Genomic DNA, 55303 nt, shown 5'->3' with positions numbered 1-55303 from the left:
TGTCGGCCCAGCTGCGCTCGTCCACCTCCAGCGCGTGCAGGGTGTCGTCGGCAGCGGGCTGGAGGTCGACCCAGGCCTGGTTCGGGTCGGCGGCGGGCAGGCCGGCGCAGCCGGTCAGGGCCAGCACAGCGCTGGCGGCAAGCATCGTACGCATGGCAAAACTCCGGGCAGGCAGGATAGTCTTGGGCCGATGAGCACTTGAGCGAGACATCCCTGCACATGGTTCGAATTTTTTTCTGGTTGCGCTCAAGCCCCGGGGCACTCGACCGCGTTTTCCGCGGGTTGGTTCCCGTGCTGCTGATCGGGCTGCTCAACGGTTGCACCAGCCTCGGCTACTACAGCCAGCTGGCCAGCGGGCAATGGCAGTTGCTGCGCGCGCGCGAGCCGGTGGCGGTGCTGGTGGCCGACCCGGCCACCCCCCCTGCCCTGCGCCAGCACCTGGCGAAAGCGCAGCAGGCACGCGCTTTTGCCAGCAGCCACCTTAAGCTGCCGGACAACCGCAGCTACCGGGTGTACGCCGATATCGGGCGCCCGTTCGTGGTGTGGAACGTGTTCGCCACCCCGGAGTTTTCGCTGGAACCGCATACCTACTGCTTCCCCATCGCCGGTTGCGTGGCCTATCGCGGCTACTACAGTCAGGGTGCGGCGCGCGGGGCGGCGGCGTTGCAGAAGGCACAGGGGCAGGATGTGTATGTGGGCGGGGTGGAGGCCTATTCGACCCTGGGCTGGTTCGACGACCCGATTCTCAATTCGATGCTGGGCTGGGGCGACGAGCGCCTGGCCACGGTGATCTTCCACGAACTGGCGCACCAGCGCGTGTACGTGAAGGACGACACGGCGTTCAACGAGTCGTTTGCCACCTTTGTGGAGCAGGAAGGTTCGCGCCAGTGGCGCGCGGCCCGCGGGCTGGCACCCTTGCCGCAGGGTGGAGCGCGCCAGCGTGACGAGTTCGTGGGGCTGGTGCTGGCCAGCCGCGAGCGGCTCAAGACATTGTATGCACAGCCGCTGGACGCGGCAGCGATGCGCGCGGGCAAACAGGCCGAGTTCGAGCGCCTGCGCAGCGAGTACCGGGTGCTGCGCGATACAAGGTGGCAGGGCGACAAGCGCTATGACGCGTGGATCAACGCGCCGATGAACAACGCCAAGCTGCTGCCGTTCGGGCTGTATGACCAGTGGGTGCCGGCGTTTGCAGCGTTGTTCCGGGAGGTTGGCGGAGATTGGGCGGTGTTCTACCAGCGGGTCGAGGCCTGGGGGCGGTTACCGTTCGAGCAGCGCCAGCAGGCCCTGGAAAGCTTCGCCGGCAAGGCCGGCTCCTACAACGCTTCGCATCCCCTGTAGGAGCCGGCATTGCCGGCGAAAAGGCCCTCAGGACCGCATGAAGGCCCGATGCAGCTCGCCCAGCGTGTCGAAATGATACGCCGGCTGCTCTGCGGTCAATTCCTCGCGGCTGCCAAACCCGTAGCCCACCGCCACTGCTTCCAGCCCGTTGCTGCGCGCGCCGATCAGGTCGTGCTTGCGGTCGCCGATCATCAGCGTCTGCGCCGGGTCCAGGTTTTCTTCGGCCAGCAGGTGCGCAATCAGCTCCACCTTGTTGGTGCGCGTACCGTCCAGCTCGCTGCCGTAGATGACCTTGAAATGCCGGGCAAAATCGAAGTGCCGGGCAATCTCGCGGGCGAACTCCCAGGGCTTGGAGGTGGCGATGTACAGCGTGCGCCCCTGCGCCTGCAGCCCTTCGAGCAGCTCGCTCACGCCTTCGAACACGCGGTTCTCGTACAACCCGGTGACCTTGAAGCGCTCACGGTAGAAGTTCACCGCCTGCCATGCCTTGGCCTCGTCGAAGCCGTAGAACTGCATGAATGCCTGCAGCAAGGGCGGGCCGATGAAGTGTTCCAGGCGGGCCAGGTCCGGCTCGTCGATGTCCAGCTTGGCCAGGGCGTACTGGATGGAGCGCGTGATGCCTTCACGGGGGTCGGTGAGTGTACCGTCGAGGTCGAACAGAATGGTTTGCTGGTGCATGACAGTCTCGAAAAAAGGGGGCTGTGGATAACTCACTCGGGCTGGTCGAAGCCTTCGGCCAGGTGCAGGTCCTTGAGCTTCACGTAGTTGGCGGCGCTGTAGGGGAAGAACGCGCGTTCCTTGTCGGTCAGCGCCCGTGCCTGCTTCACCGGGCTGCCCACGTACAGGAAGCCGCTCTCCAGCGTCTTGCCCGGCGGTACCAGGCTGCCGGCACCGATGATCACCTCGTCCTCGACCACCGCGCCGTCCATGATGGTGCTGCCCATGCCGACCAGAATGCGGTTGCCCAGGGTGCAGCCATGCAGCATGACCTTGTGGCCAATGGTCACGTCATCGCCGATCAGCAGCGGGTAGCCGTCGGGATTGAACGGCCCGGCATGGGTGATGTGCAGCACGCTGGCGTCCTGCACGCTGGTGCGCGCGCCGATGCGGATGCGGTGCATGTCGCCGCGGATCACCGTCAGGGGCCATACCGAGCTGTCCTCGCCGATCTCGACATCACCCAGCACCACTGCGCTGCGGTCGACGAAGGCGCGGGCGCCGAGACGCGGAATGTGTTGCTGGAAGCTGCGGATGGCCATGAATAGTGTCTCTCTGTAAGGCTGATAGCTGCGGTCAGCGTCGATTGTAATTAAGATGGAGCGGTGTTTCTTCTGCCAAGGTGTTTAACCGTGAGTGCGAACAACCCGCTTCTGCAGTCTTATGACCTGCCGCCCTTCTCGGCGATCCGTGCCGAGCATGTGCTGCCGGCGATCGAACAGATCCTGGCCGACAACCGCAGCGCCATCGCCTCGATCCTGAAAACCCAGGGCCAGAACCCCACCTGGGCCGGCCTGGTGCTGGCCATGGACGAACTCAACGACCGACTGGGTGCCGCCTGGAGCCCGGTCAGCCACCTCAACGCGGTATGCAACAGCGCCGAGCTGCGCGAGGCCTACGAGGCCTGCCTGCCGGCCCTGAGCGCCTACGCCACCGAAATGGGCCAGAACCGCGAGCTGTTCCAGGCCTACGAAGCATTGATCGCCAGCCCCGAAGCTGCCGGCTTCGATGTGGCGCAGAAAACCATCCTCGAACATGCCCTGCGTGACTTCCGCCTGTCGGGTATCGACTTGCCGGCCGACCAGCAGAAGCGATATGCCGAGGTGCAGAGCAAGCTCTCGGAGCTGGGCAGCCGTTTCTCCAACCAGCTGCTCGACGCCACCCAGGCCTGGACCAAGCACGTCACCGACGAGGCCGCACTGGCCGGCCTGACCGAATCGGCCAAGGCGCAGATGGCGGCCGCCGCGCAGGCCAAGGGCCTGGATGGCTGGCTGATCAGCCTGGAATTCCCCAGCTACTACGCCGTGATGACCTACGCCCACGACCGTGCCCTGCGCGAAGAACTGTACGCGGCCTACTGCACCCGCGCCTCGGACCAGGGCCCCAATGCCGGCCAGTTCGACAACGGCCCGGTGATGCGCGAGATCCTCGACCTGCGTCAGGAACTGGCCGAGCTGCTGGGTTATGCCAACTTCGCCGAGCTGAGCCTGGCCACCAAGATGGCCGAGTCCAGCGACCAGGTGCTGAGCTTCCTGCGTGACCTGGCCAAGCGCAGCAAACCCTTCGCCGCCCAGGACCTGGCCCAGCTCAAGGCCTACGCCGCCGAGCAGGGCTGCCCGGACCTGCAGAGCTGGGACAGCGGTTTCTATGGCGAGAAGCTGCGCGAACAGCGGTACAGCGTGTCGCAGGAAGCCCTGCGTGCCTACTTCCCGATCGACAAGGTGCTGTCGGGCCTGTTCACCATCGTGCAGCGCCTGTACGGCATCGAGATCGCCGAGGTGAAAGGCTTCGATACCTGGCACCCGGACGTGCGCCTGTTCGAGATCAAGGAAAACGGCCAGCACGTGGGGCGCTTCTTCTTCGACCTGTACGCCCGCGCTAACAAGCGCGGCGGTGCCTGGATGGACGGCGCCCGCGACCGTCGCCGCACGGCCGATGGCAGCCTGCAGAGCCCGGTGGCCAACCTGGTGTGCAACTTCACCCCGGCCGCCCCGGGCAAGCCGGCGCTGCTGACCCACGATGAAGTCACCACCCTGTTCCACGAGTTTGGCCACGGCCTGCATCACCTGCTGACCCGCATCGAGCATGCCGGGGTATCCGGCATCAATGGCGTGGCCTGGGACGCGGTCGAGCTGCCGAGCCAGTTCATGGAGAACTGGTGCTGGGAGCCCGAAGGCCTGGCGTTGATCTCCGGTCATTACGAAAGTGGCGCTGCCCTGCCGCAGGACCTGCTGGAGAAGATGCTGGCGGCGAAGAACTTCCAGTCGGGCCTGATGATGGTGCGCCAGCTGGAGTTCTCGCTGTTCGACTTCGAACTGCACGCCAGCCACGGCGATGGCCGCAGCGTGCTGGAGGTGCTCGAAGGGGTGCGCGACGAGGTTTCGGTGATGCGCCCGCCGGCGTACAACCGCTTCCCCAACAGCTTTGCGCACATCTTCGCCGGCGGCTACGCGGCCGGTTACTACAGCTACAAGTGGGCTGAAGTGCTGTCGGCCGATGCCTTCTCGCGCTTCGAGGAAGAGGGTGTGCTCAACGCCGAAACCGGTCGCGCCTTCCGCGAGGCGATTCTGGCCCGTGGCGGCTCGCAGGCGCCGATGCGCCTGTTCGTCGACTTCCGTGGCCGTGAGCCGTCGATCGATGCGCTGTTGCGCCACAGTGGCCTGAGCGAGGACCTGGCGGCATGAGCAAGACCAAGAAACGCTTCATTGCCGGGGCCGTATGCCCGGCGTGCAGCGAGCCGGACAAGCTGATGATGTGGAGCGAAGACGGCGTGCCACACCGCGAGTGCGTGGCCTGCGGGTTCTCCGACACGCTCAACGAACAGGGCCTGTCGGTGCCCAAGGAACTGGGCACCCGCGTCAACCAGGCCGAGGCCAAGGCGCCCCAGCCTGCGGTGCAGACGGTGCAGTTCTTCCCCAATCCGAAGCTGAAGAAGCCCTAGCGGGCCGTGTGGCTGGTGCAGGGGCATACATAGTTAGCCCCTGGCGCACCGGCAACCCTTGAAAGTGACGGGACCTTCCCGTCACTCAAGGAGCTGCCCATGACCAGCAATCCCCTGCTCGCCCCCCTCGATCCGCCAGCCTACGCCGACATCCGCCTGGAACACCTGACGGCGGGCATCGACCAGATCATCCTCGACAACCACAACGCCCTGGCCCGCATCATCCTGGCCCAGCGTGGCCTGCCCACCTGGGACGACCTGGTGATGGCCATCGATGCACTGGATGCACGCCTCAACAACGCCGTGCGCCTGATCGTGCCCCTGTACACCCGCGGCGAGGCCTGGAAGGCCGCCGTGGACGAGTGCTGGCTCAAGAGCCAGGCCTATCATCAGGCAAAGCTGCAGAACGCCACGTTGCTGGCGCTCTATCAGCGTCTGGCCGACAGCGCCCATGGTGCGCTGTTCAGCCACGAACGCAGGATATCGCTGCAGCAGTCGATCAAGGCCTTTCGCCTGAGCGGCGCCGAGCTCGGTGAAACCGAGCGTGCCCGCCTGATGAACCTGCAAACCAGCATCAGTGCCCAGCGCAACCTGTTCCTCGACAACCTGGCACACGCCACCGGCGCCTGGACCCTGCTGATCACCGATGCCCGGCGCCTGCAGGGGGTCGACGCGCTGGAGACCGCCGCCATGGCGCGCAAGGCCCAGGCCAAGGGCCTCGAGGGCTGGCTGGTGACCTTGGAAGAGGCCCCGTGCCTGGCGATCCTGCAGCAGGCCACAGACCGTAGCCTGCGTGAAACCGTGTATCGGGCCTACCATGGCCGCGCGTCGGAGCTGGACGCAGGCCCCGACAACGGCCCGGTGCTGCTGGAGTTGCGACGACTGCGCCATGAGCAGGCGCAACTGCTGGGGTTTGCCAGCTTTGCCGAACTCAGCCTGCAGACCAAGACGGCAGAATCGACGCAACAGGTCACGCGGTTTCTGCAGGACCTGAGCACCCACAGCGCCGCCTGGCGTAGCGCCGAAACCGCGCGGTTGCGGGCCTTCGACCAGCAGGCGCGCTTGGGTGGCCTGCAGCCTTGGGACATCGCCTTCTACGCGCAGCGTGCGCATCGGCACCCGCTGGCGCTGTCTGGCGAGGAAATGCGTGGCTACTTCCCGCTGGAGCAGGTGGTGCTGGCCATGACGCAGCTGGCCGATACCCTGTTCGGCGTGCAGATCACGCCGTCCAGCACGTTGCAGGCCTGGCATGCGGATGTGCGGTGCTTCGAGGTAACCCAGGGCCATGCGCTGGTGGGGTACCTGTACATGGATGCGATCACCCGCCCGGGCAAGGAGGACTACGCCTGGAGCCTGCGGGTATGGAACCGCCACGTGGATGCCGAGGGTCGTTTTCACAAGGGCGCGGCGGCGCTGTTCTGCGCAGTCGAGCGTGGCGACGGGGTTGCCCCACCGTTGCTGACCCACCTGGACCTGCGCAAGCTGTACCACGAGTTCGGTCACTGCCTGCACCAGCTGCTGGTGGCCACCACCGATTACCGCCTGTCCGATATCGACAGCCTGGGGCCGGACGGGATCGAGTTCTTCAGTGAGCTGCTGGAGCGCTGGTGCTGGTCGGCCGAGTACCTGGCCGGTATCTCCCACCACTACCAGACAGGCAAGGCACTGCCGCAGTCCACGGTGCAGGCGTTTCTCGACCAGCAGAAACAGCAGCAAGGGCTCACGTTTGCCCGAGACCTGGCAATGGCGCGCCTGGACCTGCACCTGCATGGCGAGACCTACCCGGCTGCTGCGCAAAGCCTGCAGCAGCAGGTGGTGGAACAGTTCGACGCAGTGCTGCCCTGGCCGCTGGGCGATTTCGAGCGTCCGGCCCAGGCCTTCGATCACCTGGCCAGCGGCTACGAGGCGGGCTATTACAGCTACCTGTGGTCACGGGTCTACGCGATCGATGCCTTCGCCCGGTTCGAAGCCGAAGGCGTGCTCAACCCGGCCACCGGGCGTGCCCTGCTCGAGGCCATTGTTGCCCCGGGGGCCGGGCGCTCGATCACGGCAGGGTTCAAGGTGTTTCGCGGGCGTGACGTGAGCCCCCTGCCGTTTCTGCAGTGGCATGGCCTTAACCCGTAGCCACGTCGGGCGCCGAGCGGTGCTGGAGGTCCTGGTGGCGATGCAGTACTGTATATAAAAACAGTACAGGGGCTCGCCATGTTCACTCCAGCGCCTGTGCGTGGCCGCGGTACCGCGCACAACCCGCACAACCGCTTCGCCCCTGCCCGCTCTGTGGCCGAGGATGATGGCTGGTACCAGGAGGTGCCGCTGACCCAGGGCACCGAAGTCCGCATCGAGACGGCCAAAACCATCATCACCCGTAACACCTCGCCCGACCTGACCTTCGACCGCTCGATCAACCCCTACCGAGGTTGCGAGCATGGTTGCATCTATTGCTATGCCCGCCCCAGCCACGCCTACTGGGACCTGTCGCCGGGGCTCGATTTCGAGACCAAGCTGATCGCCAAGACCAACGCGGCGGCGGTGCTGGAACAACAGCTGTCGAAGAAAGGCTACGTGTGCGCCCCGATCAACCTGGGGTCCAACACCGACCCGTACCAGCCCATCGAGCGCGAACAGCAGCTGACCCGGCGCCTGCTCGAAGTGCTGCTGCGCTACCGTCACCCGGTCACCATCGTGACCAAGGGCTCGCTGATCCTGCGCGACCTCGACCTGCTGGCCGAACTGGCACAGCAGCGCCTGGTGTCGGTGATGATCAGCCTGACCACCCTCGACGACGAGCTCAAGCGCACCCTGGAACCGCGTGCCGCCGCGCCCAAGGCGCGGTTGCGGGCGATTCGGGTGATGCGCGAGGCGGGTGTACCGGTAGGTGTGCTGTGTTCGCCGATGATCCCGATGATCAACGACAGCGAACTGGAGCACCTGCTGGAGGCGGCCAAGCAGGCCGGCGCGCTGCACGCGGCCTACATGCTGCTGCGCCTGCCGCTGGAGGTGGCGCCGCTGTTCGAGCAATGGCTGCAGGATCATTACCCGCAACGTGCGACCCATGTGCTGAGCCTGATCCGTCAGAGCCGTGGCGGCGAGCTGTACGACAGCCGTTTTGGCGCACGCATGCGGGGCGAAGGCGTGTTTGCCGACTTGCTGGCGCAGCGTTTCGACAAGGCCATGCGCCGCCTGGGACTGAACCGGCGTGAAGGCCATGCGCTCGATTGCAGCGCGTTCTGCCCGCCCGGTGGGCAGTTGTCGCTGCTGTAATGCATTAATGGGTAGTTGCCATTAATGCTTTTTTGCTAGTATTCGAGGCCCGCCCTTTTGTTCTGGAACGCCCGTTCTAGAGCCTCCAAATTCAGTTTGAGTTAAGTTTTTCCGCGTAGCGTGAAACGCCAGGCAGCCGCACTGTGCTTTATTGAGCGTGAGCGACATCCAAGCTTCATTGCGTTGTCTGAATCTTGAACCGGTAAAATGGACTTACCTTCAAACCGTCAAAGAGGATCAACAATGAAAGACCAGGACCCCTCTCAAAACGGCCCGGCTGATCAAGCCGAAAGCGCCGATGCCGCACTGAAGCATATCGTCGACGGCTTTTTGCATTTTCATCATGAAGTCTTCCCGCAACAGGAAGAGCTCTTCAAGAAACTCGCCACTGCGCAGAAGCCGCGGGCGATGTTCATTACCTGCGCCGACTCGCGCATCGTGCCCGAACTGATTACCCACAGCTCCCCTGGCGACCTGTTCGTGACCCGCAATGTGGGTAACGTGGTGCCGCCCTACGGGCAGATGAACGGTGGTGTATCCACGGCCATCGAATACGCGGTGATGGCCCTGGGTGTGCAGCACATCATCGTGTGCGGGCATTCCGATTGCGGGGCCATGCGTGCCGTGCTCAACCCGCAGAGCCTGGAGAAGATGCCCACGGTCAAGGCCTGGTTGCGGCATGCCGAGGTGGCGCGCACGGTGGTCGAAGACAATTGCCATTGCCACAACGAACACGAAAGCATGCAGGTGCTGACCAAGGAAAACGTCATCGCGCAGTTGCAGCACCTGCGTACCCACCCTTCGGTCGCCTCGCGCCTGGCGGCCGGCCAGTTGTATATCCACGGCTGGATCTACGACATCGAAACCAGCGAAATCACCGCCTATGACGCGGTAAGCGACCGCTTCCTGCCCCTGCAGAGCGGCCAGCCGATTCCCTGCGCTACCCCGCGCGGGCGCTACTAGCCACACCTCATTCGCAACAGGGTGACTGAAGGCTGCACGTTCGCGTGCAGCCCAGGTAGTCGGCTGCCTTGAATTTCCATGAATGCCTTGCCGGCCTGCCGGCGGCTTGCGGCTGCCCGCGTGGCGGCGTTACTGCGGCGTGCGGGCCAGCGGAATGGCCCGGCGTGATCGATAGAGGGAGAATCAAGGTGAACATGACGCAATTGAAAGCGGCCCTGCCGCGTGAACTGCTGGCTTCGGTGGTGGTGTTTCTGGTGGCGCTGCCGCTGTGCATGGGCATTGCCATCGCTTCCGGCATGCCCCCGGCCAAGGGTCTGATCACCGGCATCGTCGGTGGCCTGGTGGTGGGGTTCATCGCCGGCTCGCCATTGCAGGTCAGCGGCCCGGCGGCGGGCCTGGCGGTGCTGGTGTTCGAGCTGGTACGCCAGCATGGCATGGCCATGCTCGGGCCGATCCTGCTGCTGGCGGGCCTGCTGCAACTGCTGGCCGGGCGTCTGCGCCTGGGCTGCTGGTTCCGGGTCACGGCGCCAGCGGTGGTGTACGGCATGCTCGCCGGTATCGGCGTGCTGATCGTACTGTCGCAGGTGCATGTGATGTTCGACGCCAGCCCGCAGCCTTCCGGGCTGGCCAACCTGACGGCGTTCCCACAGACCGTACTGCAGGCGCTGACCCCGGAAGGCCCCGGCAATGCCTGGCAGGCGGGTGCGTTGGGCCTGGGCACCATCGCGATCATGTGGGGCTGGGAGCGCCTGCGCCCGCAGCGTCTGCGCTTCGTGCCGGGGGCCTTGCTCGGGGTGGCGCTGATGACCCTGCTGAGCCTGTGGCTGGCGTTGCCGGTGAACCGCGTGGTGGTGCCCGCCAACCTGGCCGAGGCCATCGACTGGCTGCGCCCCGCCGACCTGCTGCAACTGGCCAACCCGCACCTGCTGGTGGCGGCGCTCGCCCTGGCATTCATCGCCAGTGCCGAGACGCTGCTGTCGGCGGCAGCGGTGGACCGCATGCACAGTGGCCAGCGTTCGGATTTCGACCGTGAACTGTCGGCCCAGGGGGTGGGCAACATGCTCTGCGGCGTGCTGGGGGCGTTGCCGATGACCGGGGTGATCGTACGCAGTTCGGCCAACGTGCAGGCCGGTGCGCAGACGCGGCTGTCGGCTATTCTGCATGGGGCATGGTTGCTGGCGTTCGTGGTGGTGCTGAGCAGTGTGCTGCAGCAGATCCCGGTGGCGAGCCTGGCAGGTGTACTGGTGTACACCGGCTTCAAGCTGGTGGACTTCAAGGCGTTCCGCGGGTTGGGGCGCTATGGGCGCATGCCGATGTTCACCTACGCGGCGACCGCACTGGCGATCATCTTCACCGACCTGTTGACCGGCGTACTGCTGGGTTTCGCCCTGACTTTGCTCAAGCTTGCGCTGAAGGCGGCGCGGTTGAAGATCAGCATCAGCCACCTGGATACGCCGGGGCACCTGGAGCTTCGCTTGAGCGGTGCGGCGACGTTTCTCAAGGTCCCGGCACTCGCCCGGGTGCTTGATAACGTACCGGTATGTACCACGTTGCATGTACCGCTGGCCCAGCTCAGCTACATCGACCACGCGTGTCTCGAGCTGCTGGAGGACTGGGGCCGGGCGAATGCGGGCAATGGATCGGTGCTGGTGATCGAGCCGCGCGGGTTGAAGCGGCGCACCGAGGGGCGGGCGCGTATGGCGGCAGGGCTTGGCGCGTGAACGATTCGCCAGCAAGGCTGGCTCCTACACGGGGTGTAATCCTGTAGGAGCCAGCCTTGCTGGCGAAGGCTGCGCCGCCGAGCCGATCAGGCCGACTGATCCAGCTCCAGCCCCACGCCCAGCTGGCGCGACAGGCACGGCCAGCGCTTCCACGCCGCGCCGGTGTCCGGGCTGCTCAGCTTGTCTCGGTAGGCCTCCACCGATTCGAGCGCGAAGCTTTCGTCGTTGAGCATTTCGTCCACCGAGTGGTGCACCACCTCATCCAGCTGGTTGGCGAATGCCTCGCCGATCAGCTGATGCGCGATCAGGTTGGCCACGGTGGTATCCAGTGGGATCAGTGGCTGCTTGAAATGCTTGATGTACAGGTCGTTCACTTCCTCCACCAGGCGGTGCGCCAGGTAGGCCTCATCCAGCAGGCAGCCCAGGCCGACCTGGCCTTGCATGATCGCCGGCGGCTGCAGGAAATAGGCTTCGGCAATTTTCAGTACCGGTTTGATCTGCGACTCGATGCCCGCCTCGCGCGCCACCGCATTGGCGGCCTCCAGCAATTCGGGTACCTGATCGATGTACGCGTCGACAAACCCCACAAGCGCTGCATGCGGGTCTTGCTCAGGCAGATTGATCGAGGGATGCAGGTGGGGCAGTTGCACTTCAAGTTGCTTTTTCAACTGGCCGGTTTGGACCTCATGTTGACGGGCACGGGTGATCTGCTCGCGCAAAGCGGCGATGTTCATGACAACTCCAGGGACAAGGGAAACACACGGATGACATAAGGTAGCTCGGTTCGAAAAAGAGTTAAGACGGATTTGTCATAAACGATGTGCGTTTATGTCGCTGTAAGGCATATCAAATGGCCATCAACCCCCTCTCGGCGATTTTTTGCGCGGTCCGGGCGGCTGTCTATACTCCGCTTTGAAAGTGATTGGTTGATGAGGCCCGCCTGCTGTCCAGCAGGGGCTCGCCGTCGAAGTTCGCCGTCTTGACGCCGTACCCTTAGCCGTAGGCCCTGCCTCCGGGATAACAAGAATCATAAGGGGAACCCGCAATGATGCGACATCCACATGCCTGGATGGGCCTGCTGTTGTGGTCACTGTTCACGCCGGCACACGCCGCCTGGACCGTGAATATGGCGCCGGGGGCGACTGAAGTCAGCAACGCCGTGTTCGACCTGCACATGACCATCTTCTGGATCTGCGTGGTGATCGGCATCGTGGTGTTCGGCGCGATGTTCTGGTCGATGATGGTGCACCGTCGCTCCACCGGCCAGCAGCCGGCGCATTTTCATGAGCACACCTGGGTCGAGATCATGTGGACGGTGGTGCCGTTCCTGATCCTGGTGGCCATGGCCATCCCCGCCACCAAGACCCTGGTGGACATCTACGATGCCAGCGAGTCGGACGTGGATATCCAGGTCACCGGCTACCAGTGGAAGTGGCACTACAAGTACCTGGGCCAGGACGTGGAGTTCTTCAGCAACCTGGCCACCCCCGCCGATCAGATCCACAACAAGGCACCCAAGGACGAGCACTACCTGCTGGAGGTCGATCAGCCGCTGGTGATCCCGGTGGGTGCCAAGGTGCGCTTTCTGGTGACTGCCGCCGACGTCATCCATTCCTGGTGGGTGCCGGCGTTCGCGGTCAAGCGCGATGCCATCCCCGGTTTCGTCAACGAGGCCTGGACCCGTGTCGAGAAGCCGGGCATCTACCGCGGCCAGTGCACCGAACTGTGCGGCAAGGACCACGGCTTCATGCCGGTGGTGGTGGAGGTCAAGTCCAGGGCCGACTACGACACCTGGCTGGCCGAACGCAAGGCCGAGTCGGCCAAGCTCAAGGAGCTGACCAGCAAGGAGTGGACCCTGCAGGAGCTCAGCGAGCGCGGCGACAAGGTCTACCACACCACCTGCGTGGCCTGTCACCAGGCCGAAGGCCAGGGCCTGCCGCCGATGTTCCCGGCGCTCAAGGGTTCGAAGATCGCCACCGGCCCGATCAAGGATCACCTGAACATCGTCTTCCACGGCAAGGCCGGCACGGCCATGGCGGCGTTCGGCAAGCAGCTCTCGGAAGTGGATATCGCCGCCGTGATCACCTACGAGCGCAACGCCTGGGGCAACAACAAGGGCGACATGGTCACGCCGAAGGATGTGCTGGCGCTCAAGCAGGCCGACAGCCAATGAACCGGGGAGACAGGACATGAGTACAGTCATCGACGACCACGGTCATGCCGCCCATGACCACGCCCACGGCCCGGCCAAGGGCCTGATGCGCTGGGTGCTGACCACCAACCACAAGGACATCGGCACGATGTACCTGTGGTTCGCCTTCGCCATGTTCCTGCTCGGCGGCTCGTTCGCCATGGTGATCCGCGCCGAGCTGTTCCAGCCCGGCCTGCAGATCGTGGAGCCGGCATTCTTCAACCAGATGACCACCATGCACGGCCTGATCATGGTGTTCGGTGCGGTGATGCCGGCCTTCGTCGGCCTGGCCAACTGGATGATCCCGCTGATGATCGGCGCGCCGGACATGGCCCTGCCGCGCATGAACAACTTCAGCTTCTGGCTGCTGCCGGCAGCGTTCCTGCTGCTGGTATCGACCCTGTTCAGCCCCGGCGGCGGGCCGAATTTCGGCTGGACCTTCTATGCCCCGCTGTCGACCACCTACGCACCGGCCAGCGTGACCTTCTTCATCTTCGCCATCCACCTGATGGGCATCAGCTCGATCATGGGCGCGATCAACGTGATCGCCACCATCCTCAACCTGCGCGCCCCCGGCATGACCCTGATGAAGATGCCGCTGTTCGTCTGGACCTGGCTGATCACCGCGTTCCTGCTGATCGCGGTGATGCCGGTGCTGGCCGGTGTGGTAACCATGATGCTGATGGACATCCATTTCGGCACCAGCTTCTTCAGCGCCGCCGGTGGTGGCGACCCGGTACTGTTCCAGCACGTGTTCTGGTTCTTCGGTCACCCCGAGGTGTACATCATGATCCTGCCGGCGTTCGGCGCGGTCAGCTCGATCATCCCGGCGTTCTCGCGCAAGCCGCTGTTCGGCTACACCTCGATGGTCTACGCCACCGGGGCCATCGCCTTCCTGTCGTTCATCGTGTGGGCGCACCACATGTTCGTGGTCGGCATCCCGGTGGTGGGCGAGCTGTTCTTCATGTACGCCACCATGCTCATCGCGGTGCCCACCGGGGTGAAGGTGTTCAACTGGGTGAGCACCATGTGGGAAGGTTCGCTGACCTTCGAGACGCCGATGCTGTTCGCCATTGCCTTCGTCATCTTGTTCACTATCGGCGGCTTCTCGGGGTTGATGCTGGCCATCGCCCCGGCCGACTTCCAGTACCACGACACCTACTTCGTGGTGGCGCACTTCCACTACGTGCTGGTGCCGGGGGCGATCTTCGGCATCTTCGCCTCCGCCTACTACTGGCTGCCCAAGTGGACCGGGCACATGTACGACGAAACCCTCGGCAAGCTGCACTTCTGGCTGTCGTTCATCGGCATGAACATGGCGTTCTTCCCGATGCACTTCGTTGGCCTGGCGGGCATGCCGCGCCGGGTGCCGGACTACAACCTGCAGTTCGCCGACTTCAACATGGTGTCGTCGATCGGCGCGTTCACCTTCGGCGTCACGCAGATCTTCTTCCTGTTCATCGTGATCAAGTGCATCCGTGGCGGCAAGCCGGCCCCGGCCAAGCCATGGGATGGCGCCGAAGGGCTGGAATGGTCGGTGCCCTCGCCCGCGCCCTACCACACCTTCCAGACCCCGCCGGAAGTGAAATGAGGGTGCTGCCATGAACGAGCGCACGTCGCTGCGGCGACTGGTGACGCGGCTGATGCTGCTGACCGTGGTGATGTTCGCCTTCGGCTTTGCCCTGGTGCCGATCTACGACGTGATGTGCAAGGCCTTCGGCATCAACGGCAAGACCGGCGGGCAGTACGCAGGCAGCCAGGTCAGCGACCCCACGCGCTCGGTGAAGGTGCAGTTCCTGTCGACCAATGCCAGCGACATGGTCTGGGACTTCTACTCCACCGCCGACCAGATCGACGTCAACCCGGGCGCGGTGAACCAGATGATCTTCGTGGCGCGCAACCCCACCGACAAGCCGATGACCGCCCAGGCCATCCCCAGCATCAGCCCGGCGGAGGCAGCCGCATACTTTCACAAGACCGAATGCTTCTGCTTCAGCCAGCAGGTGCTGCAGCCGGGTGAGCGCATCGAGATGCCGGTGCGCTTCATCGTCGACCGCGACCTGCCCAAGGATGTGAAACACCTGACGCTTGCCTACACGCTGTTCGATATCACCGCTCGCCAGCCGCCGGTGGCCCACGTGGCCACCCAGACCGTACAGAGCGCCCGATAAGGAGAACGATCCATGGCTGCTCATCAGCACTACTACGTACCGGCGCAGAGCAAGTGGCCGATCATCGCCACCCTCGGCATGCTGATCACGGTGTTCGGCCTGGGCACCTGGTTCAACGACATGAAGGCCGGCCACGAGGACTCCCATGGCCCGCTGATCTTCTTCGTCGGCGCACTGTGCCTGGCCTACATGCTGTTCGGCTGGTTCGGCGCGGTGATCAAGGAAAGCCGCGCCGGGCTCTACAGCCCGCAGCTGGACCGCTCGTTCCGCTGGGGCATGTCGTGGTTCATCTTTTCGGAGGTGATGTTCTTCGTGGCCTTCTTCGGTGCGCTGTTCTACGTGCGCCACCTGGCAGGCCCGGCGCTGGGTGGGGAAGGTGCCAAGGGCGTGGCGCACATGCTGTGGCCGAACTTCCAGTTCGCCTGGCCGCTGCTGCATACCCCCGACCCCAAGCTGTTCCCACCGCCCAGCGATGTGATCGACCCGTGGCACCTGCCGCTGATCAACACCATTCTGCTGGTCAGCTCCAGCGTGACCATCACCATCGCCCACCATGCCCTGCGCAAGGATCACCGCGGTGCGCTGAAATTCTGGCTGGCACTGACCATCGTGCTGGGCGTGGCGTTTCTCATCCTGCAGGCCTACGAGTACCACGAGGCCTACACCGAACTGGGCCTGACCCTGCATTCGGGGATCTACGGCGCCACCTTCTTCATGCTCACCGGGTTCCACGGGGCCCACGTGACCATGGGCACGATCATCCTGTTCGTGATGCTGATGCGCATCCTGCGCGGGCATTTCAGCGCCGACAAGCACTTCGGCTTCGAGGCGGCCAGCTGGTACTGGCACTTCGTGGATGTGGTGTGGGTGGGGTTGTTCATCTTCGTGTATGTGCTGTAGCCGCGCCTAGAACGGCGCGTGGGACACCAGTTGGCCGCTGTAGAAACCCCAGGCGACCAGCGCCAGGGTGATGGCGGCCAGGCTGACACGGATTTTCAGGGCGGTGAGCAGGCGGGTCGAGTTGTCATCGTCCTTGACCAGAAAGAACAGGCCGCTGAACAGGCTGATCACGGTCGCCAGCAGCATCAGGACAATCGCGGCTTTGAGCATGGCGGTACTCCGGGGGATGCGATGACTACAACAAGTATAGCGACAGCCGTTGCGGGGCCCCGATGAGGCCGTTCCGCCCCGGCCGGGTGCCGACCCTGGTGGTGATGTTGCTGCTGCCGGGGCTGATTGCGCTGGGCTGCTGGCAGTTGGGGCGCGCCGCCGAAAAGCGCGAGTTGCTGGCCACCTATGCAGAGCGCCGGGTGGCAGCGCCCCTGGCCAGCGAGCAGCTGGCGCAGGCGAGCGACCCGGCCTATCGCCGGGTGCACCTGTATGGCCGTTTCGACCGCACCCACAGTGTGCTGCTCGACAACCGCCTGCGCGACGGCCAGGCCGGGGTCGAGCTGCTGCAACCCTTTCACGACCAGGCCAGCGGCCTGTGGCTGCTGGTCAATCGCGGCTGGCTGCCCTGGCCCGACCGGCGTGTGGCGGTGCAGTTCAGCACCCCCGAGACACCGCTTGCCCTGCAAGCCTGGGTCTATGTGGCGCCGGGCAGCACCTTCCAGTTGCACGCCGACCCGCAAGGGGGCCGCTGGCCGCACCTGCTCACGGCGGTGGATGCCGCGCAGCTGTGGCCGCAGCTGGGCCGCGAGGGCTTTGCCCATGAACTGCGCCTGGAACCGGGCCCGGCCAGCTACCGGCTGGACTGGCCAGTGGTGGCGATGGGCCCGGAGAAACACCTGGGCTACGCCGTGCAATGGTTTGCCCTGGCCGCGGCGCTGGTTGCGCTGTACCTCTATTTCGGCTGGCACAACGACAAGGAGAACCACCATGGGCGCCGTCATGCATCCATCCGGCACGTCTGAAGTGCCGCGCCGTCGTTGGCGCGGGCGGTTGCAGCTGATTCTGATCCTGCTGGTGGTGGTGGGGCCGATGATGCTCGCCACCGGCATGTACAAGCTGCAGTTCTGGGTGCCGGAAAGCCGCAGCTACCACGGCGAACTGATCGGCAACGGCCAGGGCCGCGCCGAGCTGGGGGTCTCGACCGACGAGGCGCGCTGGCAACTGCTGGTCAGCACCCCTGGTGACTGTGACGCGGACTGCCAGCAACTGGTGTACCTGGCGCGCCAGGTACAGATCGGCCTTGGCCGCGACGCCGCCCGTGCCAGCCACGCGCTGGCCGCCGGGCAACCGCTGAGCGAGGCGTATCAGGCCAGGCTTGCGCGCGAGTACCCGCAACTGCAGCGCTATGCGCTGGAGCTGGCGCAGTACAGCAGGGCCGCCGGGAGCCTGAAGGGCGCGCAGCTGTGGATCGTCGACCCCCACGGCAACCTGGTGTTGCGCTACGACGCACGGGTCAAGGGCAAGGACCTGCTCAACGACCTGCGCCATCTGCTCAAGCTGTCCAACATCGGCTAGGAGGCACGCACCATGGCCAGACCCGGATACCGCCTCGCCGTGTTCGCCACCTTCCTCGCGCTGGTGGTGGTGCTGCTGGGGGCCTATACCCGCCTGACCCACGCCGGCCTGGGCTGCCCCGACTGGCCGGGCTGCTACGGCTTCATCAGCGTGCCCAAGACCGAGGCGCAACTGGCACATGCCGAACGCCACTACCCGGACACGCCGGTCGAGGCCCACAAGGGCCGCAACGAGATGGTGCACCGTTATTTTGCCGGCACCCTGGCGCTGGTGATCGCCATGCTGGCGGTGCAGGCGCTGCGTCGGCATGGGCACAACGGCCAGCCGTACCGCCTGCCGCTGCTGCTGTTGGCGGTGGTGTTCTTCCAGGCCGCGTTCGGCATGTGGACGGTCACCCTCAAGCTGTGGCCGCAGGTGGTCACGGCGCACTTGCTGGGCGGCTTTGCCACCCTGAGCCTGCTGTTTCTGCTGAGCCTGCGCCTGTCGCGCGCGTTCATGCCCCTGCCCGGCCTGCCGCTGCGGCTAAGGCGCCTGGCGGCACTGGCGTTGCTGCTGGTGATCGGGCAAGTCGCCCTGGGCGGCTGGGTGAGCGCCAACTATGCCGCGGTGGCCTGCGTCGACCTGCCGACCTGTCACGGCCAGTGGTGGCCCGAGGCGGATTTTGCCAACGGCTTTCACCTCACCCAGCACATCGGCCCCAACTACCTGGGCGGACAGCTCGACAGCGAGGCGCGTACCGCCATCCATATCACCCACCGCCTGGGGGCGCTGCTGGTCACGCTGGTGTTGCTGACCCTGGCCTGGCAGCTGCACGCTATCGGCCTGCGGCGCCTGGCCAGGCTGGTGCTGCTGGCGCTGGCGGTGCAGGTGGGGCTGGGCATCAGCAATGTGGCGTTCGGGCTGCCGCTGGCGGTGGCGGTGGCGCACAACGCCGGTGGCGCGGCGCTGCTGCTGACGCTGGTGCTGGTCAACTACCGCACGCGCCTGGCCATGCAGCCCAAGGCGCGCAAGGTCAGCCAGGGCTGGCGCCTGACGCCGCTGCGCCCGGTGGGCGTGGTGCATTATCTGGGAGAGAACCCATGGCAACGCTTCTGAACCCCGCGCGCCAGCAGGCGCTGTGGCGCGACTACCTGGAGCTGACCAAGCCCAAGGTGGTGGTGCTGATGCTCATCACCTCGCTGGTGGGGATGTTCCTGGCCACCCGCGCGGGCGTGCCGTGGACGGTACTGGTGTTCGGCAACCTGGGCATCGGCCTGTGTGCGGGCGCAGCGGCGGCGGTCAACCATGTGGTGGACCGGCGCATCGACGCACTGATGGCGCGCACCCACAAGCGGCCGCTGGCCGAGGGGCGCGTCGCACCGCTGGCGGCGCTGGCGTTCGCCTTGCTGCTGGCGGTGCTGGGCATGGTGCTGCTGCTGAGCTTCACCAACGCACTGACCGCCTGGCTGACCCTGGCCTCGCTGCTGGGCTATGCGGTGCTCTACACCGGCTTTCTCAAGCGGGCCACGCCGCAGAACATCGTGATCGGCGGGCTGGCCGGGGCGGCGCCGCCGCTGCTGGGCTGGGTGGCGGTGACCGGGCATGTGGGCGCCGAGCCCCTGTTGCTGGTGCTGATCATCTTCGCCTGGACTCCGCCGCACTTCTGGGCCCTGGCCATCCATCGCAAGGAGGAGTACGCCAAGGCCGATATCCCGATGCTGCCGGTGACCCACGGCGAGCACTACACCAAGCTGCACATTCTGCTGTACACCGCCGCGCTGCTGGCGGTGAGCCTGTTGCCTTACGTGATCCACATGAGCGGGCCGCTGTACCTGGCCTGCGCCGTGGTGCTGGGCGGGCGCTTCCTGCACTGGGCCTGGGTGTTGTACCGTGGCAGTCGGCCGCACGCGGCGATCAGGACCTTCAAGTACTCTATCGCGTACCTGTTCCTGCTGTTCATCGCGCTGCTTGTTGACCATTACCTACTGTTGAACCTATGACTCGAACCCAGAAAACCGTTTTCATCCTCGTTGCCCTGGTCGCACTGATTCTCGGGCTTACCATCAACAAGGTGCTGAGCAATCGCAGCCAGGGCGACCCCACGGCGCTGATCGATGCCGGGATCATCCTGCTGCCGCAGAGCCGCCAGGTGCCGGCGCTGCAGATGACCGACGAGAACGGCCAGCCGGTGGTGCTGGACCAGCTCAAGGGCAAGTGGTCGCTGCTGTTCTTCGGCTACACCTTCTGCCCGGACATCTGCCCGACCACGCTGGCGCAACTGCGGCAGGTCAAGAGCGAGCTGCCCAAGGAGGCGGTGGACCGTTTGCAGGTGGTGCTGGTGAGCGTCGACCCGAACCGGGATACACCGGCGCAGTTGAAGACGTACCTGGGCTACTTCGACAAGGATTTTCGCGGGGTGACGGGGTCGCTGGAGGATACGCAGAAGCTGGCCAATGCGGTGAGCATCCCGTTCATTCCGGCCGATACCAGCAAGCCGAACTACACGGTCGATCACAGTGGCAACCTGGCGCTGCTCGGGCCGGATGGTACCCAGCGCGGGTTCATTCGGGCGCCGTTCAACAACCAGAAGCTGGTGGCGCAGTTGCCGGGGCTGGTCAAGCGCGACTGAAAGCTTCGCGGGTCAAGCCCGCTCCCACAGGTACAACCCTGGTTTCAAGGGCGGTGGAGAACTTGTGGGAGCGGGCTTGACCCGCGATGGGCTGCGTAGCAGCCCTTGGCATTTCTGAATCAGAACGCTGGCTTGACCGCGCCCTTGTACTTCTCTTCGATGAACTTCTTCACTTCAGGCGTGTGCAGTGCTGCTACCAGCTTCTTCACCGCGTCCGAATCCTTGTTGTCCTCGCGGGTCACCAGGATGTTCACATAAGGCGAATCGCTGCCTTCGATGACCAGGGCGTCCTTTTCAGGGTTGAGCTTGGCTTCCAGCGCATAGTTGGTGTTGATCAGCGCCAGGTCGACCTGGGTCAGCACGCGCGGAATGGTGGCAGCTTCCAGCTCACGGAATTTCAGGCCCTTGTCGTTACCGGTGATGTCCTTCACGGTCGACAGGATGTTGGTGTTGTCCTTGAGCTTGATCACGCCAGCCTTGTCCAGCAGCAGCAAGGCACGGCCGCCGTTGGTGGCGTCGTTGGGGATGACCACGGTGGCGCCCGATGGCAGTTCGTCGAGCTTCTTGAGCTTGTTCGAATAGGCGCCCAGCGGCTCCAGGTGCACGCCGGCAACGCTGACCAGGTGAGTGCCCTTGGCCTTGTTGAACTCGTCCAGGTACGGCTGGTGCTGGAAGAAGTTGGCATCCAGGCGCTTCTCGGCCACCTGCACGTTGGGCTGGACGTAGTCGGTGAACACCTTCACCTTCAGGTCCACGCCTTCCTTGGCCAGCGCCGGTTTGACGAACTCGAGGATCTCGGCGTGCGGTACCGGGGTGGCGGCAACAGTCAGGGTCTCGGCCGCGTGGGCAGAGAAGGCCGCGACGGCGGCAACAGCAGCAAGCAGTCTTTTCATCTAATCGCTCCTTGTGAGGGCCGTTCCGGCCCCCGGCGCGTCGGCGTGGCCGACCCTTGGTTACTTACGGGAAAAATGCACAACCAGTTTGTCGCCGACACTCTGCAGAACTTGAACCAGCACCAGCAGCAGTACCACGGTGACTACCATCACGTCGGTCTGAAAGCGCTGGTAGCCGAAGCGGATGGCCAGGTCACCCAGCCCGCCGGCACCCACCACACCCGCCATCGCGGTGTACGACACCAGGGTGATGGCCGTCACGGTGATGGCTGCGAAGATGCCCGGCCGCGCTTCGGGCAGCAGGGCGTTCATGATGATCTGGCGCGTGGTGGCCCCCATCGACTGGGTGGCTTCGATGATGCCGCGGTCGACCTCGCGCAGGGCGGTTTCCACCAGTCGCGCGAAGAACGGCGTGGCACCGACCACCAGTGGCGGGATGGCCCCGGCCACGCCCAGCGAGGTGCCGGTGATGAGCACGGTGAACGGGATCATCACGATCAGCAGGATGATGAACGGTAGCGAACGCAGCACGTTGACCACCAGCGACAGCAGCGCATACACACGCTTTTCTTCGAACAGCTGGCGCGGGCCGCACAGAAACAGCAGCACGCCCAGTGGCAGGCCCAGCAGTACGGTGAACAGCAGCGAGCCGAACAGCATGATCATGGTATCGATCGTGGCCAGCCAGATTTCGGCCCAGTCGATGTTGGCAAAGAAACTCAGGGCGTCCATCAGCGCAGTACCTCCATATGAACATCTGCCGCAATGAAGCGGGCAAATGCCGCCTCGATGTCGCCACCGGTGATGGCCAGGGTCAGCTGACCGTAGGGGGTGTCCTTGATGCGGTCGATACGCCCGGCGAGGATGCTGTAGTCCACCCCGGTTTCACGGGCCACGGTGCCCAGCAGCGGCGCATAGGTGGCGTCGCCCTGGAAGGTCAGGCGCACGATGCGCCCCGGTACATGGGCAAAATCGTCGCGCTGTTCGCTTTCGTCGACCTGCTCGTCTTCCTGCACGAAACGCTTGGTGGTCGGGTGCTTGGGGTGCAGGAACACCTGCGCCACCGGGCCCTGCTCGACGATCTGCCCGGCGTCCATCACTGCCACCTGGTCGCACACGCGGCGGATCACGTCCATCTCGTGGGTGATGAGCACGATGGTCAGCTTCAGCTCGCGGTTGATCTCGGCCAGCAATTGCAGCACCGAGGCGGTGGTTTGCGGGTCCAGGGCGCTGGTGGCTTCGTCGCACAGCAGGATCTTGGGCTTGGTGGCCAGGGCGCGGGCGATGCCGACGCGCTGCTTCTGGCCGCCGGACAGCTGTGCCGGGTACTTCCTGGCATGCTCGCTCAGCCCTACGCGGGCCAGCAGCTCGCCGACGCGCTGGTCGATCTCGGCGCGCGACATGCGCCCGGCCAGGGTCAGCGGCAGCGCCACGTTGTCGGCCACGGTCTTGGAGGCCAGCAGGTTGAAGTGCTGGAAGATCATCCCGACCTGCTGGCGGAAGCGGCGCAGGTCGTTGGCGTTGAACGCCGTGACGTCTTCGCCGTCGACGATGATCTTGCCGCCGCTGGGGGCCTCGAGGCGGTTGATCAGGCGCAGCAGGGTACTTTTGCCGGCACCGGAATGGCCGATCAGACCGAACACCTGGCCGTCTTCGACGCGCAGGCTGGTCGGATGCAGTGCGGGGATGTCCCTACCGGCGACGCGGTAGGTTTTATGGACTTGTTGAAACTCGATCACGTAGCGAACCTTGTGGGGCGCATGAAATAGGGTCAGCTGTTAGCCGGGGGGCGCATTTTAGCCTGTTCGTATATAGGTTCTTAGCATTTATTTCGTGTTTGACCAACGCTTGAGGAATAACGCGATCAGTGGTTGCTCGCTGGTCATTCGAAAGGAACGCCCGGCACTCCTGTCAGTCACTACCTGAAGAGCCCCATCCAGGGGCCCCGCGTACGATGATGAGGAGTTGCAGACCCATGCCCAGCAAGAAGAATGCGCCCCAGGAAAGTCAACTCGCCGGCGCCCAGACGCCCGACAAGGCCAACACCAACGCCAAGCTGCAGAGCCTGGAGCCGTTTCGCAGCGATGCCACCGGCCAGGCGCTGCGCACCAACCAGGGGGTCAAGGTTGCCGACAACCAGAACACCCTCAAGGCCGGTGACCGCGGCCCCTCGCTGCTTGAAGACTTCATCATGCGCGAGAAGATCACGCATTTCGACCATGAGCGCATTCCCGAGCGCATCGTGCATGCCCGCGGCACCGGCGCGCATGGCTACTTCCAGGCTTACGAGTCGCATGCCGCACTGACCAAGGCCGGCTTCTTGCAGGACCCGGACAAGATCACCCCGGTGTTCGTGCGCTTCTCCACCGTGCAGGGGCCGCGTGGCTCGGGTGACACGGTGCGCGACGTGCGCGGCTTTGCCGTCAAGTTCTTTACCGATGAGGGCAACTTCGACCTGGTTGGCAACAACATGCCGGTGTTCTTCATTCAGGACGCGATCAAGTTTCCCGACTTCGTGCATGCGGTCAAACCCGAACCGCACAACGAGATCCCCACCGGCGGTTCGGCACACGACACCTTCTGGGACTTCGTCTCGCTGGTGCCCGAGTCGGCGCACATGGTGATCTGGGCGATGTCCGACCGCGCGATACCGAAAAGCCTGCGCACCATGCAGGGCTTTGGCGTGCACACCTTCCGCCTGATCAACGCCGAAGGCGTGGCCAGTTTCGTCAAGTTCCACTGGAAGCCCAAGCAGGGTGTGCATTCGCTGTTGTGGGACGAGGCGCAGAAGCTGGCGGGCAAGGACACTGACTATCACCGCCGCGACCTGTGGGAAGCGATCGAGACCGGCAACTACCCGGAATGGGAACTGGGCGTGCAGATCGTGCCCGAGGCCGACGAGCATAAGTTCGAGTTCGACCTGCTCGACCCGACCAAGATCATCCCAGAAGAGCTGGTACCGGTGACGCCGCTTGGCAAGATGGTGCTCAACCGCAACCCGGACAACTTCTTTGCCGAAATCGAGCAGGTGGCGTTCTGCCCCGGTCATATCGTGCCGGGCATCGACTTTTCCAACGACCCGCTGCTGCAGGGCCGGCTGTTCTCCTACACCGACACGCAGATCAGCCGCCTGGGTGGCCCGAACTTCCACGAGATCCCGATCAACCGGCCCGTGGCACCCAACCACAACGGCCAGCGCGATGCCCAGCACCGTACCACCGTGCACAAGGGCCGGGCGTCCTACGAGCCCAACTCCATCGATGGCGGCTGGCCGAAGGAAACCCCGCCGGCGGCGCAGGATGGCGGCTTCGAGACCTACCCCGAGCGCATCGAGGCGCACAAGGTGCGCCAGCGCAGCCCCTCGTTCGGCGATCACTTCTCCCAGGCGCGGCTGTTCTTCCAGAGCATGAGCCCGACCGAGCAGGAGCACATCATCAGTGCCTACAGCTTCGAGCTGGGCAAGGTGGAGCGCGAGCATATCCGTGCCCGCGAGGTGAACGAGATTCTCGCCAACATCGACCTCAAGCTGGCGGCGCGGGTAGCGCAGAACCTTGGCCTGCCGGCGCCCAAGGCCGGCACCGTGGACGTCAAGCCACAGTCGCTCAAGGCTTCGCCGGCGCTGAGCCAGATGAACCTGCTGGGCGAAGGCATCAAGGGGCGCAAGGTGGCGATTCTGGTGGCCGATGGCGTGGATGCCACGCTGGTGGACCCGCTGGTGAAGGCGTTGCAGGCCGAGAGCGCCCAGGGCGTGCTGCTGGGGCCGACCTCGGCACCGGTGAAGACCGCTGCCGGCAAGACCCTGGCGGTGGATGCCTCGATGGAAGGCATGCCGTCGGTGGTGTTCGATGCGGTATGGATCGCCGGTGGCAAGGCCAGCCTGCAGGCCCTGAGCGGCGATGGCGTGGCGCTGCACTTCGTGCTGGAGGCCTACAAGCACCTCAAGCCGCTGGGTACCGACAGCGATGCCAAGGCCGTGCTCGACAAGCTGGGCCTCAAGGCGGATGAAGGCATGGTGGTGGGCAGCGATCAGAAGGCCTACAAGGCGTTGATCGCGGCGATTGCCAAGCACCGTGTGTGGTCGCGGGAAGCGGCCGCCAAGGCCATTCCGGCGTAGTCAAAAAGGCCGGCTCCTGCAGGAGCCGGCCTTGCCGGCGAAGAAGGCACCGCCGACATCACTCGGCGCGCCGCGGCGTAAGCACCACCTGCGCCGGCTGGTTGCGATGAATCTCGTGGGCCTGCTGCAAGGCGAAGCTCGCATCGCGCTTGCTAACCCGCTTGGCCAGCAAGGTCTGTAGCCACGGCGCGTCATCACGGCGCGGCACCTGGAACACCACGTCACACTGGTAATTCACCACATCGGTGGCGATGTCATCCAGTTGTCGGCGAAGTTCTTCTATTTTCGTGATTTTCAACGCCACTACGGTGCTCGGCGCCGTGGGGTCGATGACTTTTGCCGGCGGCTTGGCTTCCGCCGCCTTGAGCGCGGCCTCGGCCTTGTCCAGCTCGGCCTTGCGCGCCTGGGTGATGGCGCCATTCACGCCGCCGGTCAGCGCCGGGGCCTTGGGCATCAGCGCACGGGCACGTGCCAGCGCGGTGGCTGCGGCATTCACATCGCCCTTCTGCAGCACGATCTGGCTGCGCTGCAGGTAGGCTTCGGCCAACTGGCGCTGCATGGGTTCGAGGCGTGCATCGTCCGGCGACTGGGCCTGCAAGGTGGCCAGCTGGTCTTCGGCGGTGGCCAGCTCGCTGCTGGCGATGTTCTGCTCCAGCAGCTGCCAGGCATCGGGCTGCGCGGGCGGCGGCGGGTCGACCGGCGCGCTGGAACAGGCGGCCAGCAACACGGAAAACGCGGCAAGGAGCAGATAACGGGAGGCGAACGGCTTCATTCCTGCGACTCTCTATTTGCGCAAAAAGCGAGCAAGTCTACACCCAGCGCGCTGGCGCGAAAATAACTCTTCAGGATGTAGCGGCGATTAAAATGTCGCAGGGCGCGACCCTGTCGGCCGCACCCTGCCCATGGGGCTGCGCGCTCAGCGCCGGGGCAGCGCCAGGCTCACCAAGAATAGCACTGCCGCACACACCACGATGGATGGGCCGGCCGGGGTGTCCTTGAACCACGACAGGGCCAGCCCGCCACACACCGCCACTACGCCGATCAGGCTGGCGCCCAGGGCCATCTGTTCCGGCGAGCGCGCATGCCGCTGTGCGGCTGCGGCGGGGATGATCAGCAGCGAGGTGATCAGCAGCACGCCGACGATCTTCATCGCCACCGCGATCACCACCGCGATCAGCAGCATCAGCGCCAAGCGCAGCGCAGCCACCGGCAGGCCTTCTACCCGGGCCAGTTCCTCGTGCACGGTCACCGCCAGCAGCGGGCGCCACAGCGCCACGATCAGCAACAGGACCAGCGCACTACCGCCCAGGATCCACGCCAGGTCGCCCGGGCTGATCGCCAGCAGGTCGCCGAACAGGTAGGCCATCAGGTCGATGCGCACATCGTGCATGAAGCTCAGCACCACCAGGCCCAGCGACAGCGTGCTCGGCGCGAGAATCCCCAGCAGGGTGTCGGAGGCCAGCGGCTGGCGCTGCTGCAGGGTCACCAGCAACAGCGCCAGCAACAGGCAGCCGACGGTCACCGCCAGCGTCGGGCTGACGTCCAGCACGAAGCCCAGGGCCACGCCCAGCAGCGCCGCGTGGGACAGCGTGTCGCCGAAATACGCCATGCGCCGCCACACCACGAACGAGCCCAGCGGGCCCGCCACCAGCGCCAGGGCCAGGCCTGCAAGCAGGGCATACAACAGAAAATCAGCCATGCTTGCAGTGGTCTCCGTGCACATGCCCGCCAGGGGCCGGGGTGACCACCGACCCGTGCAGGTCGTGGGCGTGGTCGTGATGATGGTGGTAGATCGCCAGGCTTGGCGCGTTGTTGCCGAACAGCTCGACGAAGGCCGGGTCGCCGCTGACCTGCTCCGGGTGGCCCGAGCAGCACACGTGGCGGTTGAGGCACACCACCTGATCGGTGGTGCTCATCACCAGGTGCAGGTCGTGGGAAACCATCAGCACGCCGCAGCCGTAGCGGTCGCGCAGGCGCGTGATCAGGCTGTAGAGCTCGGCCTGACCGGCCACGTCGACGCCCTGTACCGGCTCGTCGAGCACCAGCAGTTCTGGCTTGCGCAGCAGCGCGCGGGCCAGCAGCACCCGCTGCATCTCGCCGCCGGACACGGTCTGGATGGGGCTGTCGATGACGTGTTCGGCGCCCACTTCGTTGAGGGCCGCCAGTGCTGTCTTGCGGTCCACGCCCGGCACCAGGCGCAGAAAGCGCAGTACCGACAGCGGCAAGGTGGCGTCCACCTGGATCTTCTGCGGCATGTAGCCGATGCGCAGTCGCGGCTTGCGCCATACGCTGCCGGTATGCGGCGCCAGCAGGCCGAGTACGGCGCGTACCAGGGTGGTCTTGCCGGCGCCGTTGGGGCCGATCAGGGTCACGATCTGCCCGGGCTCCACGCACAGGTCGATGCTGTCGAGCACGGCCTGGCCGCCGAAGGTGACGCCCACCTGCTCGAGGCGGATCAACGCGTTGCTCATCAGGCGCTCCGGCAGGTGCCGCACAGACCGACCACTTCGACGGTCTGGGTCTCGACACTGAAACCCACATCATTGGCGCTGGCCACGATGGCGTCGCTGATGGAGGCTTGCTCCAGTTCGATTGCCACGTGGCATTGGCGGCAGATCAGGAACTGGCCCTGGTGGGCATGCTCGGGGTGGCTGCAGCCCATGAAGGCATTGAGCGACGCGATGCGGTGCACCAGGCTGTTTTCCAGCAGGAAATCCAGTGCGCGGTACACGGTGGGCGGTGCGGCGCGGCGGCCGTCCTGCTCGCTGAGCACGGCAAGGATGTCGTAGGCGCCCAGCGGCTTGTGGCTTTGCCATACCAGCTCCAGCACGCGGCGGCGCAGGGCGGTCAGGCGCAGGCCCTGACGCGCGCACAGCGCATCGGCCTCGGCCAGCGCGCTGTGCACGCAGTGGGAGTGGTCGTGGGGACGGTTGGCCAGCGGGGTATTGGGCATGGGCAGCGACGGTTCTGTTGAGAGACGTTATTATGTTACCCGTTCCTGCCCCGATGAGTGCCTATCGTGTCCCGATTTTTTGCCCTTTTTGTCGCTTTTGTCACAAGTAGCCTGTTGCTGACCCCGGCGCAGGCCGAGGTTCAGGTGCTGACCAGCATCAAGCCGCTGCAGCTGATCGCCGCAGCGGTGCAGGACGGTGTCGGTACGCCGGATGTGCTGCTGCCACCGGGCGCTTCGCCGCACCATTACGCCTTGCGCCCTTCCGATGTGCGCAAGGTGGGCCAGGTGGACTTGCTGTACTGGATCGGCCCGGACATGGAGGGTTTTCTGCCCCGTGTGCTGGGTAGCCGCAGCAAGCCGACGGTGGCGGTGCAGAACCTGCCGGGCCTGACCTTGCGCCATTTTGGCGAGGACAGCCATTCCCACGCGCAAGACGCCGACGAGCACGACCATGACCACCGCCCAGGCAGCCTGGATGCGCACCTGTGGTTGTCGTCGGTGAACGCGCGGGTGATTGCGGCGAAGATGGCGGCTGACCTGGGCGCGGCCGATCCGCAGAACCAGGCGCGCTACACCGCCAACGCCAAGGCATTCGGCGAGCGCCTGGATGCCTTGGATGCGCGGCTCAAGGCGCGGGTGAGCGCTGTTGCGGGCAAGCCGTACTTTGTCTTCCATGAAGCCTTCGATTACTTCGAGGCGGCCTACGGGCTCAAGCACACCGGCGTGTTCAGCGTGGCGGCGGAGGTGCAGCCGGGCGCGCAGCACGTGGCCGCGATGCGCAAGCGCCTGCAGGAAGTGGGCAAGACCTGTGTATTCAGCGAGCCGCCGCTACGCCCGCGGCTGGCCGAGACGCTGACAGCGGGGTTGCCGGTGACGCTGGCCGAGCTGGATGCGCTAGGCGGCACGATGCCAGCGGATGCCAATGGCTATGAGCGGTTGCTGGAGAACCTGGGCAATGGGTTGGCGGGGTGCCTGGAAAAGCTCTGACCCACCGATCTGTAGGAGCCGGCCTTGCCGGCGAAGGGCTGCGCTGCAGCCCAACGGCTCCGCCGGCAAGGCCGGCTCCAACCTCGAGTGGCTCAGTTACAACGCGAACGGCAGGGCGATGTCCACCTGCTGACGCGCCGCCAGGCGCACCTCGAAATCCGCCGGGTCGTGAATCAGCACGTCCATCCCGGCAAACGACTCGGCCGCAATCAGCCGCGACAGCCAGAACCGCACGCAGGCCACCCGCAACATCACCGGCCACAGGTGTGCCTCGGCTGCGGTGAACGGGCGCAGCGCCGCATATGCACCGAGCAACGCCCGCGCCCGCGGCGGGTCGATCTGCCCGGCATCGTCGCAGCACCAGTCGTTCAGGGTAATCGCCAGGTCATACAGCATCGGCCCGGAGCACGCATTGTAGAAATCGATCAGCCCGGTCAGGTGGGTGCCTTCGAACAAGGCGTTGTCGCGGAACAGGTCGGCGTGCAGGTTGGCCCGCGGCAGCGCCATGATCTGGCCCTGGTGCGCGACGATCTCGTCCAGGCAGCCCTGCAGCAGCGCCTGTTGCGTCGGGTTCAGGCGCGGCATCAGTTCGGCGCCGGTGGCCAGCATCCAGTCCAGGCCACGGTCGGTCTTGCGCTCCAGCACCTTGTGCTGGGTCGCGGTGTGCAGGTGGCCCAGCAGTTCGCCCACCTGTACGCAATGCTGGTTGTTCGCCACCTTGATGTGCTTGCCCGGCAGGCGCGGCTGCAGCAGCGCCGGCTTGCCGGCCAGCTCGCGCAGGGCCACGCCGTCGCGGGTGCGCAGCGCATAGGGCACCGGCAGGTCGGCCTCGTGCAGCACGTCGAGCAGTTCGATGAAGAACGGCAGGTCCTGGATCGGCCCGCGTTCGACCAGTGTCAGCACGAACTCACCCTGTTCGAGGCTGACGAAGAAGTTGCTGTTCTCGGTGCCGGCGGCAATTCCCTGGAAGTCCCGCAGGCGACCCAGTCCATAGGGCGCCAGAAAGGTTTCCAGCTCGGGCCGGGTCAGTGGGGTGAAGACAGACATGGTCAAAAACTGCTCATTCGGGCACTTCCCGCAGGAAGTGCCAGGTGGATGGTAGGGGCCCGCATTACCACTCGAAGATTTTCCAGGAAGGAATCAGCATGTCGGGTTGGTCGGAACGGATGAAGTTGCCTTCCGAGCCGTCTGCGCGCACCAGAAAGTAAGGCTTGCCCCCTTTGGGGGTGACCTTGATGGCATACAGGAAACCGTTCTGGCGGTATTCCTGGATGGTCTTGTCGCCTTCCGTGCGAATGGTTACATCCGGATCGGCCGAAGGCGCTTCATCCGCCGCATTGGCTACCAGTGGAGCGGCAGCCAACACACCGAGCAGCAACAGGCGATTTAGTCTACGCATGATAACCTTGTCCCTTTGTCGTCAATGTTCCGGACATTCTAGCGCCGGGCCCGTTGAAAAGGTTGATTCTGCTCATGAGCCAAGCTCCCCTCGTCCTGGTGGACGGTTCGTCCTACCTGTACCGCGCGTTCCACGCGCTGCCACCGCTGACCAACTCCAAGGGCATGCCCACCGGCGCGGTGAAGGGTGTGCTGAACATGCTCAGGAGCCTGCGCAAGCAGTACCCGGACAGCCCCTTCGCGGTGGTGTTCGACGCCAAGGGCGGCACCTTTCGCGATGAGATGTACGCCGAGTACAAGGCCAACCGGCCGAGCATGCCCGACGACATGCGTGTGCAGATCGAGCCGCTGCACGCCAGCGTCAAGGCGCTGGGCTTCCCGCTGCTGTGCGTGGAGGGGGTCGAGGCCGACGACGTGATCGGCACCCTGGCCCGCAGCAGCGCCGCGGCGACCCGCCCGGTGGTGATCTCCACCGGTGACAAGGACATGGCCCAGCTGGTGGATGCGCACATTACCCTGGTCAATACCATGTCGGGCTCGTCGATGGACATCGAGGGCGTGAAGGAGAAGTTCGGCGTCGCACCCGAGCAGATCATCGACCTGCTGGCGCTGATGGGCGACTCATCCGACAACATCCCCGGGGTCAAGGGCGTGGGCGAGAAGACCGCCGTCGGCCTGCTGGTGGGCGTCAATGGCGGTATCAAGGAGCTGTACGAGAATCTCGACCTGGTGCCGAGCCTGCCGATCCGCGGGGCCAAGACCCTGCCGGCCAAGCTGCTGGAGCACAAGGAGCTGGCGTTCCTGTCGTACCAGCTGGCCACGATCAAGGTCGACGTGCCGCTGGAGGTCGGGCTGGACGACCTGCACCTGGGCGAACCTGACCGCGAAACGCTGCTGCAGCTGTACACCGAACTCGAGTTCAAGGGCTGGATCGACGAAGTTCAGCGCGAGAACAAGCGCCTGGAGCTCGCCCCGCCCCCTGCCGCCACACCCGACGCCGAGGCGCCCCCGGTGGCCGTTGCCGAGCCGGCAGCCCCTGTCGAGGCCGCCTATGAAACCATTCTGGACAAGGCACGTTTCGACGTGTGGCTGCAAAAGCTCAAGGACGCCGAGCTGTTCGCATTCGATACCGAAACCACCGGGGTCGATGCACAGCAGGCCCAGCTGGTCGGCCTGTCGTTTGCGGTCAAGCCCCATGAGGCCGCCTACATCCCGCTGGCACACGACTACGAAGGCGCTCCGCAGCAGCTGGACCGCGAGCTGGTGCTGAACGCGCTCAAGCCGCTGCTGGAAGACCCGAACAAGGCCAAGGTCGGGCAGCACGCCAAGTACGACATCAACATCCTGGCCAACTGCGCGGGCATTACCGTGCGTGGGGTGGCCTTCGACACCATGCTCGAATCCTATGTGCTGAATTCCACGGCCACCCGCCACGACATGGACAGCCTGGCCAAGAAGTACCTGGACCACACCACCATCGGCTTCACCGACATTGCCGGCAAGGGTGCCAAGCAGCTGACCTTCAACCAGATCCACCTGGACAAGGCCGGCCCCTACGCCGCCGAAGATGCCGACATCACTCTGCGCCTGCACCACAAGCTGCACGCCGAGCTGGCGGCGCTGCCAAGCCTGGCCAGTGTGCTGAGCGATATCGAGATGCCGCTGGTGCCGGTGCTGGCGCGTATCGAGCGCGAGGGCGCGCTGGTGGATGCCGACCTGCTCAGGATCCAGAGCGGCGAGCTGGGCGACAAGATGGACGCGCTGGAGCGCGAAGCCATCGAGCTGGCGGGCGAGCCGTTCAACCTGGGTTCGCCCAGGCAGCTGGGCGCCATCCTTTATGACAAGTTCGGCCTGCCGGTACTGAAGAAGACCCCCAAGGGCCAGCCGTCGACGGCTGAAGAAGCCCTTGAGGCGCTGGCCGAGGAAGGCTTCCCGCTGCCCAAGGTGCTGATGCAGTACCGCTCCATGAGCAAGCTCAAGAGCACCTACACCGACCGCCTGCCCGAGCAGATCAACCCGCGTACCGGGCGTATCCACACTTCCTACCAGCAGGCGGTGGCTGCCACCGGCCGCCTGTCGTCCAGCGACCCGAACCTGCAGAACATCCCGGTGCGTACCGCCGAGGGCCGGCGCATTCGCCAGGCCTTCATCGCGGCGCCCGGCTACAAATTGCTGGCGGCGGACTACTCGCAGATCGAGCTGCGCATCATGGCCCACCTGGCCAAGGACGAGGGCCTGCTCAGCGCCTTCCGCAACGGCCTGGACGTGCACACTGCCACCGCGGCCGAAGTGTTCAAGGTGGAGCTTGGCGACGTGACCTCCGACCAGCGGCGCAGCGCCAAGGCGATCAACTTCGGCCTGATCTACGGCATGGGCGCAAAGAAGCTGGGCAAGGACATCGGCGTCGACAGCAAGACGGCCAAGGCCTACATCGACGTGTACTTTGCCCGCTACCCGGGCGTGCGCGACTACATGGAGCGCACCCGCAAGCAGGCGGCCGACCAGGGCTACGTGGAAACGCTGTTCGGACGGCGCCTGTACCTGCCGACCATTCACTCCAACCGTCCGCAGGAGCGCGCTGGCGCGGAGCGTACCGCGATCAACGCGCCGATGCAGGGCACCGCAGCTGACATCATCAAGCGCGCCATGGTCACGGTGGACAACTGGCTGGCGAGCACTGCGCTGGATGCCCGGGTGATCCTGCAGGTGCACGACGAACTGGTGCTGGAAGTGCGCGAGGACCTGGTGGAACAGGTGGCGCAGGAGATTCGCGTGCACATGAGCGGTGCCGCGCAGCTGGATGTACCGCTGGTGGTGGATGTGGGCGTGGGGGCGAACTGGGACGAGGCGCACTGAAAAGCGTGCTTGGTGCCTACCAAAAACAGAAATTTGCTGCGGCATAAGGTCGCGGCAATTTCTGCTTTTTCGGCCTATGGAAAATAGTTTCCCGCGCCGAGGAACTAAACCGGTGAACCACGACTCAGAGTAACTGAATGGCTGGTGAAGCCCTTCGATGCTCCTATGTTGTGTTAAGTGTTGGCAGATATCTGGACCCCGCCCTAGCGGTCCGGAACTTGAACCCCGAACTTCCCCCTCCCCATACGAAGTCCGGGGTTTTTTTTGCCCGGCATTTGCCGGGCAGCCCTTATTCTGCGGGCTTGTCCGGCAGTTGCAGCCAGCGAGCCAGTACCGTGTAGGCCTCTTCCAGCCCCTGGCGCTTGGGCGCCGAGAACAGCTGGATGGTCACGCTGTCGCCCCAACCCTTGCGGATTTCGGCCTGTACCTTGAGCAGCGTGCCCTTGGCCGCGCCGAAGGTCAGCTTGTCGGCCTTGGTCAGCAGGATGTGCATCGGCATGCCGCTGGCCACGGCCCAGTCGAGCATCATCTTGTCGAAGTCGGTCATGGGATGGCGCACGTCCATCATCAGGATCAGGCCCTTGAGGCTCTCCCGGCTGCCCAGGTAGGCCTCCAGGTGGCGCTGCCAGTGCTGCTTGAGCGGGATCGGCACCTTTGCATAACCGTAGCCCGGCAGGTCGACCAGACGCCGATCGTCGTCCAGACTGAAGAAATTCAACAGCTGGGTACGCCCCGGGGTTTTCGAGGTGCGCGCCAGGCTCGCGTGGGTCAGGGTGTTGAGGGCGCTGGACTTGCCGGCGTTGGAGCGGCCGGCAAAGGCCACTTCGAAACCTTCGTCGTCCGGGCACTGGTCGACTTTGGCGGCACTGAGGGCGAATTTGGCCTGCTGGCAGAGTCCGAGGATGGGGTTTTTGACTTGCATGGTATTTCCGATTGGGCGTTGCTCGAGGGGGTCTCGGCAAGCGGTGTCGTTTCCGTTTCAGGCACGGGAGTATATAATGCCCCAGTTTTTGTGTGCGCATTATCCCAGCGTAGGAGGATGTGCACGGGAGCTGCTTGACCAAGCTTGCGCAGTAGACGCAGTGCAGCCCCAACCCTGAAAGGGTCGTATTCGGCGCTCAGGCTACACAGGATCCCTACAGCGTGGAAGTCACGCCTGACATAAGGGACCGCAGAGGCTGTCGAAGCAGCTCCCCAGGGTTTCAAGGCTATGCCGCCGCGTGGTTTGTGCATGGACTGCAGTAACGAGGACGATCAGGCCACCCTGACCGGGTGAGTCAACAAGACAGGTTGCCTCGATACATAACTCTTTCACCCTTAGCCGTAGTTGGATTAGCTGATGAACAAACTATTCGTGAGTCTGCTGTTGACCTTAGGCATCACCGGGGCTGCCAACGCTGCCGGCAATATCGTTGGGGATGCTGCTGCCGGTCAGGCAAAAACCGCTGTATGTGGCGCGTGTCACAACCCCGACGGCAACAGCATGGCGCCGAATTTCCCGAAACTGGCCGGCCAGGGCGAGAAATACCTGGAGAAGCAACTGCACGACATCAAGTCGGGCAAACGTACCGTGCTGGAAATGACCGGCATGCTGGCCGCGTTCAACGATCAGGACCTGGCCGATATCGCGGCCTATTTCGCCAGCCAGAAAGGCAGCGTGGGCGCCGCCGACCCGGCGCTGGTCGAGCGTGGTCGTGCACTGTTCAACGGCGGTGATCTGGAAAAAGGCCTGCCGGCCTGCACCGGTTGCCACTCGCCCAACGGCGCAGGCATTGCCGCCGCCGGCTTCCCGCACCTGGGTGGTCAGCACGCAAGCTACGTGGCCAAGCAGCTGACGGACTTCCGTGAAGGCAACCGCACCAACGATGGCGATGCCACCACCATGCGCACCATCGCCAGCAAGCTGAGCAACAAGGACATCGACGCGTTGTCCAGCTACATCCAGGGCCTGCACTGAGCCCCGGTTTAACGCTGGGTTAATACAGCGGCGCAAAAATGAAAAGGGTGGCCCGGGCCACCCTTTTTTGTGCCCGCTGCCGTTACACTAACGAACTCGGGCCTGCCCCGGCCTGTCTGAACCCAGGTCGCGACGAGGCGACACATCACTGCTCAGGAGTAACGCATGCGTAATCTGATTCTCGGCGCCGCGCTGGTCGCCGCCAGCGCCTTCGGTATGACGGTCCAGGCCGCAGACCCTGTGATCGCCGGCAAGGAATATGTCGAGCTGAGCAACCCGGTACCGGTGTCCCAGCCTGGCAAGATCGAAGTGGTCGAGCTGTTCTGGTATGGCTGCCCGCATTGCTACAGCTTTGAACCGACGATCAACCCGTGGGTCGAAAAGCTGCCCGACGACGTGAACTTCAAGCGTATTCCCGCCATGTTCGGCGGCCCATGGGACGCCCACGGGCAGATGTTCCTGACCCTGGAAGCCATGGGCGTGGAGCACAAGGTGCATGCGGCCGTGTTCGATGCCATCCAGAACCAGCGCAAGCACCTGACCAAGCCTGAAGAGATGGCCGACTTCCTGGCCACCCAGGGTGTGGACAAGGACAAGTTCCTGGCCACCTTCAACTCGTTCGCCATCAAGGGACAGGTCAACCAGGCCAAGGAACTTGCCAAGCAGTACAACATCAAGGGCGTTCCGAGCATGGTCGTCAACGGCAAGTACACCTTCGACCTGGGCACCGCAGGTGGCCCGAACGGCGTACTGAACGTTGCTGACCAACTGATTGCCAAGGAACGCGCCGCCAAATAAGAGGCGAAACTATGCGCCGCTGGAAATCCGAGCGCCTCGTCGGCCTGCACGAACCGCAGGTCAACGAGCACCATATCGATGCAAGTGGTCTACCGTCCGACGGTCGCTTGCGTCTGCTCAGCTTCAACATCCAGGTAGGCATCAGCACCGAGCGTTACCGGCACTACCTGACCCGCAGCTGGCAGCACCTGCTGCCGCACATGGGGCGTGCCGGCAACCTGCAGAAGATCGGCAACCTGCTGGGCGACTTCGACCTGGTGGCCCTGCAGGAAGCCGACGGCGGCAGCCTGCGCTCGGGCTACGTCAACCAGGTGGAACACCTGGCGCAACTGGGTGCTTTCCCCTACTGGTACCAGCAGCTCAACCGCAACCTCGGGCGCCTGGGCCAGCACAGCAACGGCGTGCTCAGCCGCCTCAAGCCGCAACTGCTCGAAGACCACCCGCTGCCCGGCCCGGCCGGCCGCGGTGCGATCCTGGTGCGGTTCGGTGAAGGCGAGGATGCGCTGGTGGTGGTGATGATGCACCTGGCGCTTGGCGCGCGAACCCGTGCCCTGCAGCTGGGCTACATCCGCGAGCTGATCGGCGGCTATCGTCACCAGGTGCTGATGGGCGACATGAACACCCATGCCACCGACCTGCTGCAGCACTCCCCGCTGCGCGACCTGGGCCTGATTGCGCCGCAGGTCGAAGCGACCTTCCCCAGCTGGCGACCACAGCGTTGCCTTGATCATATTCTGCTCAGCCCGAGCCTCACTCTGGAACGGGTCGAGGTGCTGTCCCAGCCGATATCCGACCATCTCCCCGTGGCGGTCGAGATTCGTTTGCCTGATGCCCTGACTGTCGATACCCTTCCGGCCTTGCGTTAGTCCCCTTATCTGCGGACCTTGGCATGACCGACGAAGCTCAACGCTGGAAAGAAAAATACCTCAAGAGCATCGAGCAGCAGGAAAAGCTCGAACGCCGGTGGGACGCCCGTCTCGACCTGCTGCGCCGCGGCCTGGTGCGCAGCACCCTGGCGGCCGAAGGCAGCGACCGCGCGGTAGACCAGTGCATGAAGGAAATGCGCGAGGTCATCCGTACCGACAACATGGACGCCGCCCTGGCCGGGTTGATCCCGCGCCTGGAAAAGGCCGTGCTCGATTCCGAGCAGCGCCGTGAAACCCGGATCGCCCAGGTAGGCACCGCGCTCAACGCGCTGGTGGCCCAGTTGCAGAAGCTGCCGTTGCCCAGCGAGGTCAGCCGACCGCTGAAGAAATTTGCCAAGCAGCTGGATGCGCGGGCCAGCCAGTCACGCGAGATGCCGTTGCTGCTGAGCGAGCTCAGTGGCTTGCAGGGCAAGGCGCTGGCGGTGCTGGAGCACCCAGAAGAGGCGAGCAAGCCGGGGTTTCTGCAACGCTTGTTTGGCGGGCGTGAAGAAGAGACGCAGGTCGCTCAACCCGAGGCGCAGGCCCTGGAGCCGGTGGCGCAAGCAGCGGTCGAACCTGTGCATGAGCAGCCTGTGCCGGCTGCGGCGGATGTGGATGAACTGCAGCCGTTGCCCGAGCCCCCAGCCTTGGTCGACACAGAGGACGCCGAGGCTGCTGCGCAGCCCATCGCCGGCAATGCCGGCTCCTACACTGTAGGCGCCAGCCTTGCTGGCGAAGAGGCCCCAGCGCTCACACCGCCACCCACGCCTGCCCCGGTGCTGACCGAGCACGCGGACGCTGTCGAAGTCGATGGGGCACCCGAACCCACCCCCGAAGAACTCCTCTACGCCCTCCCGGACGGCACCGAGCCTTCCTATAGCTCCGTCGCCACCCATATCGAGCAGACCCTGCTCGGTTTGCTCGACGACCTGACCCTGCCCGAACGCCACAAGCCCCAGGCCCTGGCGGTGCGTCAGCGCCTGGAGCACGGGCTGAACTGGTACGAGCTGCTGCCGGTGCTGGATGACCTGGCGGTACTGATGCTGGCCATCACCGACAGCGGCCAGCATGAATTCGAAGCCTACCTGCAACAGCTCAACGAGCGCCTCGAGACGTTCCAGAGCCACCTGCAGGAGGCCAGCGAAGGGCATGCCGACAACAGCTCCGTCGCCCGCGACCTCAATACCCAGCTGCGCGAACAGGTCGATGGCCTGCAAAGCAGCGTGCAGGGCGCTGCCGACCTCGACAGTCTCAAGCACATCCTCGAGAACCGCCTCGAGGGCCTGCTCGGCACCATGGACGAGCACCAGCATCAGCGTGACCTGCGCGAGCAGGAACTGGCCAGCCGCCTGCAAGGCCTGGCCGAGCGGGTCGCGAGCATGGAGCAGGAAGCCCTGGGCTACCGCGAGCACCTTGAAGAACAGCGCCAGAAGGCCCTGATCGACCCGCTCACCGGCTTGCCCAACCGCGCCGCCTGGGCCGAGCGCCTGGAGCAGGAAATGCTCGCCTGGCAGGAAAACGGCGGCCACCTGCTGATGGCCATGCCCGACCTCGACCACTTCAAGCGCATCAACGACAGCTACGGCCACCAGGCCGGCGACAAGGTGCTCAAGATCGTTGCCAACGAGCTGCGCAAGCGTCTGCGCAGCCGCGATTTCATCGCCCGCTTCGGCGGCGAGGAGTTCGTCCTGCTGGTGCCGCAGACCGCGCTGGGTAGCGGTATCGAGCTGGCCGAGACGCTGCGCGGCGCCATCGAAGCCTGCCCGTTCCACTTCAAGGGCGAACGGGTGACCATCACCCTGTCCATCGGCATCACCGCGTTCCGCTCCGGCGAGCGCAGCGACGCAGTGCTCAAGCGCGCCGACGAGGCGCTGTACCGCGCCAAGCACCTGGGTCGCAACCGCGTCGAACAGGGGTGAACGGGTTTGCGCAGGATACGTTATGCTATTGCATTACCGACTGCCCAGGCCCTGCCCCATTTCCATGAAAGCCTTCCTTACCGCGCTTGTGATGCTGACATTGGCCGGTTGCGCCACCGGCCTGAAGATCGACCGTAGCCACCCCTCGGTCAACCAGGACAACCGCATCCAGTTCGTGGTGCTGCATTACACCAATGCCAACCTCGAGCGCTCGCTGGCCCTGCTGACCCACGGTGAGGTCAGCAGCCATTACCTGATCGGCGACAACCCGGCAACCATCTATCAGCTGGTGGATGAAAGTCGTCGCGCCTGGCATGCCGGCGACAGCCAGTGGGAGGGCCGGACCTGGCTCAACTCCACTTCCATCGGCATCGAGATCGTCAACCCGGGCTTCACCGACACCCCCACCGGGCGCGTGTGGCACCCCTACAGCGAGGCGCAGATCCAGGCGCTGATCGTACTGCTCAAGGACATCGTGCAGCGCAACGGCATCCAGCCACGACACATCATCGGCCACAGCGACATCGCGCCCCTGCGCAAGCTCGACCCGGGCCCGATGTTCCCCTGGAAACGCCTGGCCGACGCCGGCCTTGGCGTCTGGCCCAACGCTCAGGCGGTGGCGCAGCAGCGCGCGCGCTTTGACGTCAACCCGCCAAGCATCACCTGGTACCAGCAGCAACTGGCGCGCTTTGGCTACGCCATCGAGCAGACCGGCGAGCTGGACGTGAGCACCCGGCATGTACTGGCAGCGTTCCAGATGCGCTTTCGGCCACAGCTGTTCGACGGCCAGCCGGATGCCCAGACTGCCGCGATTCTGCAGGTGCTGAACAGCCAGCGCTGAGCGGTACCGCCCAACGGGCAGGCTGATTCGTCCGGCAGTTGCTATACCTCATGGTATTCAACGGGATGATTCTTGATGTCGCCTGCCCTTGCCACGTTGCGTCGCCTCCTCTATCGACCCTGGCTGCTGGCCACGCTTGCGGCCACGGCGAGTGCAACCCTGTTGCTGCTGGCCAGCCTCGGCGTGGCCATGCACCAGGTGCAGCAGCGCGAAAGCGCGCAGATGAACGCCAAGGGCGAGCGCTTTCTCGAACGCCTGGAGCAGATCTTCGGCCAACTGCGCGAAAGCGTCGACGCCCTTCAGGCACAGCCCCTGCGCGGGTGCAGCAGTGCGATGCAGGCAGCCTTGCAGCAGGTGACCTTCGACAACCGCTTCGTGTTCGAGGCCACTTACCTCGACGGCACGCAGTCGTGCTCCAACCGGCTGGGCAGCAGCAACTTCGACCCGCTGCGGGCACCGGACATCCAGGGCCCCACCTACAGCTACTGGCTCAATACCACCACCGAACCCGACGACAACCGCGCCGCACTGGTGCTGGGGCGTGGGCACTTTCGCGTGTCGACGTCGCGCGGGCACCTGACCGACGTGGTCGACCTGCCGCCCGGTGGCAGCCTGCTGGTGGTGCTCGACCACGGCGCGCGTGCCGTGCCGGTACTGGGCCCGGAGCAGCCGTGGCCGCCCGGCGACCAGTGGCCGCCACCGCCCAGGGTGGACCTGATGGAACTGCCCGATCGCCTGGTATACCGCATGCCCACCAAATCGCCTGACTACCAGCTGGTGCTGATCACCCCGCGCGAAAGCCTGTCGCTGAAGATGAACGGCGTGCTCTGGCTGCTGTTCCCCGGCAGCCTGCTGCTGGCCTGGTGCATCGGCTGGCTGGTGCTGCAGCTGGTGCGCCAGAGCCGTTCGATGAGCTCGGAGCTGCAGGGCGCGCTGCGCCGTGGCGAAATGCAGGTGCTGTATCAGCCGATCTTCGAGCTGGCCAGCCGGCGCTGCGTGGGCGCCGAGGCCCTGGTGCGCTGGCGTCGCCCCGACGGCACGCTGACCAGCCCCGACCTGTTCATCCCGCTGGCGGAGAACACCGGGCAGATCCGCCAGATCACCGACTTCGTGCTGCAGCGTGTGCTCGAACAGCTGGGCCAGCTGCTGCGCGCCAACCGCCAGTTGTATATCTCGGTGAACCTGGCGGCGTGCGATGTGATGGTGCCGCGCATCGGCCGGGTGGCGGCGCGCCTGCTGGCCTTGCACCATGTGTCGGCCAGCCAGATCGCCTTCGAGGTCACCGAGCGCGGGCTGATCGACGTGGTGGTGGCGCGGGACAACCTGCAGGCCTTGCGGGCGGTGGGGCACCAGGTGCTGATCGACGACTTCGGTACCGGCTATTGCAGCCTGGCCTACCTGCAGACCTTGCCGGTGGACTGCCTGAAGATCGACAAGGCGTTCATCGATGCCCTGGGGCACGACGCGGCCAGCAGCGGCGTGGCCCCGCACATCATCCGCATGGCCCACGCCCTGCAGTTGCGGGTGATCGCCGAGGGTATCGAGTACGAGGACCAGGCGTTGCTGCTCAACAGCGAGGGGGTCAACTATGGCCAGGGCTGGTTGTTCGCGCACCCGCTCAGTGCGCGCCAGTTCGTCGAGCTGGTGACCCGGGGGCGGCGGCTGGGGCCGCGGCGGATCGATGACGAGGCGTAGCGCCCCTTCGCCAGCAAGGCTGGCGCCTGCAGGCGAAGGCGGTTACACCGGCAGCGCCATGTAGAACTGCGTGCCCTGCCCTGGCCGTGAGTACACGCCCATGCGCCCGCCATGCAACTGCACGATCTCCTTGCACAGTGCCAGGCCCAGCCCGGCACCGCCTTTCTTGCGTCCAACCTGCACGAAGGGCTCGAAAATCCGCCCCTGCTGGCCATAGGCAATGCCTTCGCCATTGTCCTCGATACTGATGATCACCCGTTCGGCATGCCGCCGGGCATTGAGGCGGATACTGCCCGCCACCGGCGTATGACGGATGGCATTGTCCAGCAGGTTGTCCAGCACCCGGTCCAGTTGCGCCGGGTCGGCCTGGATGCGCGGCAGTGGCGCGGCAAGCTCCACGCGCAACTCGATCTGCTTGTCGGCCAGCGCCGTTGCGAAGCGCTCGCGGGCCCGCGACAGCAACTCGTCGATCGCGCAGGGTTGCAGTTCGAGCTTCTGCAAGCCGCTCTGGTAGCGCGAAAAGTTGAGCAGGTCGTTGATCAGCTGGGTCAGCCGCTGCATCTCCTCGCCAATGGTGTCGAACAGGTCCGCCTCGCGGCTCTCGGCTGGAAACGTCAGGCGCTCGCGCAACAGGCCGAAGGCCATGTGCATGCCGGTCACCGGGGTGCGCAACTCGTGGGAGGCGCGCAGCACGAACTCGCTGCGCACCCGTTCGAAGGCGCGCTGCTCGGTGACGTCGTGCAACACCATCACCGCGCCCAGGATCTGCCCCTGTGGATGGCACACCGGGGTCAGGCTGTAGGCCAGCAGGCGGGTTTCTTCATCTATTTCCAGGCTCAGGTCGTCCGGCACGCGGTCCAGGCTGCCGCCACGCAATATCAGGCGCAGCTGATCGTCCAGCTCCGGGCGTTGCAGCGCCTTGCCCAGGCCCTGGCCCAGGCGGCTGGCGTCCCAGCCCAGCTGGCGCTGGGCCACCGGGTTGAGGTGTTCCAGATGGCCTTCGCGGTCGATGATCAGCAGGCCGTCGTCGATGCTGTCGAGCACCGCCTGCAGGCGCTGCTGGCCGGCCAGCAGTTCGTCGACATTGGTGGCCTGATGCTTGCGCAGTGCCTCGGCCATCAGCCCGAAACGGCGGGTGAGCTGGTTGATCTCCACGGCCGGGGTTACCGGCAGGGTGACCTCGAAGTTGCCCTGGCCGATCTGGTCGGCGGCCTTGGCCAGCGCCTCGATCGGCTGGCCGAAGCGGCGTGCGATGCCGTGGGCAGTGATGAAACCCAGCACCAGCACGGCAAGCCCGAGCAGGCCCAGCATGCTGGAGACCAGCAGGGCACGTTCGCGGGCCTTCTGTTCACTGTGGTTGATATGCGCCAGGGCCTGCTTGTGCGAGTCGATCAGGTCGGTGCGCAACTGGTTGAAGGCTTCGCCCAGGGGTTGGTCCGGGCCCAGGTTGCGGCTGGGCTCGGGGCTGTCGCGAAAGGCCTTGAGGAAGGCCTGGTAATCACGGTTGGCGGTACTGAAACCCGCAAACCCCTCGGCCTGGCGTTCATGGCTCAGGCCCTCGTCGAGCAGTTGCTGAAACTTGTCCTGCAGCGGTTGCAGCGCCTGCACCTCGCTGTCCGGGTCCAGCAGCAGGGACAGCTGTTCACCCAGGTTCTGACGCAGCTTCAGGCCCAGGTCGAGGATGTAGGAGTTGTCGCTGATCAGCTTCTGCTGCGAGCTGGCCATCTGCTGCACGCTGACCAGGCCCAGAATCAGGCCCAGCAGGGCCACGGTGATCAGCGCCGAGATGCTGAGAAAAAGCCGCGTGCGCAGCTTCATCGCCAGCTTCACAGGTTGTACTGCTTGCGCTTGCGGTACAGCGTCGAGGCATCGATGCCCAGTGTCTTGGCGGCCTGGTCAAGGGTGTCGCTGGTGGCCAGCACTGCACCGATGTGCGCGCGCTCCAGCTCGTCGAGGCTCAATGCAGCCCCCACCCGCGGCGCGTTGCTGGTGGGTTGTTCGGCCATGCCCAGGTGGCTGACCTCGACCCGCTCCTGCGGGCAGATGATGCTCGCCCGTTCGATCACGTTGCGCAGCTCGCGAATGTTGCCCGGCCAGCGGTAGTTGAGCAGCGCGGCGCGGGCCTCGTCGCTGAAACCGCGGGCGGGGCGCGCGTATTCCTTGACGAAGCGGGCCAGGAAGCGGTCGGCCAGGGTCAGGATGTCTTCGCTGCGTTCGCGCAGCGGCGGCAGGTGCAGGGTAATCACGTTCAGACGGTACAGCAGGTCTTCGCGAAAACGCCCGTCGCGCACCATGTCCTCCAGGTTGAGGTTGGTGGCTGCCAGAATCCGCACGTCGGCACGGCGCGTGACCGGGTCGCCGACCCGCTCGTATTCCTTGTCCTGGATGAAGCGCAGCAGCTTGGGTTGCAGGGTCAGCGGGAAGTCGCCGATCTCGTCGAGAAACAGGGTGCCGCCGTCGGCCTGGTTGACCCGGCCCAGGGTGCTTTCACTGGCCCCGGTAAATGCCCCGCGACTATGGCCGAACAGCTCGCTTTCCATCAGTTCGGCCGTCAGCGACGGGCAGTTGATGGTCACGCAGGCCTTGCGCGAGCGTTTGCTCCAGCCATGAATGGCACGTGCCAGCTCGCCTTTACCGGTACCGGACTCGCCAAGGATCAGAATGTTGGCGTCGGTGTTGGCCACCTGGCGCGCGGTTTCGAGTACCACCATCATGGCCGGGCTGTGGGAATCCAGGCCGTCCTTGGGTTTGCGCACTTCCCCTTCCAGGGCCTCCAGACGCGCCGAGAGCTGGCGCACCTCCAGTTGTTTGGCAGTGGCCAGGCGCAGCTGGTCAGGGCTGCACGGTTTGACCAGGTAATCGGCGGCGCCGGCCTGGATTGCATCGACAGCGGTGTCGACCGCCGAATGCGCGGTCACTATGACCACGCGCATCCACGGCGCCTGGATACGCATCTGCGCCAGTACGTCCAGGCCGTTGTCCTCGCCCAGGCGCAGGTCCAGAAAGCACAGGTCGAACACCTGGCGCTGCAACAGGGTTTCGGCCTGGGCGGCGCTGTTGGCCGTGGCCACGCTGTAGCCTTCATCTTCCAGGCAATAGCGGAAGGTACGCAGGATTGCGGACTCGTCGTCTACCAGCAGAATGCGGCCCTGATGTTCCGTGGCAGATTCCATTTTCCTACGCTCCTTTAAGAATGTTCTTGGTTAGTCTCGGAAAAATCGGGCAAGTTGCATGGTCGATTCTGATTGATTCCGCGCCCTGCATGCTAGCTCCCTGCTGCGAATATGACTAACTCATTGAAAATAATGAGTTTGTTTATTTTTTGAGCACTGGCACAACGATTGCGATGATGTTCCTTCTGACCAACAGGAGGCTTCATCATGCGTGCAATACGCCCGTTGGCAGTTCTGACTGCCGCACTTCTGCTCACCCCGCTGGGTGTCACCAGCGCCTCGGCGGCCGAACCCGGCCTGCAGCAGGCCCGTCAGGAAGGCGCCTTGCAGACCGCCCTGGCGCTCAACCGACTGCTCAACCCGTTCAAGATCGAAGTGGCCATCCAGGGTCAGACCGCCCGCCTGCAGGGCGAGGTGGAGAACGAGGTGGAGCGCGAGCTGGCGGCGCAGGTGGCACTGGCCACCGCCGGCATCGAGCAGGTCGACAACCAGTTGCAGGTCAACCCCGAGCTGGTGGATGAAACCCTGCAACGGCGCGCCTATGCCCAGCGCCTGGAGGACGCCACCCTGGGGGCGGTTATCCGCGCCCGCCTGCTGTGGAGCAGCCAGACCCAGGGCCTGCCCATCGAAGTCGACAGCCGGGCCGGGGTGGTCACCCTGCGTGGCCGGGTGACCAGCGCAGAGGCCAAGCAGATGGCCGGCAGCGTGGCGGCCTCTACCGATGGCGTGTACCTGGTCAACAATCTGATCAGCCTGGGCGTGAGCGACCCGGCCCAGGCCCGCGAGCAGGCCGCTGCGGCAGCGGCCGAGGTGCAGAGCGACGCGTGGATCAACGACAAGGTGCAGACCAGCTTCTTATATAGCCGCAACCTGGACGGGCCCAACATCAAGGTGGCGACACAGGAGGGCGTGGTGCGCCTGTCCGGGGAAGTCATGAGCAACGAGCAGAAGACCATCGCCCAGGAGATTGCCCGCCAGATCCGCGGCGTGCGCGGGGTGGACGCCGACATGCTCAAGGTGGCGATCAAGGTGGAGGGCTGATCGTGCAAATCGCACGAGGCCCTGGGGGGCATCGTGCAGGATGCGTCCTGCAGCTGCCCTCAGTACATACCTAAGATGTTGATTTATAAGCGTTTTATTTGATTTCAAAAGCTGGCATGCAGGCTGCAATGACTCTATCAGTCAATAACAACGATGCAGCAGAGGAGCCCGGCATGAACCTGTTAACCGCCGCCCTAGTGCAGATTTCCCCGCTTCACGTACGCCAGTTGCTGTTTCTCTGCCTGGCGGCGCTTCTGACCCTGGTTGCAGGGCAGATGTACAGCATCTGGCAGTCCAAGCAGATCGCCAACCAGATGTCCGTACAGGCTTATCACGTGGCCCATGTGCAGGCCACGCGTGCTTCGATGCTGGAAGCCAGGACCGCGCCACGTACCCACTCGGTCGATGCGGCCACCGTGGAAACCGTCGTGCCGCAGGAACGCTGGGTGTTCTGACCGAGCAATGCCCCACATCTGACACAACCGCTTTCAAAAACGGTAAGGAGAAACACCATGTTAAGTTGGGCCATCACCTTCCTGATCATCGCCATTGTCGCTGCCGTACTGGGCTTCGGTGGTATCGCCGGCGCCGCTACCGGTATCGCGAAGATTCTCTTCATTGTCTTCCTGGTACTGTTCGTCGCTTCCTTCTTCTTCGGTCGTCGCGGTAGAGGTTGACTATGAAAGGGACGCTCTACAGAGCCCTGGCAGGCGCCCTGATGGTGGGGGCCTGTACAGCGGCGATGGCGGCCAATGACGGCCAGGTCCGGACCAGCCAACTGCTTGGTTCGGACCCCGAGTACCGGGAAACCTGGCAGAAAGTGGTCAAAAAGCAGGAGCGGCTGCCCGATTGGGTCATCAACCTCAGTGGTGCTTCCACCGAGCAGATGACGGCGATCGAGGAAGACGGCGACAAGTATCTGGTCGGTCCCTTGTGTGAGACCGAGCAGAGCTGCGACAGCAGCCGTCTTATCGTGGCCTTCAGCTGGGACAAGGATGAGGCATACGCGCTGTGGGTCCAGGTACCCGCCGGCCTGCCTGCCGACAAGTCACCCAGCCGTCACACCGACAAGCGTTGGTTGGGCGAGCCGAATGACGGCATGAAACAGATGCTCGAAGAGCAGCTGAAGAAAGACCCGAACTATTACTGAGTGTCGCCGGACGCATCAGTATCACCATGGAAGCTGAACCTTTTGCCTGTTCCAGTTTCTATGCTGCGCCCGCTCGAGGAGAGCGGACGCATGACCAGGGGGCCGGGCTGCTCTGATTGCTACAGGATCGGAGGGGCCTAGGGGTACAGGGAGTACCTCCTTCATGGGCCGGGTCAGGGTGGTAAACGGCAACACAGTCGTGGACCGGGGTCGCATGCCGCCAGGGCAGCCCCCGGTCAGACTTGTGCACCCGGCGCAAGCCTGATGCATTTCCCCGCTTGAAAGTGACAGATCGGCCAGACGGCTGACCACCCATCAAAAAAATTCCTGACTTCTTTGACCTGCCAAATGACGTTTTTCACGCATTCGGATTGTCGAACAACGCTGTTTTGCCGGTTTGTAGATACCGCTGTATCGGCCTAATCATGGCGCTTTGGCCTTATTCGGGATTCCGAACGGGTAGGTTTTCTGCCGCTGGGACGTCCGTTTCATGCCAAAAAGATCATGCCGATTCGGCATAGGGTAGTCATTTACGGCATTAGACTCAGTGCGCCTGCATCGGAATAGTTGCGCCTTTTTCGCTGGTCCGAGCGCCCCTTGCGCTCACTTGCGGTGACCTTCTACGGCGCATTGCCTGCACCATGAAAACTCCAGGGAATCGCTTTCAGCGGCTCTAGAATGCAGGTTTCAAGGCAGTGACCGTGTCCACTTGAACAAAGGGTAACGACATGAAGAAGGCAAAACTAAGCCTCGCCTGGCAAATCCTCATCGGTCTGGTATTGGGGATCGCCATCGGGGCGTTGCTGAACCATTTCAGTGCAGAAAAGGCATGGTGGATCAGTAACGTCCTGCAACCGGCAGGTGACATCTTCATTCGCCTGATCAAGATGATCGTCATCCCGATCGTGATTTCGTCGCTGGTCGTGGGTATCGCCGGGGTTGGCGATGCGAAGAAACTTGGCAGTATCGGCCTCAAGACCATCATCTATTTCGAGGTGGTGACCACCATCGCGATCGTGGTCGGCCTGGTGTTGGCCAACCTGTTCCACCCGGGCGCCGGCATCGACATGAGCACCCTGGGCACCGTGGATATCTCCAAGTACCAGGCCACCGCCGCCGAGGTGCAGCATGAGCATGCGTTCATCGAGACCATCCTCAACCTGATCCCGTCGAACATCTTTGCAGCGCTGATGCGTGGCGAGATGCTGCCGATCATCTTCTTCTCGGTGCTGTTCGGCCTGGGCCTGTCGAGCCTGCAGGCAGACATCCGCGACCCGCTGGTGAAAACCTTCCAGGGCGTGTCGGAAGCCATGTTCAAGGTCACCCACATGATCATGAACTACGCCCCGATCGGCGTGTTCGCCCTGATTGCGGTGACCGTGGCCAACTTCGGTTTCGCCTCGCTGCTGCCGCTGGCCAAGCTGGTGCTGCTGGTGTACTTCGCCATCGCCTTCTTCGCCTTCATGGTGCTGGGCCTGATCGCCCGCCTGTTCGGTTTCTCGATCCTGAAGCTGATGCGCATCTTCAAGGACGAGCTGATCCTGGCCTATTCCACCGCCAGCTCCGAGACCGTGCTGCCGCGCGTGATCCAGAAGATGGAAGCCTACGGTTCGCCCAAGGCCATCTGCAGCTTCGTGGTGCCGACCGGCTACTCGTTCAACCTGGACGGTTCGACCCTGTACCAGAGCATCGCGGCGATCTTCATCGCGCAGCTGTACGGCATCGACCTGTCGATCAGCCAGCAACTGCTGCTGGTGCTGACCCTGATGGTCACCTCCAAAGGCATTGCCGGTGTGCCGGGCGTATCGTTCGTGGTGCTGCTGGCGACCCTGGGCAGTGTGGGCATCCCGCTCGAAGGCCTGGCGTTCATCGCCGGTGTCGACCGCATCATGGACATGGCGCGTACCGCCCTGAACGTGATCGGCAACGCCCTGGCGGTGCTGGTCATCTCGCGCTGGGAAGGCATGTATGACGATGCCAAGGGCCAGGCGTACTGGAACTCGCTGCCGCACTGGCGCAGCAAGACCCCGGCGCCGGCTGGCGAGACCGCTCAGCACTAAGCTGCTGACGGCCTGAAACACAAGAGCCCCGACCCGTCGGGGCTTTTTGTTGCCTGCCAGAAGCTTCGCCGGCAAGGCCGGCTGCTACAGACGACGCCGAACCTGTAGGAGCCGGCCTTGCCGGCGAATGGGCCGCCGCCGTTTATGGCGTCTGCCTACCCACCCCGCTATCATGCGCTCCAACTTGCAAGGGAAACGACCAATGCTCAACGGCCTCTGGCTCGGCTTTTTCGTGGTGGCCGCCCTCTCCGCACTGGTGCAGTGGCTGGTGGGTGGCAACGCGGGCATCTTCGCCGCCATGGTCGAGAGCATCTTCGCCATGGCCAAGCTTTCGGTCGAAGTCATGGTGCTGCTGTTCGGTACCCTGACCCTGTGGCTGGGCTTTCTTAAGATCGCCGAAAAGGCCGGCATCGTCGACTGGCTGGCCAAGGTACTCGGCCCGCTGTTCCGTCGCCTGATGCCCGAGGTACCGCCCGGCCACCCGGCGCTGGGCCTGATCACCCTGAACTTCGCCGCCAACGGCCTGGGCCTGGACAACGCCGCCACGCCTATCGGCCTCAAGGCCATGCGCGCCCTGCAGGAGCTCAACCCCAGCTCCACCACGGCAAGCAACGCGCAGATCCTGTTCCTGGTGCTCAATGCCTCGTCATTGACCCTGCTGCCGGTGACCATCTTCATGTACCGCGCCCAGCAAGGCGCTATGGACCCGACCCTGGTGTTCCTGCCGATCCTGCTGGCCACCAGCGCCTCGACCCTGGTGGGCCTGCTGTCGGTGGCGGTGATGCAGCGCCTGCGCCTTTGGGACCCGGTGGTGCTCGCCTACATGGTGCCCGGCGCGCTGCTGCTGGGCGGCTTCATGGCGCTGCTGGCGGGCCTGTCGGCCACCGCGCTGGCCACCCTGTCGTCGATCCTGGGCAACCTCACGCTGTTCGGCCTGATCATGCTGTTTCTGCTGATCGGCGCATTCAAGCGGGTGCCGGTGTACGAAACCTTCGTCGAAGGTGCCAAGGAAGGGTTCGACGTGGCCAAGAGCCTGCTGCCCTACCTGGTGGCGATGCTGTGCGCGGTCGGCGTGCTGCGCGCCTCGGGGGCGCTGGAGTTCGGCCTGGACGGCATTCGTCATGTCATCGAATGGCTGGGCTGGGACACGCGTTTCGTCGATGCCCTGCCCACCGCGCTGGTCAAGCCGTTCTCCGGCAGCGCGGCGCGGGCCATGCTGATCGAGACCATGCAGACCCACGGGGTGGACAGCTTCCCGGCACTGGTGGCCGCGACCATCCAGGGCAGCACCGAAACCACCTTCTACGTACTGGCGGTGTATTTCGGCGCCGTGGGTATCCAGCGCGCACGCCACGCCGTGGGCTGCGCGCTGCTGGCCGAGCTGGCCGGGGTGCTGGCGGCCATCGCGGTGTGCTACTGGTTCTTCGCCTGAGCCACGGTCCAGTCCACCAGTTGCGCCATCAGCCGGTCGGTGGCCTGGCCGAAGCCGCCGACCACCGCCGGTACCTGGGTCTGCGCCACCGGCTGGCGCACCTCGAAGCTGTGGCTGGCCAGCACGCGCTGGGTACGCCCCTGCACCAGTCGCGCATCCAGGCGCACCACTACTGCCAGCCCGGCATCGCTGTACTCGCTCTGGAACGCCTGCAGTTCGCCGACGATCTCGTAGTCGGCCTGCAGGTTGGCGTCGTCGGCACTTACCCGCTGTACCCGGCCGTCGCGCTGGAAGGCGTCGAGCATGCGGTTGCGCAGCAGTGCCGGCACCGGGTCGGCCCAGCGTGCGCCCTTGTAGCTGCTGATCAGGTCGCCTGCCGGCACCACGGCAATGCGCGGTGTACCGAGGATCTCGCTGGCCAGCGGCTTGTTGATACGCAGGGTCCAGGCCACGGGTGCGGCGTTGCTGCGCACCGGTTGCGCCGCCGGCAGGCGGTACACGTCGGCCGGCTCCGCCTTGGGCAGGATCGAGCAGGCGCTGCTCAGGCTCAGCAGCGCGGCCAGGGCGAGGGTGCGGCAGGGGCGGCTCATGGGGTGAACTCCTTGTTTTTGTCGCGGCCCAGCAGGTACCCGCTGGGGTTGGCCTCCAGGCGCTGGGAGATGCCCTTCAAGGCAGTCAGGGTATCGCGCAGTTCGCGAATCGCCGGGGCCAGTTCGTTGAAGCCCTGGGCGCCGCTGGTGATCGCCTCGCGGTTGTCGGTGAGCAACGCGTCGATGGTGGCGGTGCTGCGCGCCAGTGACTGCATGGCCTGGTCGGCGCTGTTGACGATCTGCTTGCCGTCGCTGCCGAGCAGGCTGTTGGCGTTGCGCATCAGCTGGCTGGTCTGCTCCAGCGCCGCGCCGGCCTGCTTGCCCACCTGGGCCATCTGCTGGATGGCCAGGCGGATGTCGTCGCGCTGCCCGGCAATCGCGCCGGTGGTCTGCTCCAGGTTGGCCAGGGTGGCGCCCAGGCGGGTGGCATTCTCTTCGGAGAACAGCCGGTTGGCGTTGTGCAGCAGCAGGTTGATGTTGGTCACCAGGTCGCTGCTGTTGTTGAGCAGGCGCGCAATCGGCGATGGCGAGGCGACGATCACCGGCAGCCGGCCGCCCTTGCCTTCCAGCGGCGGGCTCTGCGGGGTGCCGCCGCTGAGCTGGATCAGCGAGGTGCCGGTGACGCCGGTCAGGGTCAGCTTGGCCTGGGTGTCCTGCTTGATCGGGGTCTCGGCGCTCAGGCGGATCTGCGCCAGCACCCGGCGGGGGTCGTTGGGGTCCAGGCGCAGGCTGATCACATCGCCCACCTTGATCCCGCTGTACTGCACCGCACTGCCCTTGGACAGCCCGGTGACGGCCTCGTTGAACACCACCTCGTAGTCCTTGAAGGTGCTGTCGACGCTCGACTTGGCCAGCCACAGGCCGAACAGCATGGCGCCGGCCACCACCAGCACGGTGACCAGCCCGATCAACACATGGTGCGCGCGGGTTTCCATTTCAGTTCTCCTTGAGCGCTGTGGCGGCCTGGTAGGCCGCACGGCCGCGCGGGCCATGAAAATAGTCGTGAATCCACGCGTCGTCGGTTTCCGAGACCTGGTCGATGGGGCCGGCCACCAGCACCTTCTTCTGCGCCAGCACGGCCACGCGGTCGGTGATGGTGTAGAGGGTGTCCAGGTCGTGGGTAATCAGGAACACGCTCAGGCCCAGTGCATCGCGCAGGGTCAGGATCAACTGGTCGAAGGCGGCCGCGCCGATCGGGTCGAGCCCGGCGGTGGGCTCGTCGAGAAACAGGATGTCCGGGTCCAGCGCCAGGGCGCGGGCCAGGGCGGCGCGCTTGATCATGCCGCCCGACAGCGACGCGGGGTATTTGTCGGCCGCCGACAGCGGCAGCCCGGCCAGGGCCAGCTTGACCCCGGCCAGATGCTCGGCGTCGGCGCGGCTCAGGCCGGCATGTTCGATCAGCGGCAGTGCGACGTTCTCGGTGACGGTCAACGACGAGAACAGCGCGCCCTTCTGGTACAGCACGCCGAAGCGACGCTCCACCTGCGAGCGCTGCTGGTCGCTGGCCTGGCTGAGGTCCTGGTCGAAGATCCTCACCGTGCCCTCGTTGGGCCGGCGCAGGCCGACGATGCTGCGCAGCAGCACCGACTTGCCACTGCCCGAGCCGCCGACCACGGCGAGGATCTCGCCGCGGTACAGGTCCAGGTCGAGCTGTTCGTGCACGCTCTGGGTGCCGAAGCGGTTGCACAGGCCCCGCACCTCGATGACCTTCTCGCGGCTTGCCTCACTCACCAGCTCATCTCCATGAAGAACAGCGCGAACACCGCATCCAGCACGATCACCACGAAGATCGACTGGACCACCGCCGAGGTGGTGTGGGCGCCGACCGATTCGGCGCTGCCGGTCACCTTGAAACCTTCCAGGCAACCGATGGCCGCGATCAGGAAGGCGAAGAACGGCGCCTTGGCCAGGCCCACCAGGAAGTGCTGCACGCCGATGTCGCTTTCCAGCAGCGACAGGAACATCGCCGGCGAGATGTCCAGCGACACCGCGCACACCACGGCGCCGCCGATGATGCCGCACAGCATCGCGACGAAGGTCAGCAATGGCAGCGCGATCAGCAGCGACAGCACCCGCGGCACCACCAGCAGCTCGACCGGGTCCAGGCCCAGGGTGCGGATCGCATCGATTTCCTCGTTGGCCTTCATCGAGCCGATCTGCGCGGTGAAGGCGCTGGCGGTGCGTCCTGCCATCAGGATGGCGGTAAGCAGCACGCCGAATTCACGCAGGAACGAGAACGCCACCAGGTCGACGGTGAAGATGCTCGCGCCGAAACTGGCCAGCACCGTGGCGCCCAGAAAGGCCACCACCGCACCCACCAGAAAGGTCAGCAGCGCGACGATGGGCGCCGCGTCCAGGCCGGTCTGTTCGATGTGCGCGACCACGGCGGTCATACGCCAGCGCCTGGGTTGCAGCAGGCGCCGGGCCAGGGTGGCGATGATCAGGCCGATGAAGCCGAGCAGTTGCCGGGTGTCTTGCCACAGCACGTCGACTGCCCGGCCGATGCGGCACAGCAGTTGGGTCAGCACGGACGTTTCCGGCTGGCGCTCTGGCAGGCAGTAGTCCTGTAGCGAGCAGTACACGGTGTGCAGCAAGGCGCGGTCGGCGGCCGACAGCGGGCTGGCGTGGTCATCGGCCAGTTGCCCCAGGCGCTCGGCACCCAGCAGTTCGACCAGCAGCGAGGCGCCGGCGGTGTCCAGCTTGCCCAGCTGGGCGAGGTCGACCTGGGCGCTGGCATCGTACTGGCCGTGCAGGGCCTCGGTGCTGCGCTTGAGCGGCGTGTAGTTGGCCAGGGTCCAGTCGCCGGCGATGCGCAGGCAGGCCGGGCTGCGCGTGGTATCGAGGGTGGCGCTGGCGGGGGTGACGGTGGTGGTCATAGGCTCCAGACAGTCCGGCAGGCGCTCCAGTGCGCCGGGTCAGAGCATAGCGTCACTTGGCGACGGATGCTTGACCGTCATCAACCACCTCGAAGCGCAGCACGCCGATCACCTGGCCGTCTTCGGTGAGCACGCGCACCTGCCAGTGCCCGACCGGGTTGCTGGGGAACACCTGCTTGTGGGTCCAGGCGCGGTAGCCTTCCTTGCGCCCGCCATTGATGTTCAGGGCAATGCGATCGACCTCTTTGCCGTCCTGTTTCCATACGTGGTAGATGCGTTCGTTGAGGCCGCGCGGGGCCTTGATCGCGGTATAGGCATAGAGCCCGGCGCTGCGGATCTGGCTGGCGCTGACCTGCTCCAGGCTGTCGCCGGGGGTGCGGTTCTGCAGCTGGGTGCTGATGGCCACTTCGGTCATCCACAGTGTCGCCGGCGGCACCCACGAGCGCAGCAGCCAGCCGCTGCCGCCAACGGCCAGGGTGACCAGCACCAGCATGGCGGCACGGCGCCAGTGATTGATCGGGAAGCTGCTGGCCAGGCTCGGGAACGACAGCAGCATGGCGATGCCCAGCGCCAGCTTGAAGCTCTGCGACGTGGTCAGGTGCAGGATGATCGGCAGCGCCGTGAGCAGCGCGGCGAACAGGGTCAGGGTGTGCAGGGCCAGGAACAGCCAGCGGCGCGGCGCCAGCCAGCGGTAGTACAGCGGGTCGACGATCGACACCAGCCCGGCGCCGGCCAGCAGGCCGGTGAACACCAGCTGTCCGCTGTTCCAGGTGGTGGTGACGAAGAAGAACGGCAGCACGAAGAACAGGCTTTCCTGGTGGATCATCTGCGTGGCGTAGCGCAGCAGCGGCTGCGGGATCTCGCGCTTGAACAGGCGGGTGAACAGCTGGGTGAAGGTGTTCTCGAACATCAGCCACAGCCAGCTCACCAGCAGCAGGATGGCGACCCAGCTGGCCAGGCCTTCCTGACGGTCGACCAGGATGAAACTGCCGATACCGGAAATGAAACCGCCGAGGGCGATGACCCCCGGGTAGCGCTTTATCAGGTCGATCAGGCGCAGGAGAAGTGCGGGCATGGTGGGGCGTTCGCTGGGTGAGGTAAAAATCTGTTACAGGATACGCTGCTTGCTGCGCTTGTAGGAGCCGGCGTTGCCGGCGAAGGCCGTTACGCGTTCGGCATGGCTGCGCGGTGCGGCATTCGCCGGCAACGCCGGCTCCTACATCCGCGGTAGCGTCAGCGGCGCCGCCGCCATAGCAGCATGCCCGCCAGCAACACCCCTAGCCCCAAC

Annotated in this window: 53 protein-coding genes and 1 pseudogene (1 of these 54 cut by a window edge); 32 read left to right on the top strand and 22 right to left on the bottom strand. The window is 64.9% G+C overall.

Features of this window, described 5'->3' with window-relative positions:
• A protein-coding gene (locus MF6396_RS18940) for a PA0061/PA0062 family lipoprotein (protein WP_054916040.1) crosses the window boundary here: on the bottom strand, positions 1-154 show its 5' end (the start). The gene continues 260 nt to the left of window position 1, outside the view; 154 of the gene's 414 nt are visible here — the first part of the coding sequence; the start codon lies at positions 152-154; its stop codon lies off the left edge, out of view.
• Between the two features lie 65 nt (positions 155-219).
• On the opposite strand from MF6396_RS18940, the gene MF6396_RS18935 reads away from it, so the two are divergent.
• Positions 220-1338, top strand: coding sequence for an aminopeptidase (locus MF6396_RS18935; RefSeq protein ID WP_078481282.1), 1119 nt, complete (start codon positions 220-222; stop codon positions 1336-1338).
• 27 nt (positions 1339-1365) lie between these two features.
• Here the strand turns inward: MF6396_RS18935 and MF6396_RS18930 are convergent, their stop codons facing one another.
• Both MF6396_RS18930 and MF6396_RS18925 read right to left on the bottom strand, forming a co-directional pair.
• Entirely contained in the window at positions 1366-2016 is a 651-nt protein-coding gene (locus tag MF6396_RS18930; RefSeq protein ID WP_054916038.1) for an HAD family hydrolase, read from the bottom strand.
• Positions 2017-2048: 32 nt separating this feature from the next.
• A complete protein-coding gene (locus MF6396_RS18925; protein WP_043862269.1) occupies positions 2049-2597 on the bottom strand; it encodes a gamma carbonic anhydrase family protein in 549 nt (182 codons plus the stop codon).
• A 90-nt stretch (positions 2598-2687) separates the two neighbouring features.
• On the opposite strand from MF6396_RS18925, the gene prlC reads away from it, so the two are divergent.
• The 6 genes from prlC (at position 2688) to MF6396_RS18895 (ending at position 10941) form a co-directional block, all read left to right on the top strand.
• The gene (prlC, locus tag MF6396_RS18920) at positions 2688-4739 is read left to right on the top strand and encodes an oligopeptidase A (protein WP_043862270.1); all 2052 of its coding nucleotides are present in this window, start codon (positions 2688-2690) and stop codon (positions 4737-4739) included.
• Entirely contained in the window at positions 4736-4996 is a 261-nt protein-coding gene (locus MF6396_RS18915) for a YheV family putative zinc ribbon protein (protein ID WP_043862271.1), read from the top strand. Before prlC ends, MF6396_RS18915 begins: the two co-directional genes overlap by 4 nt.
• 99 nt (positions 4997-5095) lie before the next feature.
• Positions 5096-7120 (top strand): M3 family metallopeptidase, encoded by a 2025-nt coding sequence (locus MF6396_RS18910; protein ID WP_078481281.1) that lies wholly within the window; start codon positions 5096-5098, stop codon positions 7118-7120.
• A gap of 78 nt (positions 7121-7198) precedes the next feature.
• Positions 7199-8257: a PA0069 family radical SAM protein gene (locus tag MF6396_RS18905; protein WP_078481280.1), complete on the top strand. Its 1059-nt coding sequence runs from the start codon at positions 7199-7201 to the stop codon at positions 8255-8257.
• 243 nt (positions 8258-8500) lie between these two features.
• Entirely contained in the window at positions 8501-9220 is a 720-nt protein-coding gene (locus MF6396_RS18900) for a carbonic anhydrase (protein ID WP_043862274.1), read from the top strand.
• A gap of 194 nt (positions 9221-9414) precedes the next feature.
• Positions 9415-10941, top strand: coding sequence for a SulP family inorganic anion transporter (locus MF6396_RS18895; RefSeq protein WP_177346334.1), 1527 nt, complete (start codon positions 9415-9417; stop codon positions 10939-10941).
• A gap of 86 nt (positions 10942-11027) precedes the next feature.
• Here the strand turns inward: MF6396_RS18895 and MF6396_RS18890 are convergent, their stop codons facing one another.
• Positions 11028-11675, bottom strand: coding sequence for a hypothetical protein (locus MF6396_RS18890; RefSeq protein WP_054916034.1), 648 nt, complete (start codon positions 11673-11675; stop codon positions 11028-11030).
• A gap of 311 nt (positions 11676-11986) precedes the next feature.
• On the opposite strand from MF6396_RS18890, the gene coxB reads away from it, so the two are divergent.
• Genes coxB through MF6396_RS18870 form a run of 4 tightly spaced genes read left to right on the top strand, consistent with a single transcriptional unit; the run spans position 11987 to position 16203 of the window.
• Entirely contained in the window at positions 11987-13114 is a 1128-nt protein-coding gene (coxB, locus tag MF6396_RS18885; protein ID WP_043862277.1) for a cytochrome c oxidase subunit II, read from the top strand.
• Positions 13115-13130: 16 nt separating this feature from the next.
• Positions 13131-14723, top strand: a complete 1593-nt coding sequence (gene ctaD / locus MF6396_RS18880) for a cytochrome c oxidase subunit I (protein ID WP_054916033.1) — start codon at positions 13131-13133, stop codon at positions 14721-14723.
• A gap of 10 nt (positions 14724-14733) precedes the next feature.
• Entirely contained in the window at positions 14734-15303 is a 570-nt protein-coding gene (locus MF6396_RS18875) for a cytochrome c oxidase assembly protein (protein ID WP_043862279.1), read from the top strand.
• Between the two features lie 12 nt (positions 15304-15315).
• On the top strand, positions 15316-16203 hold the full coding sequence (locus tag MF6396_RS18870; protein WP_043862280.1) for a cytochrome c oxidase subunit 3: 888 nt from the start codon (positions 15316-15318) through the stop codon (positions 16201-16203).
• 6 nt (positions 16204-16209) lie between these two features.
• Here the strand turns inward: MF6396_RS18870 and MF6396_RS18865 are convergent, their stop codons facing one another.
• Positions 16210-16413 (bottom strand): twin transmembrane helix small protein, encoded by a 204-nt coding sequence (locus MF6396_RS18865; protein ID WP_043862281.1) that lies wholly within the window; start codon positions 16411-16413, stop codon positions 16210-16212.
• A gap of 62 nt (positions 16414-16475) precedes the next feature.
• Between MF6396_RS18865 and MF6396_RS18860 the strand changes: the two genes are divergently transcribed.
• Genes MF6396_RS18860 through MF6396_RS18840 form a run of 5 tightly spaced genes read left to right on the top strand, consistent with a single transcriptional unit; the run spans position 16476 to position 20377 of the window.
• On the top strand, positions 16476-17216 hold the full coding sequence (locus MF6396_RS18860) for an SURF1 family protein (RefSeq protein ID WP_054916032.1): 741 nt from the start codon (positions 16476-16478) through the stop codon (positions 17214-17216).
• Entirely contained in the window at positions 17182-17769 is a 588-nt protein-coding gene (locus MF6396_RS18855) for a hypothetical protein (protein WP_078481277.1), read from the top strand. Before MF6396_RS18860 ends, MF6396_RS18855 begins: the two co-directional genes overlap by 35 nt.
• Positions 17770-17781: 12 nt before the next feature.
• Positions 17782-18864, top strand: coding sequence for a COX15/CtaA family protein (locus MF6396_RS18850; protein ID WP_078481276.1), 1083 nt, complete (start codon positions 17782-17784; stop codon positions 18862-18864).
• Positions 18849-19748, top strand: a complete 900-nt coding sequence (cyoE, locus tag MF6396_RS18845) for a heme o synthase (RefSeq protein WP_043862285.1) — start codon at positions 18849-18851, stop codon at positions 19746-19748. Before MF6396_RS18850 ends, cyoE begins: the two co-directional genes overlap by 16 nt.
• A complete protein-coding gene (locus tag MF6396_RS18840; RefSeq protein WP_043862286.1) occupies positions 19745-20377 on the top strand; it encodes an SCO family protein in 633 nt (210 codons plus the stop codon). The genes cyoE and MF6396_RS18840 overlap by 4 nt, the downstream gene beginning before the upstream one ends.
• A gap of 119 nt (positions 20378-20496) precedes the next feature.
• Here the strand turns inward: MF6396_RS18840 and MF6396_RS18835 are convergent, their stop codons facing one another.
• Genes MF6396_RS18835 through MF6396_RS18825 form a run of 3 tightly spaced genes read right to left on the bottom strand, consistent with a single transcriptional unit; the run spans position 20497 to position 23009 of the window.
• Positions 20497-21270 (bottom strand): MetQ/NlpA family ABC transporter substrate-binding protein, encoded by a 774-nt coding sequence (locus tag MF6396_RS18835; protein WP_043862287.1) that lies wholly within the window; start codon positions 21268-21270, stop codon positions 20497-20499.
• Between the two features lie 60 nt (positions 21271-21330).
• On the bottom strand, positions 21331-22002 hold the full coding sequence (locus MF6396_RS18830; protein ID WP_043862288.1) for a methionine ABC transporter permease: 672 nt from the start codon (positions 22000-22002) through the stop codon (positions 21331-21333).
• Positions 22002-23009 (bottom strand): methionine ABC transporter ATP-binding protein, encoded by a 1008-nt coding sequence (locus MF6396_RS18825; RefSeq protein ID WP_054916029.1) that lies wholly within the window; start codon positions 23007-23009, stop codon positions 22002-22004. Before MF6396_RS18825 ends, MF6396_RS18830 begins: the two co-directional genes overlap by 1 nt.
• Before the next feature lie 218 nt (positions 23010-23227).
• Here MF6396_RS18825 and katE point away from each other — a divergent pair, with 218 nt between their 5' ends.
• Positions 23228-25384: a catalase HPII gene (gene katE, locus MF6396_RS18820; protein WP_078481310.1), complete on the top strand. Its 2157-nt coding sequence runs from the start codon at positions 23228-23230 to the stop codon at positions 25382-25384.
• A 58-nt stretch (positions 25385-25442) separates the two neighbouring features.
• Here katE and MF6396_RS18815 read toward each other — a convergent pair whose 3' ends face one another.
• The 4 genes from MF6396_RS18815 to zur all read right to left on the bottom strand — a co-directional run bounded on the left by MF6396_RS18815 (position 25443) and on the right by zur (position 28337).
• Positions 25443-26156, bottom strand: coding sequence for a PA5502 family lipoprotein (locus MF6396_RS18815; RefSeq protein WP_043862291.1), 714 nt, complete (start codon positions 26154-26156; stop codon positions 25443-25445).
• A gap of 144 nt (positions 26157-26300) precedes the next feature.
• Positions 26301-27083: a zinc ABC transporter permease subunit ZnuB gene (gene znuB, locus MF6396_RS18810; protein WP_043862292.1), complete on the bottom strand. Its 783-nt coding sequence runs from the start codon at positions 27081-27083 to the stop codon at positions 26301-26303.
• Positions 27076-27855: a zinc ABC transporter ATP-binding protein ZnuC gene (gene znuC, locus MF6396_RS18805; protein WP_043862293.1), complete on the bottom strand. Its 780-nt coding sequence runs from the start codon at positions 27853-27855 to the stop codon at positions 27076-27078. Before znuC ends, znuB begins: the two co-directional genes overlap by 8 nt.
• On the bottom strand, positions 27855-28337 hold the full coding sequence (zur, locus tag MF6396_RS18800; RefSeq protein ID WP_043862294.1) for a zinc uptake transcriptional repressor Zur: 483 nt from the start codon (positions 28335-28337) through the stop codon (positions 27855-27857). Before zur ends, znuC begins: the two co-directional genes overlap by 1 nt.
• A 66-nt stretch (positions 28338-28403) precedes the next feature.
• Here zur and MF6396_RS18795 point away from each other — a divergent pair, with 66 nt between their 5' ends.
• Positions 28404-29324, top strand: coding sequence for a zinc ABC transporter substrate-binding protein (locus MF6396_RS18795; protein WP_078481275.1), 921 nt, complete (start codon positions 28404-28406; stop codon positions 29322-29324).
• Positions 29325-29420: 96 nt separating this feature from the next.
• Here MF6396_RS18795 and MF6396_RS18790 read toward each other — a convergent pair whose 3' ends face one another.
• Complete coding sequence (locus MF6396_RS18790) at positions 29421-30371, bottom strand: homoserine kinase (protein ID WP_043862339.1); 951 nt, start codon at positions 30369-30371, stop codon at positions 29421-29423.
• 64 nt (positions 30372-30435) lie between these two features.
• Positions 30436-30723: a DUF2782 domain-containing protein gene (locus tag MF6396_RS18785; protein ID WP_043862296.1), complete on the bottom strand. Its 288-nt coding sequence runs from the start codon at positions 30721-30723 to the stop codon at positions 30436-30438.
• A gap of 74 nt (positions 30724-30797) precedes the next feature.
• Between MF6396_RS18785 and polA the strand changes: the two genes are divergently transcribed.
• Positions 30798-33578 carry a DNA polymerase I gene (gene polA / locus MF6396_RS18780; RefSeq protein ID WP_078481273.1) on the top strand — a complete coding sequence of 927 codons (2781 nt, stop codon included), beginning with the start codon at positions 30798-30800 and terminating at the stop codon, positions 33576-33578.
• Positions 33579-33867: 289 nt separating this feature from the next.
• On the opposite strand, the gene yihA is transcribed toward polA, so the two are convergent.
• Positions 33868-34500 carry a ribosome biogenesis GTP-binding protein YihA/YsxC gene (gene yihA / locus MF6396_RS18775; protein WP_054916024.1) on the bottom strand — a complete coding sequence of 211 codons (633 nt, stop codon included), beginning with the start codon at positions 34498-34500 and terminating at the stop codon, positions 33868-33870.
• 267 nt (positions 34501-34767) lie between these two features.
• Between yihA and MF6396_RS29560 the strand changes: the two are divergent.
• The 7 genes and pseudogenes from MF6396_RS29560 to MF6396_RS18745 form a co-directional block, all read left to right on the top strand.
• Positions 34768-34854, top strand: a pseudogene (locus tag MF6396_RS29560) (cytochrome C); the annotation flags it as partial.
• Positions 34855-34917: 63 nt separating this feature from the next.
• Positions 34918-35535, top strand: a complete 618-nt coding sequence (locus MF6396_RS18770) for a c-type cytochrome (RefSeq protein ID WP_043862299.1) — start codon at positions 34918-34920, stop codon at positions 35533-35535.
• 165 nt (positions 35536-35700) lie between these two features.
• Positions 35701-36333: a thiol:disulfide interchange protein DsbA gene (gene dsbA, locus MF6396_RS18765; RefSeq protein ID WP_043862300.1), complete on the top strand. Its 633-nt coding sequence runs from the start codon at positions 35701-35703 to the stop codon at positions 36331-36333.
• Between the two features lie 11 nt (positions 36334-36344).
• On the top strand, positions 36345-37199 hold the full coding sequence (locus MF6396_RS18760; RefSeq protein ID WP_043862301.1) for an endonuclease/exonuclease/phosphatase family protein: 855 nt from the start codon (positions 36345-36347) through the stop codon (positions 37197-37199).
• A gap of 23 nt (positions 37200-37222) precedes the next feature.
• Positions 37223-39157: a GGDEF domain-containing protein gene (locus MF6396_RS18755; RefSeq protein ID WP_078481272.1), complete on the top strand. Its 1935-nt coding sequence runs from the start codon at positions 37223-37225 to the stop codon at positions 39155-39157.
• A gap of 64 nt (positions 39158-39221) precedes the next feature.
• Complete coding sequence (locus tag MF6396_RS18750; protein ID WP_043862303.1) at positions 39222-39998, top strand: N-acetylmuramoyl-L-alanine amidase; 777 nt, start codon at positions 39222-39224, stop codon at positions 39996-39998.
• Positions 39999-40073: 75 nt separating this feature from the next.
• Positions 40074-41693 (top strand): EAL domain-containing protein, encoded by a 1620-nt coding sequence (locus MF6396_RS18745; protein WP_043862304.1) that lies wholly within the window; start codon positions 40074-40076, stop codon positions 41691-41693.
• 42 nt (positions 41694-41735) lie between these two features.
• Here MF6396_RS18745 and MF6396_RS18740 read toward each other — a convergent pair whose 3' ends face one another.
• Together MF6396_RS18740 and algB are read right to left on the bottom strand one after the other, a co-directional pair.
• Positions 41736-43511 (bottom strand): KinB sensor domain-containing domain, encoded by a 1776-nt coding sequence (locus tag MF6396_RS18740; protein WP_173925029.1) that lies wholly within the window; start codon positions 43509-43511, stop codon positions 41736-41738.
• A gap of 8 nt (positions 43512-43519) precedes the next feature.
• Positions 43520-44866: a sigma-54-dependent response regulator transcription factor AlgB gene (gene algB / locus MF6396_RS18735; RefSeq protein ID WP_043862306.1), complete on the bottom strand. Its 1347-nt coding sequence runs from the start codon at positions 44864-44866 to the stop codon at positions 43520-43522.
• Between the two features lie 207 nt (positions 44867-45073).
• On the opposite strand from algB, the gene MF6396_RS18730 reads away from it, so the two are divergent.
• From MF6396_RS18730 to MF6396_RS18705, 6 genes are all read left to right on the top strand, one after another.
• Positions 45074-45907 carry a BON domain-containing protein gene (locus tag MF6396_RS18730; RefSeq protein ID WP_043862307.1) on the top strand — a complete coding sequence of 278 codons (834 nt, stop codon included), beginning with the start codon at positions 45074-45076 and terminating at the stop codon, positions 45905-45907.
• Between the two features lie 173 nt (positions 45908-46080).
• Positions 46081-46362, top strand: a complete 282-nt coding sequence (locus MF6396_RS18725; RefSeq protein ID WP_043862308.1) for a hypothetical protein — start codon at positions 46081-46083, stop codon at positions 46360-46362.
• A gap of 57 nt (positions 46363-46419) precedes the next feature.
• Positions 46420-46584: a DUF1328 domain-containing protein gene (locus tag MF6396_RS18720; RefSeq protein ID WP_009401691.1), complete on the top strand. Its 165-nt coding sequence runs from the start codon at positions 46420-46422 to the stop codon at positions 46582-46584.
• Between the two features lie 2 nt (positions 46585-46586).
• Entirely contained in the window at positions 46587-47057 is a 471-nt protein-coding gene (locus MF6396_RS18715; RefSeq protein ID WP_058542001.1) for an inhibitor of vertebrate lysozyme family protein, read from the top strand.
• A gap of 728 nt (positions 47058-47785) precedes the next feature.
• The gene (gltP, locus tag MF6396_RS18710) at positions 47786-49117 is read left to right on the top strand and encodes a glutamate/aspartate:proton symporter GltP (protein WP_054916020.1); all 1332 of its coding nucleotides are present in this window, start codon (positions 47786-47788) and stop codon (positions 49115-49117) included.
• 202 nt (positions 49118-49319) lie between these two features.
• A complete protein-coding gene (locus MF6396_RS18705; protein WP_043862311.1) occupies positions 49320-50549 on the top strand; it encodes a nucleoside recognition domain-containing protein in 1230 nt (409 codons plus the stop codon).
• On the opposite strand, the gene MF6396_RS18700 is transcribed toward MF6396_RS18705, so the two are convergent.
• The 5 genes from MF6396_RS18700 to MF6396_RS18680 are packed head-to-tail and all read right to left on the bottom strand — an operon-like array spanning position 50531 to position 55090.
• Positions 50531-51139: an ABC-type transport auxiliary lipoprotein family protein gene (locus MF6396_RS18700; protein ID WP_078481270.1), complete on the bottom strand. Its 609-nt coding sequence runs from the start codon at positions 51137-51139 to the stop codon at positions 50531-50533. The two genes, MF6396_RS18705 and MF6396_RS18700, sit on opposite strands and share 19 nt — an antisense overlap.
• Positions 51136-52074, bottom strand: coding sequence for an MlaD family protein (locus MF6396_RS18695; RefSeq protein ID WP_043862313.1), 939 nt, complete (start codon positions 52072-52074; stop codon positions 51136-51138). The genes MF6396_RS18700 and MF6396_RS18695 overlap by 4 nt, the downstream gene beginning before the upstream one ends.
• 1 nt (position 52075) lies before the next feature.
• Complete coding sequence (locus tag MF6396_RS18690) at positions 52076-52870, bottom strand: ABC transporter ATP-binding protein (RefSeq protein WP_078481269.1); 795 nt, start codon at positions 52868-52870, stop codon at positions 52076-52078.
• Positions 52867-54024: an ABC transporter permease gene (locus MF6396_RS18685; protein WP_173925070.1), complete on the bottom strand. Its 1158-nt coding sequence runs from the start codon at positions 54022-54024 to the stop codon at positions 52867-52869. Before MF6396_RS18685 ends, MF6396_RS18690 begins: the two co-directional genes overlap by 4 nt.
• 43 nt (positions 54025-54067) lie before the next feature.
• Positions 54068-55090, bottom strand: coding sequence for a DUF5924 family protein (locus MF6396_RS18680; RefSeq protein ID WP_054916017.1), 1023 nt, complete (start codon positions 55088-55090; stop codon positions 54068-54070).
• Positions 55091-55303: the final 213 nt, after the last annotated feature.

It is taken from the genome of Pseudomonas sp. MF6396 (genome assembly GCF_002018915.1).
GTDB lineage: Bacteria > Pseudomonadota > Gammaproteobacteria > Pseudomonadales > Pseudomonadaceae > Aquipseudomonas > Aquipseudomonas palmensis.
Note: the sequence above shows the minus strand (reverse complement) of the source record. Positions and strands in the feature narration are given on the sequence as shown.

Excerpts from the sequence above, each read along its gene's own strand:
- MF6396_RS18935 (WP_078481282.1), top strand. The coding sequence starts at position 220 with ATGGTTCGAATTTTTTTCTGGTTGCGCTCAAGCCCCGGGGCACTCGAC.
- MF6396_RS18930 (WP_054916038.1), bottom strand. The coding sequence starts at position 2,016 with ATGCACCAGCAAACCATTCTGTTCGACCTCGACGGTACACTCACCGAC.
- MF6396_RS18925 (WP_043862269.1), bottom strand. The coding sequence starts at position 2,597 with ATGGCCATCCGCAGCTTCCAGCAACACATTCCGCGTCTCGGCGCCCGC.
- MF6396_RS18915 (WP_043862271.1), top strand. The coding sequence starts at position 4,736 with ATGAGCAAGACCAAGAAACGCTTCATTGCCGGGGCCGTATGCCCGGCG.
- MF6396_RS18910 (WP_078481281.1), top strand. The coding sequence starts at position 5,096 with ATGACCAGCAATCCCCTGCTCGCCCCCCTCGATCCGCCAGCCTACGCC.
- MF6396_RS18905 (WP_078481280.1), top strand. The coding sequence starts at position 7,199 with ATGTTCACTCCAGCGCCTGTGCGTGGCCGCGGTACCGCGCACAACCCG.
- MF6396_RS18900 (WP_043862274.1), top strand. The coding sequence starts at position 8,501 with ATGAAAGACCAGGACCCCTCTCAAAACGGCCCGGCTGATCAAGCCGAA.
- MF6396_RS18895 (WP_177346334.1), top strand. The coding sequence starts at position 9,415 with ATGACGCAATTGAAAGCGGCCCTGCCGCGTGAACTGCTGGCTTCGGTG.
- MF6396_RS18890 (WP_054916034.1), bottom strand. The coding sequence starts at position 11,675 with ATGAACATCGCCGCTTTGCGCGAGCAGATCACCCGTGCCCGTCAACAT.
- coxB (WP_043862277.1), top strand. The coding sequence starts at position 11,987 with ATGATGCGACATCCACATGCCTGGATGGGCCTGCTGTTGTGGTCACTG.
- ctaD (WP_054916033.1), top strand. The coding sequence starts at position 13,131 with ATGAGTACAGTCATCGACGACCACGGTCATGCCGCCCATGACCACGCC.
- MF6396_RS18875 (WP_043862279.1), top strand. The coding sequence starts at position 14,734 with ATGAACGAGCGCACGTCGCTGCGGCGACTGGTGACGCGGCTGATGCTG.
- MF6396_RS18870 (WP_043862280.1), top strand. The coding sequence starts at position 15,316 with ATGGCTGCTCATCAGCACTACTACGTACCGGCGCAGAGCAAGTGGCCG.
- MF6396_RS18865 (WP_043862281.1), bottom strand. The coding sequence starts at position 16,413 with ATGCTCAAAGCCGCGATTGTCCTGATGCTGCTGGCGACCGTGATCAGC.
- MF6396_RS18860 (WP_054916032.1), top strand. The coding sequence starts at position 16,476 with ATGAGGCCGTTCCGCCCCGGCCGGGTGCCGACCCTGGTGGTGATGTTG.
- MF6396_RS18855 (WP_078481277.1), top strand. The coding sequence starts at position 17,182 with ATGGGCGCCGTCATGCATCCATCCGGCACGTCTGAAGTGCCGCGCCGT.
- MF6396_RS18850 (WP_078481276.1), top strand. The coding sequence starts at position 17,782 with ATGGCCAGACCCGGATACCGCCTCGCCGTGTTCGCCACCTTCCTCGCG.
- cyoE (WP_043862285.1), top strand. The coding sequence starts at position 18,849 with ATGGCAACGCTTCTGAACCCCGCGCGCCAGCAGGCGCTGTGGCGCGAC.
- MF6396_RS18840 (WP_043862286.1), top strand. The coding sequence starts at position 19,745 with ATGACTCGAACCCAGAAAACCGTTTTCATCCTCGTTGCCCTGGTCGCA.
- MF6396_RS18835 (WP_043862287.1), bottom strand. The coding sequence starts at position 21,270 with ATGAAAAGACTGCTTGCTGCTGTTGCCGCCGTCGCGGCCTTCTCTGCC.
- MF6396_RS18830 (WP_043862288.1), bottom strand. The coding sequence starts at position 22,002 with ATGGACGCCCTGAGTTTCTTTGCCAACATCGACTGGGCCGAAATCTGG.
- katE (WP_078481310.1), top strand. The coding sequence starts at position 23,228 with ATGAGGAGTTGCAGACCCATGCCCAGCAAGAAGAATGCGCCCCAGGAA.
- MF6396_RS18815 (WP_043862291.1), bottom strand. The coding sequence starts at position 26,156 with ATGAAGCCGTTCGCCTCCCGTTATCTGCTCCTTGCCGCGTTTTCCGTG.
- znuB (WP_043862292.1), bottom strand. The coding sequence starts at position 27,083 with ATGGCTGATTTTCTGTTGTATGCCCTGCTTGCAGGCCTGGCCCTGGCG.
- znuC (WP_043862293.1), bottom strand. The coding sequence starts at position 27,855 with ATGAGCAACGCGTTGATCCGCCTCGAGCAGGTGGGCGTCACCTTCGGC.
- zur (WP_043862294.1), bottom strand. The coding sequence starts at position 28,337 with ATGCCCAATACCCCGCTGGCCAACCGTCCCCACGACCACTCCCACTGC.
- MF6396_RS18790 (WP_043862339.1), bottom strand. The coding sequence starts at position 30,371 with ATGTCTGTCTTCACCCCACTGACCCGGCCCGAGCTGGAAACCTTTCTG.
- MF6396_RS18785 (WP_043862296.1), bottom strand. The coding sequence starts at position 30,723 with ATGCGTAGACTAAATCGCCTGTTGCTGCTCGGTGTGTTGGCTGCCGCT.
- polA (WP_078481273.1), top strand. The coding sequence starts at position 30,798 with ATGAGCCAAGCTCCCCTCGTCCTGGTGGACGGTTCGTCCTACCTGTAC.
- yihA (WP_054916024.1), bottom strand. The coding sequence starts at position 34,500 with ATGCAAGTCAAAAACCCCATCCTCGGACTCTGCCAGCAGGCCAAATTC.
- MF6396_RS18770 (WP_043862299.1), top strand. The coding sequence starts at position 34,918 with ATGAACAAACTATTCGTGAGTCTGCTGTTGACCTTAGGCATCACCGGG.
- dsbA (WP_043862300.1), top strand. The coding sequence starts at position 35,701 with ATGCGTAATCTGATTCTCGGCGCCGCGCTGGTCGCCGCCAGCGCCTTC.
- MF6396_RS18760 (WP_043862301.1), top strand. The coding sequence starts at position 36,345 with ATGCGCCGCTGGAAATCCGAGCGCCTCGTCGGCCTGCACGAACCGCAG.
- MF6396_RS18755 (WP_078481272.1), top strand. The coding sequence starts at position 37,223 with ATGACCGACGAAGCTCAACGCTGGAAAGAAAAATACCTCAAGAGCATC.
- MF6396_RS18750 (WP_043862303.1), top strand. The coding sequence starts at position 39,222 with ATGAAAGCCTTCCTTACCGCGCTTGTGATGCTGACATTGGCCGGTTGC.
- MF6396_RS18745 (WP_043862304.1), top strand. The coding sequence starts at position 40,074 with ATGTCGCCTGCCCTTGCCACGTTGCGTCGCCTCCTCTATCGACCCTGG.
- MF6396_RS18740 (WP_173925029.1), bottom strand. The coding sequence starts at position 43,511 with ATGAAGCTGCGCACGCGGCTTTTTCTCAGCATCTCGGCGCTGATCACC.
- algB (WP_043862306.1), bottom strand. The coding sequence starts at position 44,866 with ATGGAATCTGCCACGGAACATCAGGGCCGCATTCTGCTGGTAGACGAC.
- MF6396_RS18730 (WP_043862307.1), top strand. The coding sequence starts at position 45,074 with ATGCGTGCAATACGCCCGTTGGCAGTTCTGACTGCCGCACTTCTGCTC.
- MF6396_RS18725 (WP_043862308.1), top strand. The coding sequence starts at position 46,081 with ATGAACCTGTTAACCGCCGCCCTAGTGCAGATTTCCCCGCTTCACGTA.
- MF6396_RS18720 (WP_009401691.1), top strand. The coding sequence starts at position 46,420 with ATGTTAAGTTGGGCCATCACCTTCCTGATCATCGCCATTGTCGCTGCC.
- MF6396_RS18715 (WP_058542001.1), top strand. The coding sequence starts at position 46,587 with ATGAAAGGGACGCTCTACAGAGCCCTGGCAGGCGCCCTGATGGTGGGG.
- gltP (WP_054916020.1), top strand. The coding sequence starts at position 47,786 with ATGAAGAAGGCAAAACTAAGCCTCGCCTGGCAAATCCTCATCGGTCTG.
- MF6396_RS18705 (WP_043862311.1), top strand. The coding sequence starts at position 49,320 with ATGCTCAACGGCCTCTGGCTCGGCTTTTTCGTGGTGGCCGCCCTCTCC.
- MF6396_RS18700 (WP_078481270.1), bottom strand. The coding sequence starts at position 51,139 with ATGAGCCGCCCCTGCCGCACCCTCGCCCTGGCCGCGCTGCTGAGCCTG.
- MF6396_RS18695 (WP_043862313.1), bottom strand. The coding sequence starts at position 52,074 with ATGGAAACCCGCGCGCACCATGTGTTGATCGGGCTGGTCACCGTGCTG.
- MF6396_RS18680 (WP_054916017.1), bottom strand. The coding sequence starts at position 55,090 with ATGCCCGCACTTCTCCTGCGCCTGATCGACCTGATAAAGCGCTACCCG.